47 protein-coding genes and 2 tRNA genes are annotated in these 57671 nt (G+C 28.0%); 22 read left to right on the top strand and 27 right to left on the bottom strand.

From position 1 onward, the window contains the following. Positions 1-988 precede the first annotated feature (988 nt). Positions 989-1111 carry a hypothetical protein gene (locus DRF75_RS05175; RefSeq protein WP_276318942.1) on the bottom strand — a complete coding sequence of 41 codons (123 nt, stop codon included), beginning with the start codon at positions 1109-1111 and terminating at the stop codon, positions 989-991. 27 nt (positions 1112-1138) lie between these two features. On the opposite strand from DRF75_RS05175, the gene DRF75_RS00925 reads away from it, so the two are divergent. From DRF75_RS00925 to DRF75_RS00890, 8 genes are all read left to right on the top strand, one after another. Beyond that, a tRNA-Thr gene (locus DRF75_RS00925) sits at positions 1139-1209 on the top strand. Positions 1210-1545: 336 nt separating this feature from the next. Continuing rightward, positions 1546-2955, top strand: a complete 1410-nt coding sequence (gene gltX / locus DRF75_RS00920) for a glutamate--tRNA ligase (protein WP_129992504.1) — start codon at positions 1546-1548, stop codon at positions 2953-2955. A 468-nt stretch (positions 2956-3423) separates the two neighbouring features. After that, a complete protein-coding gene (locus tag DRF75_RS00915; RefSeq protein WP_129992503.1) occupies positions 3424-4632 on the top strand; it encodes a DUF3023 domain-containing protein in 1209 nt (402 codons plus the stop codon). Positions 4633-4858: 226 nt separating this feature from the next. Beyond that, the gene (locus tag DRF75_RS00910; RefSeq protein WP_045171546.1) at positions 4859-5476 is read left to right on the top strand and encodes a DUF3023 domain-containing protein; all 618 of its coding nucleotides are present in this window, start codon (positions 4859-4861) and stop codon (positions 5474-5476) included. Between the two features lie 103 nt (positions 5477-5579). Further along, positions 5580-6344, top strand: a complete 765-nt coding sequence (locus DRF75_RS00905; protein WP_045171545.1) for a DUF3023 domain-containing protein — start codon at positions 5580-5582, stop codon at positions 6342-6344. 301 nt (positions 6345-6645) lie between these two features. After that, positions 6646-7377: a DUF3023 domain-containing protein gene (locus DRF75_RS00900; RefSeq protein ID WP_129992502.1), complete on the top strand. Its 732-nt coding sequence runs from the start codon at positions 6646-6648 to the stop codon at positions 7375-7377. A 235-nt stretch (positions 7378-7612) separates the two neighbouring features. Next, positions 7613-8356 (top strand): DUF3023 domain-containing protein, encoded by a 744-nt coding sequence (locus DRF75_RS00895; RefSeq protein ID WP_160249043.1) that lies wholly within the window; start codon positions 7613-7615, stop codon positions 8354-8356. A 760-nt stretch (positions 8357-9116) separates the two neighbouring features. Further along, the gene (locus tag DRF75_RS00890; protein ID WP_129992501.1) at positions 9117-10229 is read left to right on the top strand and encodes a DUF3023 domain-containing protein; all 1113 of its coding nucleotides are present in this window, start codon (positions 9117-9119) and stop codon (positions 10227-10229) included. An 874-nt stretch (positions 10230-11103) separates the two neighbouring features. Here DRF75_RS00890 and nuoE read toward each other — a convergent pair. The 9 genes from nuoE to DRF75_RS00845 all read right to left on the bottom strand — a co-directional run bounded on the left by nuoE (position 11104) and on the right by DRF75_RS00845 (position 22134). After that, positions 11104-11646 carry an NADH-quinone oxidoreductase subunit NuoE gene (gene nuoE / locus DRF75_RS00885; protein ID WP_045171542.1) on the bottom strand — a complete coding sequence of 181 codons (543 nt, stop codon included), beginning with the start codon at positions 11644-11646 and terminating at the stop codon, positions 11104-11106. Between the two features lie 4 nt (positions 11647-11650). Beyond that, entirely contained in the window at positions 11651-12832 is a 1182-nt protein-coding gene (locus tag DRF75_RS00880) for an NADH-quinone oxidoreductase subunit D (RefSeq protein ID WP_045171541.1), read from the bottom strand. Positions 12833-14038: 1206 nt separating this feature from the next. Beyond that, positions 14039-14257, bottom strand: coding sequence for a DUF3023 domain-containing protein (locus DRF75_RS00875; RefSeq protein ID WP_338067507.1), 219 nt, complete (start codon positions 14255-14257; stop codon positions 14039-14041). An 806-nt stretch (positions 14258-15063) separates the two neighbouring features. Beyond that, positions 15064-15882, bottom strand: a complete 819-nt coding sequence (locus DRF75_RS00870; protein WP_045171539.1) for a DUF3023 domain-containing protein — start codon at positions 15880-15882, stop codon at positions 15064-15066. Positions 15883-16292: 410 nt separating this feature from the next. Further along, the gene (gene nuoH / locus DRF75_RS00865; RefSeq protein ID WP_045171538.1) at positions 16293-17396 is read right to left on the bottom strand and encodes an NADH-quinone oxidoreductase subunit NuoH; all 1104 of its coding nucleotides are present in this window, start codon (positions 17394-17396) and stop codon (positions 16293-16295) included. 6 nt (positions 17397-17402) lie between these two features. Further along, positions 17403-19454, bottom strand: a complete 2052-nt coding sequence (gene nuoG / locus DRF75_RS00860) for an NADH-quinone oxidoreductase subunit NuoG (protein WP_129992499.1) — start codon at positions 19452-19454, stop codon at positions 17403-17405. Between the two features lie 9 nt (positions 19455-19463). Continuing rightward, positions 19464-19682, bottom strand: a complete 219-nt coding sequence (locus tag DRF75_RS00855; protein ID WP_045171536.1) for a hypothetical protein — start codon at positions 19680-19682, stop codon at positions 19464-19466. Between the two features lie 810 nt (positions 19683-20492). Then, positions 20493-21230, bottom strand: coding sequence for a tRNA pseudouridine(38-40) synthase TruA (truA, locus tag DRF75_RS00850; protein ID WP_045171535.1), 738 nt, complete (start codon positions 21228-21230; stop codon positions 20493-20495). Continuing rightward, positions 21220-22134 (bottom strand): aspartate carbamoyltransferase catalytic subunit, encoded by a 915-nt coding sequence (locus DRF75_RS00845; RefSeq protein WP_045171534.1) that lies wholly within the window; start codon positions 22132-22134, stop codon positions 21220-21222. Before DRF75_RS00845 ends, truA begins: the two co-directional genes overlap by 11 nt. 373 nt (positions 22135-22507) lie before the next feature. Between DRF75_RS00845 and gyrB the strand changes: the two genes are divergently transcribed. Next, positions 22508-24904, top strand: coding sequence for a DNA topoisomerase (ATP-hydrolyzing) subunit B (gyrB, locus tag DRF75_RS00840; protein WP_045171533.1), 2397 nt, complete (start codon positions 22508-22510; stop codon positions 24902-24904). A 902-nt stretch (positions 24905-25806) separates the two neighbouring features. On the opposite strand, the gene DRF75_RS00835 is transcribed toward gyrB, so the two are convergent. The 4 genes from DRF75_RS00835 to DRF75_RS00820 all read right to left on the bottom strand — a co-directional run bounded on the left by DRF75_RS00835 (position 25807) and on the right by DRF75_RS00820 (position 31703). After that, complete coding sequence (locus DRF75_RS00835; protein WP_129992498.1) at positions 25807-26385, bottom strand: hypothetical protein; 579 nt, start codon at positions 26383-26385, stop codon at positions 25807-25809. A 2182-nt stretch (positions 26386-28567) separates the two neighbouring features. Beyond that, positions 28568-28972 (bottom strand): outer membrane protein assembly factor BamE, encoded by a 405-nt coding sequence (locus tag DRF75_RS00830; RefSeq protein WP_129992497.1) that lies wholly within the window; start codon positions 28970-28972, stop codon positions 28568-28570. Positions 28973-29119: 147 nt separating this feature from the next. Beyond that, the gene (locus DRF75_RS00825; protein WP_045171531.1) at positions 29120-30655 is read right to left on the bottom strand and encodes a lysine--tRNA ligase; all 1536 of its coding nucleotides are present in this window, start codon (positions 30653-30655) and stop codon (positions 29120-29122) included. 322 nt (positions 30656-30977) lie between these two features. Continuing rightward, positions 30978-31703 (bottom strand): alpha/beta hydrolase, encoded by a 726-nt coding sequence (locus tag DRF75_RS00820; protein WP_045171530.1) that lies wholly within the window; start codon positions 31701-31703, stop codon positions 30978-30980. A 317-nt stretch (positions 31704-32020) separates the two neighbouring features. On the opposite strand from DRF75_RS00820, the gene DRF75_RS00815 reads away from it, so the two are divergent. The 9 genes from DRF75_RS00815 (at position 32021) to DRF75_RS00775 (ending at position 39937) form a co-directional block, all read left to right on the top strand. Then, positions 32021-33598, top strand: a complete 1578-nt coding sequence (locus tag DRF75_RS00815) for an aminotransferase class V-fold PLP-dependent enzyme (protein ID WP_052453689.1) — start codon at positions 32021-32023, stop codon at positions 33596-33598. Between the two features lie 63 nt (positions 33599-33661). Next, positions 33662-34897, top strand: a complete 1236-nt coding sequence (locus DRF75_RS00810) for an IscS subfamily cysteine desulfurase (protein WP_045171592.1) — start codon at positions 33662-33664, stop codon at positions 34895-34897. Between the two features lie 35 nt (positions 34898-34932). After that, entirely contained in the window at positions 34933-35349 is a 417-nt protein-coding gene (gene iscU, locus DRF75_RS00805; RefSeq protein WP_045171529.1) for a Fe-S cluster assembly scaffold IscU, read from the top strand. Between the two features lie 32 nt (positions 35350-35381). Further along, positions 35382-35807, top strand: a complete 426-nt coding sequence (locus DRF75_RS00800) for a HesB/IscA family protein (RefSeq protein WP_045171528.1) — start codon at positions 35382-35384, stop codon at positions 35805-35807. Then, the gene (hscB, locus tag DRF75_RS00795; protein WP_045171527.1) at positions 35800-36237 is read left to right on the top strand and encodes a Fe-S protein assembly co-chaperone HscB; all 438 of its coding nucleotides are present in this window, start codon (positions 35800-35802) and stop codon (positions 36235-36237) included. The genes DRF75_RS00800 and hscB overlap by 8 nt, the downstream gene beginning before the upstream one ends. Beyond that, complete coding sequence (gene hscA / locus DRF75_RS00790; protein WP_045171526.1) at positions 36237-38093, top strand: Fe-S protein assembly chaperone HscA; 1857 nt, start codon at positions 36237-36239, stop codon at positions 38091-38093. The genes hscB and hscA overlap by 1 nt, the downstream gene beginning before the upstream one ends. 27 nt (positions 38094-38120) lie before the next feature. Next, the gene (locus DRF75_RS00785; RefSeq protein WP_045171525.1) at positions 38121-38471 is read left to right on the top strand and encodes a ferredoxin family 2Fe-2S iron-sulfur cluster binding protein; all 351 of its coding nucleotides are present in this window, start codon (positions 38121-38123) and stop codon (positions 38469-38471) included. Positions 38472-38481: 10 nt separating this feature from the next. Next, positions 38482-39555 carry a hypothetical protein gene (locus DRF75_RS00780; RefSeq protein ID WP_129992496.1) on the top strand — a complete coding sequence of 358 codons (1074 nt, stop codon included), beginning with the start codon at positions 38482-38484 and terminating at the stop codon, positions 39553-39555. Next, positions 39539-39937 (top strand): cytochrome c-type biogenesis protein, encoded by a 399-nt coding sequence (locus DRF75_RS00775; RefSeq protein WP_045171524.1) that lies wholly within the window; start codon positions 39539-39541, stop codon positions 39935-39937. The genes DRF75_RS00780 and DRF75_RS00775 overlap by 17 nt, the downstream gene beginning before the upstream one ends. 151 nt (positions 39938-40088) lie before the next feature. Here the strand turns inward: DRF75_RS00775 and ubiG are convergent, their stop codons facing one another. Then, complete coding sequence (ubiG, locus tag DRF75_RS00770; RefSeq protein ID WP_045171523.1) at positions 40089-40808, bottom strand: bifunctional 2-polyprenyl-6-hydroxyphenol methylase/3-demethylubiquinol 3-O-methyltransferase UbiG; 720 nt, start codon at positions 40806-40808, stop codon at positions 40089-40091. Further along, positions 40805-41254: a ribose 5-phosphate isomerase B gene (gene rpiB, locus DRF75_RS00765; RefSeq protein WP_200887589.1), complete on the bottom strand. Its 450-nt coding sequence runs from the start codon at positions 41252-41254 to the stop codon at positions 40805-40807. Before rpiB ends, ubiG begins: the two co-directional genes overlap by 4 nt. A 144-nt stretch (positions 41255-41398) precedes the next feature. Here rpiB and DRF75_RS00760 point away from each other — a divergent pair, with 144 nt between their 5' ends. After that, the gene (locus DRF75_RS00760) at positions 41399-41629 is read left to right on the top strand and encodes a hypothetical protein (RefSeq protein WP_045171522.1); all 231 of its coding nucleotides are present in this window, start codon (positions 41399-41401) and stop codon (positions 41627-41629) included. Between the two features lie 454 nt (positions 41630-42083). Here DRF75_RS00760 and DRF75_RS00755 read toward each other — a convergent pair whose 3' ends face one another. The 3 genes from DRF75_RS00755 to DRF75_RS00745 form a co-directional block, all read right to left on the bottom strand. Further along, complete coding sequence (locus DRF75_RS00755; protein ID WP_129992495.1) at positions 42084-43028, bottom strand: hypothetical protein; 945 nt, start codon at positions 43026-43028, stop codon at positions 42084-42086. A 224-nt stretch (positions 43029-43252) separates the two neighbouring features. Beyond that, complete coding sequence (gene mdh / locus DRF75_RS00750) at positions 43253-44194, bottom strand: malate dehydrogenase (protein ID WP_045171521.1); 942 nt, start codon at positions 44192-44194, stop codon at positions 43253-43255. Positions 44195-44255: 61 nt separating this feature from the next. After that, positions 44256-44612, bottom strand: a complete 357-nt coding sequence (locus DRF75_RS00745; protein ID WP_129992494.1) for a dihydroneopterin aldolase — start codon at positions 44610-44612, stop codon at positions 44256-44258. Between the two features lie 202 nt (positions 44613-44814). Here DRF75_RS00745 and DRF75_RS00740 point away from each other — a divergent pair, with 202 nt between their 5' ends. Further along, positions 44815-45405, top strand: coding sequence for an RDD family protein (locus DRF75_RS00740; RefSeq protein ID WP_045171519.1), 591 nt, complete (start codon positions 44815-44817; stop codon positions 45403-45405). 1087 nt (positions 45406-46492) lie between these two features. On the opposite strand, the gene tsaD is transcribed toward DRF75_RS00740, so the two are convergent. The 4 genes from tsaD to DRF75_RS00720 form a co-directional block, all read right to left on the bottom strand. Beyond that, on the bottom strand, positions 46493-47545 hold the full coding sequence (tsaD, locus tag DRF75_RS00735) for a tRNA (adenosine(37)-N6)-threonylcarbamoyltransferase complex transferase subunit TsaD (RefSeq protein ID WP_045171518.1): 1053 nt from the start codon (positions 47543-47545) through the stop codon (positions 46493-46495). 8 nt (positions 47546-47553) lie between these two features. Then, positions 47554-48534 carry a TAXI family TRAP transporter solute-binding subunit gene (locus DRF75_RS00730; protein ID WP_045171517.1) on the bottom strand — a complete coding sequence of 327 codons (981 nt, stop codon included), beginning with the start codon at positions 48532-48534 and terminating at the stop codon, positions 47554-47556. Then, positions 48534-49256: a triosephosphate isomerase gene (locus DRF75_RS00725; protein WP_045171516.1), complete on the bottom strand. Its 723-nt coding sequence runs from the start codon at positions 49254-49256 to the stop codon at positions 48534-48536. The genes DRF75_RS00730 and DRF75_RS00725 overlap by 1 nt, the downstream gene beginning before the upstream one ends. A gap of 22 nt (positions 49257-49278) precedes the next feature. Further along, positions 49279-49351: transfer RNA gene (locus DRF75_RS00720), tRNA-Thr, on the bottom strand. Positions 49352-49472: 121 nt separating this feature from the next. Between DRF75_RS00720 and rsmA the strand changes: the two genes are divergently transcribed. Further along, positions 49473-50261, top strand: a complete 789-nt coding sequence (gene rsmA / locus DRF75_RS00715; RefSeq protein ID WP_045171515.1) for a 16S rRNA (adenine(1518)-N(6)/adenine(1519)-N(6))-dimethyltransferase RsmA — start codon at positions 49473-49475, stop codon at positions 50259-50261. Between the two features lie 305 nt (positions 50262-50566). Then, a complete protein-coding gene (locus DRF75_RS00710) occupies positions 50567-51583 on the top strand; it encodes an NAD(P)/FAD-dependent oxidoreductase (protein WP_045171514.1) in 1017 nt (338 codons plus the stop codon). A 755-nt stretch (positions 51584-52338) separates the two neighbouring features. Here the strand turns inward: DRF75_RS00710 and DRF75_RS00705 are convergent. The 4 genes from DRF75_RS00705 to DRF75_RS05010 all read right to left on the bottom strand — a co-directional run. Continuing rightward, positions 52339-53673, bottom strand: coding sequence for a TldD/PmbA family protein (locus DRF75_RS00705; protein WP_129992493.1), 1335 nt, complete (start codon positions 53671-53673; stop codon positions 52339-52341). Positions 53674-53685: 12 nt separating this feature from the next. Beyond that, a complete protein-coding gene (gene folE, locus DRF75_RS00700) occupies positions 53686-54258 on the bottom strand; it encodes a GTP cyclohydrolase I (RefSeq protein ID WP_045171513.1) in 573 nt (190 codons plus the stop codon). Between the two features lie 13 nt (positions 54259-54271). Continuing rightward, positions 54272-55117 carry an ATP synthase F1 subunit gamma gene (gene atpG, locus DRF75_RS00695; protein WP_129992492.1) on the bottom strand — a complete coding sequence of 282 codons (846 nt, stop codon included), beginning with the start codon at positions 55115-55117 and terminating at the stop codon, positions 54272-54274. 96 nt (positions 55118-55213) lie between these two features. Beyond that, the coding region (locus DRF75_RS05010; protein ID WP_165375550.1) for a hypothetical protein at positions 55214-57671 on the bottom strand (2458 nt) is incomplete at its 5' end.

Raw genomic sequence — 57671 nt, 5'->3', positions numbered from 1 at the left:
GGTAACTAACAAGAGTACTTTCCTTTAAAAAAGAATCTACGTGCGATACCTCAATACCATTTGTTAATTGACTATCGTGCTATACTAACCTATGGTCTTGATAATGTAATTTTTTTTATCAAAGAACTTATAAAAAAAAGATCCATGAATACCACTTTTACGCATAAGATTTAACATTCTGCCCTTTATATAATAATCAAATATTGAAATAGATTAATCATTTCATCAACTTAATAGCTGAGTCATCAAGAATTTTGTATCTTCTCATTTGTGTATCAAACTTCCTATCATGAGAAGTAGCATAGCAAGTATAAACTATCACCTATCTAAGAATTTAAAACCATTAAGCATATTATTCATAGTCATATCTTCACCAATTTGAACAGCTATAGAGAATCTATGATCTTGAGAATACACAACTGCATCATCGTAACTCGTTAATGTGTTTCAAACGACACTAATATCACTAAATTTACTATTGACTAATATATTAAGTATATTACTAATATTTGCAAAGCAAACGTTTATATATTTGTTAACATTATGTAATAATATATTGACATAATAATTAAAATATTAAGAGAATTAATAAACAAATCTATTTTCTAATAATTTTAATAAAAAATTAATAGTAAAAATAATATAAGACATTACCTGTAAATCTAAAAATACTTAAAAACAGATTTACGAGTATTTACATACAACAAACAAAAAAACAATTTTTCATTGACTAAAAGCACAAAGAAGTATTTTGTCAACTTAATTCATATATGCCTAATGATATAATGCTACACTAATAATTAAAAACATCACTACTCCTTCTAATTATTTTCAGGTTTTACAGTTAATACCATCACATGGTTTATAAGATATGAGATACATAAGTATTGTTAATAAAAAACCAAATATTACATTTAGCTGAATGTTTAGATGCTTTAAGAGATAGATTCTTATGATTTTATGATACTTTTAACATTACAAATTGTTGCTATTTAGTTTCAGTAGCTCTAATTTGACGTTGTTTATGCTTTCTACGAAGTAAATTAGCTTTTAATGCATTAGCTAAAGCTTTCTTTTTAACTATGCCTTTATTTTTTTTTGACTTATTCATAATAAAAAATAAAATGTAAACAATCAAGCCGTTATAGCTTAGTGGAAAAGCACATCATTGGTAATGATGCGACCTAAGTTCGATTCTTAGTAACGGCACATATATCTTAAGGATATATTTTTTCATGAAATTGTAAACATATAAAATAACGTATGTAATGGCGTTACATATGTATGTAACATTACACTCACCTACAATAAAACATAATACAATTCTGTATTATACAATAATATTATAAACTAGCAATGCAATACACAATCGGACATTTTTTAGTTAGATTACAGAAGTTAAATACCAAATATTCAAAAGTATACCATTAACACATTATATGTTGTATGTATTAACTATCTGTAATGCTATACCTTGTATAATTACTTTACAAAAAAACTGAAATATTAAACAATTCTAATTTTTACAATATTTTACTATTTTTTATGTCATACAATGTAATAACTCGATTTGCCCCCTCCCCAACCGGACATTTACACTTAGGAGGAGCAAGAACTGCTTTATTTAATTGGTTATACGCTAAGCATAATAATGGAAAATTTTTATTACGCATTGAAGATACTGACAAAAAAAGATCATCTAAAGAACTTATAGATTCTATTATTGAAGCAATGTCTTGGTTGAAAATTCATTATGATGGAAAAGTAGTATTACAATCTGAAAACATATCTAGGCACGTTGAAATTGCAAATCAATTAATATTAAATAATAAAGCATATTATTGCTACTGCTCTGAAGAAGAAATAAATAAAGAAAAAGAAGAGTATATCAAAAAAGGTTTATATTATAAACATAATTGCATATGGAAAAATAAAAGTCCACATAATAGTAACACTACTAGAGTTATTAGACTAAAGAGCCCTATAGATGGTATAACATCATTTGATGATGAAGTATATGGTAATATTACAGTTAACAATTCACAATTAGATGACATGATTCTATTACGTTCAGATAATACTCCTACTTATCTTTTATCAGTAGTTGTTGATGATCATGACATGAACATTACTCATATTATTAGAGGAACAGATCACTTAACAAATACAGCACGTCAATTATTGATATACAGTGCATTAGAATGGGATCCACCTAAATTTGCTCACATTCCATTGATACATGATGAAAATGGAAATAAATTATCTAAAAGGCATCAAGCAATTGCTATACATGAATATAAAAATTCAGGTATATTACCAGAAGCTATATTCAATTATTTACTCAGAATGGGATGGAGTCATGGAAATGATGAAGTTATTACTATAGATCAGGCAATAAAATGGTTTTCTATTCAAGACATTGGACAGTCTCCATCAAGATTAGATAACAAAAAACTGGAATTCTTAAACAATCATTACATCAATATCACTGATGATGCAACAATTCTAAATATAATAATTCCAATTATAGAGGAAAAAACAGGATATATAATAACTGATTTAAAAAAAGGTCATTTATTAAAAGGATTAAATGAGCTAAAGAAAAGGACAAAAAACTTAGTAAATTTAGCAAAAGAATCCCTATTTTATGTTGAAGATACTCCAATTTCAATTGATCAAGAATCAATTACTATTATAAAAGATTATAAACATATATTTTCTATTTTACATGATAACCTATCTAAAATTTCAGAAAAAGACTGGAATCACAATATATTAACGTCAATTATTAAAAATATATCACACAATTTAGAAGTAAAAACTAGCATTATTTATCACTGTTTACGTGCATCTATTACAGGAAGAATGAATGCTCCTAGTATTATTGAAATCATGATTAACCTTCAACGTAAAGAATGTCTACAACGCATCAAGTATGCATTGGATGTAATATAATTTTTTCACTGTAAAATAAAATAATAGTAAGTTATTAGGGTTATATAATAAAGTAGTTTAATTCATCATGATAAAATAAGTATAATTTTGAAAATTTTTATTCAATAATTATAAAAAAATCTATTGATTTTTACTGATTAAATCTGTGTTACTATTGGAACCTTATAATTCAAGAGAAATTTTTATAAGGTAGTATATTCCAAGAAAGCTTCTTTAATTTAAGTAATAAATCATAATCAACTAACAAGCCTATATTAAAGAATATACTGCGTAACACAACAATACTAAAGTCATGTGTAACTGAAACTTCAGTATATTAATTATTGTATTTGATAATTTCTATTAAATTAAAAATATTATTTCAGGATTGATGGAATTATTTTTATGATAAATATTTGTTTAAGTTTACAATATCATAATTACTAATATAATATTTATGTTTTATGGTTTTGTTAATGGTTATGTAAAATGTGGTCCGTATTAAAACAAAAAATTCTAGGATCTGGTGAAGGTTTTGATGAAAATCAAGAAAAACGTAAAGAAGAAGTTAATAAAGAATTACTAGAGAAAAGCAGAAAGATACCGTTAAAAGAAGAGGCACATTCAGAAACAGAAACTGCACAATCACAAGAATCCAGTACACAAGAAACTCCTCAAATACAAGAAGAAGAGAAGATAGAACACCATGATGAAGATCAAGAAACAAGTAAAGTGGTAACTAGTAAAGAATTATTAGAAAAGAAAGAAGCAAAATATACAGAAACTACACAATCACAAAAGATACAAGAACTCAGTGCAGAAGAAATTTCTCAAGGACAAAAAGAACAACCTATACAATCTCCCCCTAAAGCAAAACAAACAGAACTTTACGAAAAAGCAGGAGCACGACCAAAGACAAGGTCAGGAGTACTAGGAAAAAAAATAGAAAAAAAAAGTAAGAAGCAACTAACAAAATGTGAAATAGAAGAAAAGAAAAAAGCAGAAATTAGAGAAGAAAAACAAGAAGAGGAAAAACTAAAAGAGGCACTAAGTAAACTTAAAGGTAGACCTCTTTCATGTGTCGAAAGCATATTGTCTCATTATGATGAAGAAGAAAGGAGAAATTATCAAGAATTAGCTAACATGGTACAAATAATAAAGCCTAATGATATTACAGTAAAAAGTACAAAATGTATAGGTAATACTGATGAAGAAAGTGGAAAAATGCATATTTCATGTAACAGAAGTAAATCGTGTAAAGTAGCGGTAAAAGGAAATTCGTTATTTATAGTAAACTGTAGATTATCAAACAAATATTTATCAGAAAATACAAGAGTAAATGATGCTTTTCCACCAAAAGATTCAACACAAAGAAAACGTAAAGCTATTGTCTACTGTTTTGTAGCTTGTAATGATACTGATAAGTTCTTAGAAACTTGTTCTACTACTTTATTATCATCACGTTTTTCACATACACAGTGTCCTTTTAATTTTTGTAAGGTCAAATATGTACATTTCTATACAAAACATCAAAACAATAAGAATCTAGATTTATCAGATGAAAAAAAAGTATTAGAAAATTTTGGAGGTTTAACAAATGTAGAGTTTATAGATAGTAGACCATCACCAAGCTCAAGCTTATCTTCTTCACCAAGTATTAGCGGATCTTCTTCTTCTCACTCGTCTTCACCTACTTAATCAAGCAGCTCAGGAATCATTATATTCAGACTTTAAAAGTTCACTTGCAAGCAAATTTATTGAATGCAGCATCGCGCGTCATAAGTTTATAATCCTTAGCAACTAATGTAGTCTGTTTGACAAGTAATATAGAGAAATCTGTGCAACTTACTAACTAATGTTTAATAAAATAATAGTTTTATCATAATATGATAAGAATTGTATTTTTATATAAAACAAAAAGCATATGCTTAACCTGCATCAAGGAGAATTAATTTTAGCTAATAAAACATTATGTAAGAAGCTAGATATTGTCTCTAATATTAAAATTGATAAAAACTTATGTTGCATAGGTAACACTAAAGAGAGTACTGGTAAATTACAAGTACATGTTGGTAATAAAATGAGTAATAAGACACAAATTCAACCAAAAGGTGATTCTCTATTCTTATTAAAAGTCAGGTTTCTATCTGGCTTAGTAAAAAATGATAGTCATTTACTCTCAATTTATAACTTATCAAATAAGGAACAAACAGAGCGTTCTATTCCTGCTTATTTATACCTTCTAGTAAAAGAAAATCGCATTGAAGAATTTTGTGCATTAAAAGAAAAGATACAAAATCAAGAACAAAAATACATCAGCTATCTTATTAAATATGGCAACGTAGTATTTGCCAATTTAACTATAGAAAGCAATCCTCAAAGTCAATACAATGAACATCTTGCTTTACAAAACATTGCACAATTAAGTGCAGACTTTATTGTAGAACAAGAGTCAAAAGCTAAACTATCAATACCTAATTCAAGAATGAGAATAGGTAAATTAGATACTATAGAAGAAGAAAATAGTAATTTATTAACTTAATATGACTATAAAAAATAACTTATTTGAATAATCAGAGATACATTTTTATTTTTTATCAAATAATTGATATACAAGAATTCACCAGAACAACTTTGTATTATATATGCTTGTACCACAAGAAGTAATAGCTTCTAATAACTTATTATGTGAGTATGTGAAATACACCACTATAAATGTAAAAAGTGCTACTTGTATAGGTAATACATGCATCACCAGCAATAAATTAAAAATACATATTTCAAAAGACAGTAACCTACAACCAATAGTTCAACCACATGGTAAGTCTTTGTTTTTATTGAAAGTGATAATACCACCTAGCATAGTAAAAAGTGATCCATACTTAAGAAATATTTATACAACATTACCAGAATCACTAAATGCTAGTGTATATTGCTTAGTAGATACTTTACATATGCAAAGTTTTACTAATGAAATATATGATCCTGTACAAAAAAAAGTACCAAAATTTGTTGATAATATTTTTAAATATGCAGAAGTTATATTTACACAATTAGAAATAGATTCACATTTTAAGCTTAATGAACATGAAATATTACACAGCATGTTACCAGATGCTGAGTTTATTATCTATGAAACAGAAGAAAAAAATTCTTGTTGTTCCTGCTGTACATCCTTTAGTTCAAAACAGAACATTATCAGAGCACAATCACAAGCAAATTTACTGCAAGAAGAAGAACAAGCTATATTACCAAAGCCGGAAGATGATATTATTAATACACCAGTTTCATCAACGGATTCATCTTCATCAACAGATTCGTCAACTGAACATAGTAGCATTTCATCATTGTTATCACTTGTAAACCTAGCAATAGGAGGTATTAATAGTTTTCAATATAATAGTAAATGAAGTATATATTTTTTATTATTAATGCTAATACTAAAATTAGTTAATTATTTTTTATTATTAATTTAAAATACAAGAATATTAAAATTTTTATTGCAATATTATTAATTTTTATTTATTATTTAATTAAGATAAATTAATTATTAAACATTTATTATGCAGCAAAGTGTAAATATTCCAAAAGTAGTAAATGATCACTTGTGTATAAAAGGAGACAATTTTTCTTTTATTTATAGGGAATGTTATTGTATAGGTAATACGCCAGAAAACAGCAATACATTAGAAATACACATTTTAAAAACTTATATATAGTAATAAAAAAATCATACCAAATGGAAATTCACTGTTTTCATTGAATGCAAGCTACCCTTTAACAACAATAATGCAATTAAGAAAGCTTAATTTCATAAAACTCTCACAAAATGAGTTAGAAAAAGGTAATATAAGTGCGAAACTTTATATTTTTGTAAAAAAAAATAAGCTTGAGCAATTTGTTGAAGATGTATTAAATAATGATAAACCTGGTGCTGTTATAGTACCATCTGAATATGGTAGTATTATATATACAATGTTATATATCGATAATTTTGTAAAATATTTTAATGAAGAGATTGCTTTAACCAATTTCTCACGGATAGCTTCTGCACCTGAAAATTATCCTGAATTCAGAATCATACATAAACAACATAGCATTGTTTCTAAACTATTACATAATATGAAATGTACTTCACAAAATAATCTAATATCAGACGAAATTTCAACAATAGCTAGTACAAAAAATCCAAACACTATAATCAGAAACCCACACGAATATAAATCTGACAATGTTTCAACAACAATCAATACAAAAACTTCACTAAGTGTAATTAAAGAACAACAAGAATACAAACATCAAGAATACAAACATGATGATAATTTAAAAAGAAGTAAGTTAAAAACTTCAAGAAGATCAAGAAAAAGACATGTAGGAAGATTATTATTAGTCAGACCTAGTTTAGATACTATACAAGAAGAATCATCGGTAATAACATACTAAGTTTTTCATAAATATGATTCATATATTTTGTATTGTTATAAATACAAATCAGGCCTGTAAAATACTCTATTGATATAAATAAGTTATTAAAAATATTAATTAATCTTAGTACTAATTGTTCTAATAGTTAATTAATATTTATTTATATAAATATCATTCATAAGATTTATTTATATATCATAACTATTAATTAACATATGATTTCTCAGATACAATGCATTCAATGGTAAATCATATGCTTAACTTAAGTTTAGAAGACAGAGAACAGCACAATCGCACTTTATGTAAAAATATTAATAATATGGATTTTGTAGTACACAATTCTGCTTGTATTGGTTATACAGGAGAAAGTGGAAAATTAATAATATATCCTGACACTGATATAAAGTCAGACATTACACCTTCAGGACTGTCTATGTTCGTATTACAAGGTAGTATACAACAATCTTATGCATTAGACAATCCAATATTATCAGAAGGTAAAGAATTCTCTGATAAAATTAAAAGACTTACTGCTAACATAGAAGTATTTTGTTTAGTAGAAAAGAACCAATTAAAAAAATTTCACGAAAAAGTTAGTGATAAAACAAAGAATCAAACAAGTGTGATATTTACAAATATTTCCGATATTCTTAAACCTGTGTTAGTAAAGCCACAAGTATATGCTAATCAAGAAACTGCATTTAATATAGAAGATCAAATATTAAAAATTGCCAAATTAAACAACGTAGAATTCAGAAAATGTACACCAGCAGGCCCAGAAGAAGCAGCATCACGTTTGTATTTAAATGATAATATAGAGAAAGAAGAGCAAAGTAGTAATGATGAACTTGCATTATTAACAACAGCATGGCATCCTGAAACACCAACTAGTCAAAATGATAACGTTCCACAATCAGCATTATTAGAAAGCACTGTGGATGACTCAGCATCATCAACAAGTAAGTCAAGTTGTTGCTTTAAAACATGCAATCGCTAATTCCTATTATACAAAATATATTTTTTATAAAAAATAGATTATAAGATGAATGTTAATTTCGTTAGCTTATTGATTAAGTAATATCATCTATTTTTATATCATATAACATAGTATCTAAGTGATTATTTCATAAGAAATTTACACTACTTTAATACATTTATCACACTAGATTGATAAATCATATTATACACTTTTATAACATGACGTAGAAATTTGTCAGTATCTAAATCAACAAAAAATTAGTATAGCAAGTGATAAAATATTCACTACAACATACACGCAATAGAATTGTCAGTAAATTACATATGTCTTTGTTTTATTTTAAACCTGTGAAGATTACATACATATGCTTTATAGAGATGAAAAAACTAGATAATAAACCCTAACCAACTATATCATATTAGTAGTATTAGAATTATTAGTAAAAGTCAAAAAATATATTAAATACAGCTTATGCAAAATTTTATTTATATCAAATTTATTGTTATTATAACATAACAATATTTTATACATACATATAAAATTTATCAAAAAATACAGCACAGCACTAATAAAACATACAATATTTTTGTAATAATAATATTACAAAATCAAAAATACCACTATAAAATGCCTTTGAAAAAAATAAAAACTCCTAAATAAACCATTAATTATATATTAAAAATAACATCTATTATTGTCATTACAACACATAAAATCACAACAATTAGAATGTATATTATGTAAAATAATAACCTGTTATTTTTATGGTAAATTAACAATGTTATTAAATCTTAACATAGAAGACTGGAAGACTGCCAACGAAGATATTTTAAAAATTATTGATGATATTAATCCTCAAGTAATTAGTCATTGTTGTATTGGATATACATCAGAGAATAAAATCTTACAAGTACACCCAGGAGCTAATGAAGAGACTGATATTATTCCTTCAGGATTATCAATGTTTATATTAAAATGCTCTGTACCAAAAGACAAAGTATCAGATAATTTAATAATAAAGCAAAGTAATGCATATCTACCAGAAAATGATAACGAGTCTCATGTTGACATTAAAATATTTTGTTTAGTTCCTGAAGATCATCTAAAACCATTTGTACAAGTATCAAAGGCAGGTAGTAGTTATAACACAATAAAACAACACATATACAGTACTTTAATTGTAACACCAGAAAAATTTAAAGAAGAAGGTTATAAAATTGAATTAAAAGATCTTTTAAAGCAAGTTATACAGCCAAGTAAGTTCAAATGTTCAGATACATTACTTGCTGGTCCAGTTGCTGTACCATCTAGGCCGTGGAAAGAATATAATTACACTTTATGTAAAAAAAATATTGAATCTATTAATCCTAAAGTCACTAAGCATTATTGTATTGGTAATACACCAGGAGGTAATACTGAATTAAAAATATATACAGATGCTAATGTTAAATCAGGTATCAAGCCTGAAGGATTGTCTATGTTTATACTAGAAGCTAAAATACCAAAAGCACAGGTTCTCTCTGATCCAATACTTATGTTAAGCGACGCATACCTTCCAGAAAAAAAATCAAAAAGTTATGTTAAAGCAGAACTATACTGTCTAGTGAATAGCGAAAATTTGGACAAACTTCAGAAATTAGCAAATAAAGGTTCAGATTTAAACAGACTAAAACCATTCATTAATAATATTGTAATGTTAAAACCAAAAGCATACGCTGATCCAAATTATGAATTTGATACCATGGCTCACTTAAAAATAGTTATGCACTCATGTACAGAATACACTAGAACAGGGTCTTCCAGCAGTGAATCTGATATATCATCTCGGTTAGAATCTTTATCATTAAGTTTTGTAAGTGCTGAGACTACAGCACAAGCTTCTAAACATTAATTAATCTAAACATAGCAACTATGTTTAAAAATTAATATATTTACAAAATATTATCTAATTATATAATGTCTTTTAAACTTAATTAATTTAATAATAGATAACAATTTTATAAAATTATATGTAACAACTATCCTATTCTAAATTTTCTATAAAAATTAATAAAGCCTATTATATAGGAAATATCAATGATAATAACGCAAAACTATTAAAGTATATAATAGTAACAATTATATACAAAGAGTAAAAAATAAGTCTATCATCAGGAATTAAAGTAGAACAAAATATTATAATACTTAGATCACAAATTATACCTCTTACATCAATTTGTAGAAGATAATTTACCAAAAGATAAAAAAAGTACAAATCTTTACTATATGTTTTAGTCAATAAAAAAACAAAGTAGCAAAATTCAGAAGTAATGTACTAAACTCAACAAAACCAGTAACCAATAACAATGAACTATTTTCTCTTATATTATTCAAACACTACATAAAATGGATAAGGATTTACCAGAAATTGCAGATTAGATTCTGATGCCTATTTCATAACTTCATGGATCCACATAAATCATAATATAGCTTATAAAGTTACGTTTAATATTTCTTAACAATTTTATGAGCTTCCCTTATAATAAAAAACTTATCATACAACAAATATTTTTTTCAACTCATACATTATTGAATACATCTGTTTTCTAATGAAACAAATAAAAAACATTTATAGAAAGTTATATCGCACTTTAATGCAATACTTATTAAGCTTAAGATATAAAAATGCTTATATTACCTTCTCAATTAAGAAAACATTTGTTTAAAAATAGATGACTGATTCTATATATAAAAAGTAAAACACACTAAGAACAATTAGAACATACTTAAGACGTTATATTTTCTTTTTCCTGTATTTCCAATAGTATATCTTTCATTTTATCAGGAGTTAACTTTTCATAATAATCATCATTGATCTGCACAATAGGAGCATTAATGCAGGCACCTAAACATTCTACTTCTTTTAAAGTAAACAAATTATCACTTGTTGTCTCACCGACACCTATATTAAGCAATTCTTTGCATGACCTTAAAATATCATCACTACCACATAACCAACAAGGAGTTGTTCTACATACTTGTACTAAATATTTACCAGTAACAGATAAATTATACATAGAATAAAATTTTGCTACTTCATACACATGTATTAGCTGCATACCTAAAAAATCTGCTATATAATTTATAGCAGAAGATGGAATAAAACCACCACACTGTCTTTGTGCTATATGCAATAAAGCCATTACAGCACTAGATTTTCTATCTTGAGGATATTTATTAATTGTATCTTTTACCTGTTTTAAATTTTCCTTACTAAATTTAAATTCTCCAATATAAGTTGTATTACTATTTTTTTGTGTACTAGACATTATTTTACCTATCTATTTCTCCAAACACTATATCTAAAGACCCAATTATAGCTGTTAAATCAGCCAACATATGACCTTTTGCTATAATATCTATTGCTTGCAAATGAGCAAATCCAGGAGCTCTAATTCTACACCGATATGGTTTATTTGTTCCATCAGATACTATATATACACCAAATTCACCTTTTGGAGCTTCAACAGCCATATATGTTTCACCTACTGGTACACTATAACCTTCTGAATACAATTTAAAATGATGTATCAACGCCTCCATAGATTCTTTCATCTCTGATCTTTTTGGTGGAGCAATTTTTCTATCATCTGTTTTCACAGGACCATCTGGTAAACGATTCAAGCATTGTTCAAGTAGTTTTATTGATTGTCTAATCTCTGCCATTCTTACAAGATAACGATCATAGCAATCCCCATTTTCTCCAATAGGAATCTCAAATTCTAAATCTTCATATATTTCATAAGGTTGACTTTTACGTATGTCCCAAGGAATACCACATGCCCTTAACATCGGACCAGAAAATCCCCAATCTAGAGCCTGTTTTTTCGATACAACACCAATATCAACATTACGTTGTTTCCAAATTCTATTTTCGGTTAATAGATCATCTATATCATCCATAAATCTAGAGAACGTACTAACAAATTTAAATATATCATCAATCAAATCGCTCGGTACATCAGCTGCCACACCACCCGGGCGAATATAAGCAGAATGAAATCTTGCACCTGATGCTCTTTCATAAAAACCTAAAATTTTTTCCCTTTCTTCAAACATCCACAACAATGGAGTCATAGCACCTATATCAAGTGCTTGACTTGATATATTTAACAGATGATTTAATATCCTAGTCAACTCACAAAAAATAACACGCAAATATTTTGCTCTAATTGGTATTTCACACTTTAATAATTTTTCTACGCATAAAGAATAGGCATGTTCTTGGGCCATGGGAGATACATAATCAAGACGATCAAAATATGGTAAAGCTTGTAAATACGTTTTATATTCTATTAATTTTTCAGTTCCTCTATGTAATAACCCAATATGTGGATCTATTCTTTCTATAACTTCTCCACCCATTTCTAAAACTAAACGCATCACACCATGAGCTGCAGGATGCTGAGGACCAAAATTTAAAGTCATTGGCGTGATTTTGACTTGATCAGACATCTAATAAATTACCAAGTAATTAACCATAAATTATGTAAGCACATACATCATCATGTCAAGAATAAGCTTTCAGCATGGTATTATAAATAAAACAAAAATTGTTATTTTTTTATAAATACATCACACTAAAACCAATACAGAACTTAAAGAAAATACTAATTTTTGTATTTACGGTATTATTTTACAGAATACTCATTACAAATTAAGGAATAAAGAAATAAACCATATCTGACTAAATCTCTTAAATAACTTATTGAACTATATCTCCGGTAGAGCTTTGCTCTACTAAACTTGATATTACTAGTAACTTACTGTATAAAATTAAGAATCTGCAATTTTCATCTAAAAATATGATATTCTACACCCAATACCCATCATATTGATTAATGAATTAGTAATTTCTAGATTTACTTCAAGAAAATATATAACTGTTGTATAATATTAATTACATTAGATGATATTTTCGTGTTTTCGAATTTCTTTAGATATCTATATTTTATAACTTAATTGAAATTTTCTCTAGAAGGTGGTTTTAGTAAATAATGAAACTTAGTTTTAATATATAAAATCTCATCTAAAAATAAAAGATCATACTCATATTAAAATATAAAATGAACTCCTATTAATACACCACTAAAGTGCTAGTTTTTACAATCCAGAACATAAAAACACCATATTTACAGATAAATAATAGAACATTTTAAGAAAATCAGCTAAAAATTCTCTCATATATCATTTAGAAAAATCAATGTTATATCATATATATTCAGCTAGTTACTAAACTAACTTAATCTAAAATGACATATTACTAAGTAAAATTTAATCTAACAAATATTACATATATATATATTTAAGATTAAGTCTTTAAATATTAACATCGTCTCTTACATGTAATATTACATTTTCTAACGCAATATTTATAAGATAATAAATATTAAAGTAAATAACAATTGTACAGAAGTCATAAAACCAAAAATATAATAAAATATTTCTACATTTTTATACAAAATTGACAGTATACATATATACTATTTCTCAATACCTTACTTAATATTCAACACTGCAAACTTTTACAACTTATCATAACTGCCTTTACCATTGGATAATGATTTAGAATGTATTTTTCCAATTCTTAATTCAGTAAACACACTACTAAGACTAGCAGCTTCTGCACTTTGCACATCTCCCCTTTATAATATGTAAATTTTACTTCAACTCCTGCAATATTTTGCAAAGCATAACACACATCAAAAGTTTTATTTTTATTACATCTAGTATATAAATCAATTGGATTGTCCCATATTGAGCAATATCACTAACTGAAAAAGTCAAATCATCTCTCTTACATAACAATTCTTCATATACATCATTTACAAAATCATTTAATTTACTTTCTTCTACCAAAATACATATGCATGCATATATAAGAATCTTTAACCATCAGATTTTACTGCGTTGCGTATTTGCTATAATGCTTTACAATATGTTTTTGGTAATAAAGCCTTGAGTAAAACATAGTATTTCCAATTGGATCATGTGCGTTCCTACATTTTTTTTAATTATCAAATATATCGTAATTCACCACTTTCCTTAGTATGCTCTATACAACACAACATCTATGACACATTATACCTTCAGTATTTGATATACTGGTTATATCTAAACATACTTAAATTCACAAATCTCTGTTCTTCTAGATTTTTGCCTAACATTCCTAACATTACACACACTTTTCTCTAACAAAAACTATATTCTATTTATACACATAATAAATAATTTTATGTTAGTATTATGCATTATTCTCGTAAACACTTATCAATTCTCTATACTAAAATATCAATAACATACTTTAATATATTACGTAAAATTATCAAAATTGAATTTATATTATCATTTAACTAAAAGAATAATAAACTTAATTATTGAGTCTTCACATATATAAACATGACATTAGCTAACAAAGGACTACCAACCAGAAAATTCAATTGATACCATACACATTACAATAAGCATATAATCAAAAGCATAATTTAATAAGTAATTCCTTATTTTCTTTCACATAATCACTACCTTCACTAATCTTAATTCATAAAGGAAAAGTTATAAAAAAACATGAAAACTATACATATAGTTACACAAAATTGTTATTTTAATTTTTAAAACTTTTTACAACTTGAATGATGCTTCAGATGCAAACTCAACAAAGTACTACTCAACCTAATCCAATAGATTTACTTCTTTGTTACCTTCGGTGTACCCCCCCCCCCTACACCAGAAGTTGATACTATATCCATACCTCCTGATGCAATATCAGATTTATCCTGTTCACTATCTGTATCTCCTCCACTAATCAGCTGTTTTTTATCACTTCCTTCAGCTTTAGTACTACTTTTCCCTTTCCCTTTTCTCAGATCTATCTTAGTTACTCCATGACTGCTAGTACTTGATCCATGAGCTCCACCAGTACCAGAAGGTTGACGTTTTGAAGCGAAAAAACCTTTTATTTTTTCAAGATATCCTACATCACCACCAGACTTTACCTTACTTCTATCTGCAACAAATTCTGCATCTAACCCAACAATATCAAAAGCTTCTCTAAGACTTTCACAATATTGAACATCTGATAACATAGATAAACACACATCACCATAAGTTCTAACACCACAAACCTTTATTCTGTGCGTTAATGGCTGTAAGAACACTGAATATACTTCTCTACAAAATTTATTCACTTTATTTTCACTTATAACAATATAACATTTAACATATTTCTCTCCTGAAACATGCTGTGTTGCTGCTTTTACTAAATCATGCTCACAAACAGTACTTGGCAATACAAATTCACAACAAACAATACTTTTACCTTGTACAGGAATTTCATTATTTAAACATTGTGATTCATCTACACAAACTACTAACTTACCACTTGAAGAATTACCTACACAATAACACTTATTACATAATAAACCTTTAATTTCTGATATTTGACTTAATTCTTCACATAATTGCTCATTAATAAATTGCTTACTTTCCTTATCATAGCCTAACATACATCACTCACTTCCACATTATTGAAACTAAGATATCCTTTATTGCTAAAGAAACTAATTTTTATTACAGATACATTAAAAACAGATATCTTTTAAAAACACGCCCAGACTGTAAAACTAATTTGTAATTCTACAGCAACTTATACAGTTACATTAATTTACTAACCTGCATAAATACAAGTTATGGTTCAATAATATCACATATTAGAACAATACACAACCGAAACATATAGTAAAAAACACTATTAAACACACAAATAACGTTCAATAAAATATAATTAGAAGATAAAATTGTAAAAGTACAAGAAATTACATTATTGACTAATACATATATTTTAAGTGCATAAAAGAGTAACTAACTCCTATATTAACAACCATGTATATTATTAATATTTAAATACTTATAAAACTTATTTATCAAGATTATGTACAATACTATATGCATTTTTAGGTAATGAATCCGTATACAACAAAACACCAGAAACTAACACTACCCACAATAAAGATATAGGTAGAAAAACTTTCCAACCTAACCCCATTAATTGATCATAACGATACCTAGGAATAGTTGCACGAATCCATATAAAGCAAAACAACATTGCTATTATTTTTAATACAAACCAAATAATTCCAGGAATAACATATAGAAAGTTAATGTTTAAAGGTGGATACCACCCACCAAAGAAAAATATTACTGCCATTGCATTAATCAATATCATATTTGCATATTCTCCTAAAAAAAATAATGCAAACGGCATAGATGAGTACTCAACATTATATCCGGACACTAATTCTGATTCTGCTTCTGGTAAATCAAAAGGATGCCTATTTGTCTCAGCAAGTGATGAAATAAAAAAAATACATGCCATTGGTAACAGTAACAAATCTATCCAGTAAGGCATATTATGCCGTGCTACTACTATCTCACCTAATTTCAATGAACCAGTTGCTAATAATACCGTTACTATAGTTAAGCCTATAGATACTTCATATGATATCATCTGAGATGCAGATCTAATTGCACCTAAAAAAGCATAGTTAGAGTTACTTGACCACCCAGCTATTATAATTCCATAAACCCCAAGAGAAGAAATAGCTAAAATATACAACACACCAATGTTGATATTAGCAATCACATGAGGCACTATTACTTCATGACCATTATTTACTATTACATCAGCACCAAATGGAATAACAGCCCAACCTAATAAAGCTAAAGTAAAAGTAATTATTGGAGCAATCAAAAAACATATCTTATTTGATTTAAAAGGAATAATATGTTCTTTAATAATGAGTTTTACAGCATCAGCAAAGGGCTGTAATAAGCCAAATGGACCAACAATATTAGGACCTTGTCTTAATTGTATTGCACCTATCACTTTACGTTCCATATATACTAAATAAGCAACAGAAACCATAACCGAAAATATTACTGCGATTATCTTTATTAATAATACAGCACCACTACTTATACAACTTATAAAATCCGCAAAAATACTATAATAATAACTCATATTTACCTAATTTTGATCTGCAAAAGCTTTTACACAATTTGCCATTACAATAGATGCGCGGCTAATTGGATTTGTCATATAAAAATTAAAATCTTTATTAATAAATACACTATCTTTTTTTAAAACAATATTTCCATCAACTGGAATCCATGCATTATAGACTAAACCTCCAATATTTTCTTCACGAAATTGCTTACCTAATGTTGATAATTTATCTCTAACTTGATATAAATTATCATATTGCATATTTACTTTTAAGTATTCTGATAATTCTTTAATAATTAACCAATCTTCCTTTGCTAAACCAGGAGGGGAAACAGCTATATTTGTTCTTTGAGCCCTACCTTCAGTATTAACATAAGTTGCATTTTTCTCCGTATAAGCAGCACCAGGCAATATTACATCTGCAATTTGTGCTCCTCTATCACCATGATGTCCCTGATATATTATAAAAGAAGACTTAGAACGAGAAATTTCTAATTCATCTGCCCCTAATAAATAAAGAACCTCTATTTCACCAGAATTTACATCATCTACTATTTTAGAAATTATATTACCAGGAGAGTTAGGTACAAACCCAATATCTAAAGCACCAACTCTAGCAGCAGCTTTATGTAGAACATTGAATCCATTCCAATCATTTCTTAACATATTAAACTTTTCTGCAATTTTAGTTGATAAAGTAAATACAGCATTACCATTTTCACCAATTAAAGCATCTTGTCCTATTATTAGCATAGGATTCTTTGCACATTTTAATAATTCAGAAAAAGGTATTCTACCATGCAAAATATCATCTAGTACTAAACAACTATTACCTAAATTTTCCACACTATAGTTAAAGTTATTATATATCCCTAAACTTGCTACTGTAAACCCTCCATGCAAATACCTTTTACGTAATCTTGCATTAATTATAGGTGCTTCAAGCCTGATATTCGTATTAATTAATAAACACAAATCTGCATCTTCTATGTTAGATATACCAGTATTAAATAAATAAAAAGCCCTATTATGTGTAGGTACTACTGAACCATCTTGTCTACATTCTATATTAGAACTTCCCAATTTATGCATAAGTTCTTTTAATAATAGTACAGATTCACAATCTACTAAATCTCCAGCAATTGCTGCAATTTTATTTCCAGGAGTATTATTAATTTTTTTAGCAATGATATTAAATACTTCTTCCCAAGTTGCAGGCAACATTTGACCGTTTTTTCTTATATATGGTTTATCTAGCCTTTGCAACTTTAAACCATCATATGAAAAACGTGTTTTATCCGATATCCATTCTTCATTTATATCTTCATTTAACCTAGGTAATATTCGCATTACTTCCAAGCCACGCGTATCAACTCTAATATTACTACACACAGCATCCAACACATCTATAGTCTCACAATGACGTAATTCCCAAGACCTAGCTTTAAACGCATAAGGTTTAGAAGTCAATGCACCAACTGGACAAAGATCTATTATATTTCCAGATAATTCTGAAGTTATACATTTAGATATACATGTATCTATCTCCATATTTTCACCACGGCCCATCGTACCTAATTCATAACTACCAGCAACATCCGACAAAAATCTAACACATCTAGTACAATGTATACACCTTGTCATTGAACTTTCTATTAGAGGTCCAAAGTTCTTTTTTTTTACAGCTCGTTTTTTTTCCTTATATCTACTTTGTCCTCTACCATATAACATAGTCTGATCTTGTAAATCACATTCCCCTCCTTGGTCACAAATTGGACAATCTAAAGGATGATTTATCAATAAAAACTCCAGTACCCCTTCCCTTGCTTTTTTAATCTTATCTGTATTAGTTTTTACTATCATACCATCTGCAACAGGCATTGCACAAGAAGCTGCAGGTTTTGGTGGGCCACCAACAATTTCTACCAGACACATTCTACAATTACCTGCTATTGCAAGTCTTTCATGATAACAAAACCTTGGTACCTGCACACCAGCAATCTCACAAGCTTGCAGCACAGTCATCCCATCTTCGACTTCTATTTCTAAAGAATCTATAACTAGCTTAACCACACAATACCCTTACATACTAGCCCACTCTATAGGATTACCTGAACTATCTTGCACTAAATCACCATTATCATACTGACCAGCCATAAAAATTGTGCCTAATTCTCTATCAATATACTTAACTGGCTTTACTAACTTACCATTATACATTTTTTGAGCTACACCTTTGTTCCGTTGCGATGGATTATTTTTACTTGCTGTTTTTGCAACCTTAGCTCCTTTCTTAGCCATAATACCCCCATAGCCATAAAATCATGAAGTAATAGCACATTTTACCATTTAGGTTACCAACGTCAATAAATTATATAGATAAAAGATTTAATGATTTACTATTTTTACTTTAATTTATTACATTTTATATTTCTATAAATGCACATATTAAATACAGGTTTTTAATAATACATTCTGAAATGGTATGTAAAAATGAATTTATTATCTAGTCAGTATTATACAGAGTTTTATATAAATTTAACATTTAAATCAGACTATAAAAACATAACCTTTAGATTCTGAAAATCTAATAAATCTTATCTCCGATGATAAAATATATTTTAATAACAATTTTCTATTCATTAATACACATTTTCCTAACTAACATACCTATAAACTCTCAGTATACCATTACAAAACATTTCTTAATTCTGTTATACTACCAATTAAATATACTTTATTAAATTTTTAGAATATCATAATAACACATACAATAGCATAAAAATTTATTGACATTAATTTTACAACTCTCTAAATGCAAGCAATATCGCATTCTTCATTAATTATATCCATGATACTGTTATGTTTTGTTTATATTTCATCAGTACTATGAAATATATTATTAGCTTTAAATATTACTTTTAACTATTTGAATTTATGATGTATTAGATTAATTAATTACACATACTAGTAAAATAAAGTCCTAGAAAATAAAAGCACCTTACAGAACATTCTTAAAATTGATTTTAATTTCTAAAGCTGAAATAACACACTTTTACTAGTTGTATACTATTGAATAGCTTACTTAATTTCTTGATTATGTTAAAGCTCCTAATAGTCCACTTTTACAAAATATAAACCATAAGGCGGTGCTGTCATACCTGCATAAGATCTATTTTTTGCTGCCAAGATATTCCGTGTATATTCTGGTGGAAAGCTACTTTTTCCACATTCCACCAATGTACCTACAATAATACGTACTTGATTATGTAAAAATGATATCGCAGAAAAATATATGTCAATATATTGATCATTATGAATAATCTTTAAATCATCCATTGTCTTTACTGGGCTTTTAGATTGACAATGTCTTGCTCTAAAACTAGAAAAATCATGATTACCTTTTATATATTCTACAGCTTGCATCATCTTGTCTACATTTAATGGATTGCGTACAAGCCATGCACGATTATAGTCTATTGTTAGTGGTGAATAACGATTTATTATTTTGTATAAGTAGTGACGTTTTTTTGCTGAAAATCTTGCATGAAACTTATCATCTGCTTTTTCTACATTTAATACAGCAATAGCATGTGGTAGTAAATGATAATTTATTGCATTTCTTACTACATATGTATCAAAATCTGTTGTTAAATCAAAATGTGCTACCTGACCTAAAGCATGTACACCAGCATCAGTTCTTCCTGCAACGTATATAGTAACATTTTGTTGTGAAAACTTAAATATTGCTTCTTCAAGAATTTCTTGAATAGAATTTGATGAATGTTTTTGTTTTTGCCACCCAATAAAATTAGATCCATTGTATTCTATAGTAATTTTATATCTCATTACTGGCATCATGTTTATTATTGTATAATAAATAATGTAATATAGCTTTACGCACTGCAACACCCATTTTTACTTGCAGCAAAATCACAGACTTATCTGTTGCTACATTATTAGAAATTTCAGTTCCTTTATTTGTAGGGCCTGGATGCATAATTATTACATCTTTTTTTGCATAAGATAATTTCTCAGAATCCAGCATATATAGATGCGAATATTCCTCTTCTGAAGGAATAACACAACTAGCTATACGTTCTTTTTGTAATCTTAATAACATAATGACATCTGCATTACGTATTCCATCAATTAAGTGATGATATACATGTGACACACCAATCAAGTCACACAATAATGTTGGAGGAGCCACTAGAGAGATATTAGCTCCGTACCTAGATAATAATCTTATATTTGATCTTGCAACTCTACTGTGTAATATGTCTCCGCATATGGATATATTTAAATTATTAATACTTTTTTTTAGATAGCGTATAGTACAATAATCTATTAACGCCTGCGTTGGATGCTCATGATTTCCATCCCCAGCGTTTATTATACAACAATTTGGTACATACTGAGATATTGTTTTGACTAATTGACTATATTGTGACCTTATTATAATTAAATCAGGATCCATTGCATTTATATTTAAAATAGTGTCTATAATGCTTTCTCCTTTATTTATAGACGATGTATTAATGTTTAATGTCACAGAATGTGCGCCTAATGATTTTTCCGCAATCTCAAAAGAAGACAAAGTACGTGTTGAGCTTTCAAAAAACAAGTTTACGACAACTTTTCCACTTAGAATCCTATTATCCTGATTTCCATTAAAGTATTGCATTGTAATATTAAAAATGGCTTCTATGTCATCAGACGTTAGGTCACTTATCTCTAGTAATGTATTCATTATACTCCTATATTTATATAATATGTTTTCAAATTTATTAGATACAGATTCTACAGATTTATTATATAGTATTATATTAAATTTTTTTACAATCTGATATTTTAAGTAATTTATACACGGTATACATGGTAAAGAATGCTTCTATTAGTTAACAAATGTTGAATACGTTAAACTATATTTTTAATTAGTATTAAGTTTTACATGTTTTTGCAATTCGTATTTATTAATATATTACTTTTCTGATTAATACATGCTTCATACTCATCTTATTGATTTACAATAGTCTACTAAACTTGCAATAAAGACTTTTTTTACTTTATCTAAAATTTTCTGCAGCTATAATGTTGTTAACTTAATTAACTATAATATTGCTATGGACAATTACAATGCAAGTTCTATTACTGTCTTAAAAGGACTAGATGCAGTTAGAAAAAGACCAGGTATGTATATTGGTGATACTGATGATGGTTCCGGTTTACACCATATGGTATATGAAGTTATTGATAATTCTATAGACGAGGCACTTGCTGGTTTTTGCAATAAAATAGATATTGTAATTCAATGTGATGGATCTATTTCTGTTACAGATAATGGTAGAGGTATACCTGTAGATATGCATGAAGATGAAGGTATGTCAGCTGCTGAAGTAATAATGACACAGTTACATGCTGGAGGTAAATTTGATCACAGTAGTTATAAAGTTTCTGGTGGACTTCATGGTGTCGGTATATCAGTTGTAAATGCTCTTTCAACTTGGCTAGAGCTAACCATATGGCGCAATGGAAAAGAATATTTTATGCGCTTTGAAGATGGTGTTACAGTAAAACCTTTATCAGTAGTAGGTGAAAACACACATAAAAAAGGTACTAAAATTACTTTCTTGCCATCTAAGAACATCTTTTCATCTGTAAATTTTAATTATTCAACTTTAGAAAATCGTGTAAGAGAGCTATCTTTTCTTAATTCTAGCATTAATATCAATCTAAAAGATTTAAGGAGTACTCAAGTATTAAATTCATCATTCGGCTTTAGAGATAACTCTAAAATTAGTGATGCATCAGACAAAGGAACTTCTGGATTTGTAAAATATCTTGACCGTAATAAGACTGCTGTTACTAAAATTGTTCATATAGAAGGAATTGTACTCGAGCATGGAATAAGCTTAGAGTTATCAATGCATTGGAATGATTCTTATTATGAAAATATGTTATGCTTTACCAATAATATCAGACAGAGAGATGGAGGAACTCATCTTGCAGGATTTAGATCAGCCATGACACGCTGTATTAATAATTATGCAACAAATGAAGGTTTTTTAAAAAAAGCAAAGGTAAGTATTCTAGGAGAAGATGTAAGAGAAGGACTTACATGTGTATTATCAATAAAATTGCCTGATCCTAAATTTTCATCTCAAACTAAAGATAAATTAGTCAGTTCTGAGGCTAGAACAGTTGTGGAAAATATAGTATATGAAAAATTGACTAATATTTTTGAAACTAATCCTAAACTAGCTGCTAGTATCATAGAGAGAATAATCAGATCTGCCAAAGGAAGAGAAGCTGCACGCAAAGCAAGAGAGCTTATAAAGAGTAAAAACGGATTCGATTTTACCATTCTTCCAGGCAAATTAGCAGATTGCCAGGAGAAGTCACCAGAATTATCTGAGTTATTTATTGTAGAGGGTAATTCCGCTGGTGGATCTGCAAAACAAGGACGTGATAGACGTTCCCAAGCTGTATTATCATTAAAAGGAAAAATATTAAATGTAGAGCGTGCAAGTCTAGATCGTATACTATCATCAGCAGAAATTGCATCATTAATTACTGCAATAGGTAGTAATATTGGAACTGAGAATTTTGATATTGAAAAAATACGTTATCACAAAGTTATTATTATGACAGATGCAGATGTTGATGGATCACATATTAGGACTTTATTATTGACATTCTTTTTCCGTTATATGCGTGAAGTTATAGAAAGAGGATATCTATATATTGCACAACCTCCACTTTATAAAGTTACAAAACATAAGAAAGAATTTTACATAAAAAATGACGATATGTTGCATGATTATATAATTAGTAATGCAATAAAAGATTTAACTCTTACTGGTACTAATAGTTATTCAGGAGAAAATTTATCTCAAATTTTACACCAATGTATGAATATTAGCAAGATTACAAAGTCATACGACAGAATAATTCCTCAAAGTGTTTTAGAGTCATTGATTATTTTCTTTAAAAAGCATGGCTTTGATTCTGCTGATGTAATATCTGAACATCTAAATAAGGTTTTTTGTGAATATGAGTGGAGTGTTGAAATTCCTGAAAAGGATAAGATAAGCATTTTTAGACTATCACATGGGTTAGTTGATAAGTATTATATTGATAATGCTATGATGAACTCAGATGAAATAAGACAGGTTATCAATATTTGTGATGGAATTGATGAAATCTTTAACAGTATGCTTATTTTATCTACCAAAGACAACAATATTAAAATAAACTCACCTACTTCTTTGGTAGATAATATTATCGAATTCGGCAAAAAGGACATGACACTACAAAGATTTAAAGGTTTAGGTGAAATGAATTCAGATCAACTATGGGATACTACATTAAACCCTGAAACAAGAACTTTACTGAAGTTGAAGATATCTGATTGTGAAGCTGCCGATTCAATATTCTCAGTACTTATGGGTGATTTTGTAGAACCTAGACGTGATTTCATTAATAACAATGCTCTGAACGTGCAAAATATTGATGCATAATTGCATTACACTATTAAATATAACATTGAACTTATTAGATTAGCGACAATGTATTTTATAATATGAAACATAATGAGTATACATAAGAGATATACAATGAAATATAGAGTAAGTTAAAATAATACAAGGTTGACAAAATATAATTAACCTTAATCATATTATTGTAATGCCTCTACATACCGAAAAACTAATTTTTCTAATGCTCAAAAATTAACATAACATAAAGCATAAATCCAGGTAACTAAGCAATGTATTAGACGAATAATGCATACCTTTATACTAGCATGATATGCGCAAAATAAATTCAAAAACACACATTGTAATAAATCTATATTAAAATTATAGTAATTCAATAAGTTAATTTTAAAATTAATATTCTCTTAGATGACTTTATTTTATAGAAACCTACTCTACTATATATACTCATCAAATCACAAAAGCTACCAATTATAATCAGAGGTTATATAACAGATAAATTTAAAAAGTTAAAAGTAGTACCTATTTTTAAAATTGTTATAACAGAAATTCAAAAAACATAACGAAATAATAAGAATATAACTATGGAGCATATTACGTAATTTCATAGAGCAATTTATAAAACCACATATATAAATTCGCACAATCATGACGCTATAGTAACTTACTCACTGAATGCAATATCACATTAACAATCAAATATATTAAAAATTACTCTATTATAAAAAATGAAAATATATTAATTAACAAGATTACATCTACAAATTATGTAATACTATTACCTATGCATCAACAAGAATTACAAAGTTATATCTGGGTTACTTTATCTGAGACTTATCTTAAATTAGATTTTTCTCATTTTCAAATTATTAATAATTTAGCGTAAATAAACAATTAGAAATTAACTCAACTAATTCAGTCTTCTATTACTCTATCATAATATTGCCCATATCAGAACAACAACAATAATATTGTATTGCTGATAAGCAACCTGGATCAGACACATCATTAACATTATTATCAGAATCTACATGATCTGCAATATTAATTCTACTAGAAATACAATGTGATAATAAACTTAGACAACACAAAGCTAATACGCAATATACAGAAAATTTATATACATTAACATATTTGTCATCCACCATATTACACAGTTCATAAATAACACTTCCGAATGGAAGCATAACACCAGATACAAGCATCAAATAAAACAGTGTTTTTTGCACTTTATTTTGTTGCTTCTCAACTCCTTCATGACTTTTAGCTTGATGAAATACACAATATATCACAGATAACAATACTGCCATAATAATTGCAACAGGTCTATATGGAGTATTTAAATTACCTCGATAACAAATATCACAGATAGCAAGAATAACAGGAATAATTAAGCAAAAGATACACGCTAAGATGGAAGTACTATATAACAAACAATTTCTATATTGTAGAAATGTATTTCTTTCTTTGTGTAATGTACCATATCTTACTTTTCCATCATGCATGTATTCACCTAAAGGTAGCACATGTATGTATAATACTCTACCTTAACTAAATTGTCAATTTCACATACTTTTAATCAAAGTGTTATTGTTTTTATTAATTCAATAACAGACTTCAACTTCACAATCAAAAATTTACTAAATTAACACCACAACTCTGATAATCATTATTATCTAATATGTACTATATAATATCTATTTTCTTAAAACAATTTCACATGCCAAAAATATATACAATAACTAGTTTTTATATTATAAAATAAAAGAATAGCAGGTATGCCAATAAATAACATTTCTTATAACTCTTTTCATCATGCTAATCTTTAATCTCTTTTCATTTAAAGATGAATACTTCTGCTAAAGATAAAAATGTATAACACTAATATCATCAATAAACTTATTACATAACTTGATAATTTACTTTATAATATAACATGCAACTTAAGTATAATTAAAGCTGTAATAAATTAAAATTTATAAAACTAAAGAATTAATTCAAAAATATTACCAATATACTACTATTATAATACTCTTAATATTACTTTCACATACTAATGAAATTTATCTATTATAAAATATTTTTTAACTTACTATAAAGTTGGAAGTAGCAGAACCAGCAATGAACAGATTACAATCAGCTATTAATCAATTGATTCAATAATTCACTCAAAATATATTTATATTTCAAGTAAACTTACACACAAATTAAGATGGAGATCAAGTAAAATACATCAACCCATCTTTAGTAATTTTTCTTTCTAATTGTCCTTCATGACAAAAGTATTACTATTATTATCTATAATGAATAAACACACTCAGCCCCTCTATAACTATCTCATGTTTACTATGAAACTCTTATACATGCATAAATACCTCCACTTTTTTCATATAGAACTTCTCATATTTGCTATTATCACCTATACAACCATCTATTTTCTTCTTCTTACTATATTCCATCTCTAACAAATGCTTCGGATATGTAACCTTTTATTCTTCATTAGATTCACAACAACAAGCAATTGCTAACGTGATATACAAAAATCACATAAAATATATAAAAACTCTATATTAAATACTTACATCTACATATTATTAGAAAATACACCATAAAATAATAACACAATTGTAATGCAATATTTATCAAGAACAACAAATACATTAATTCCTTTAGAATGTTCTTTTTAAAGAACAATACTCATTTCATATTTACTCTATAATATCATTCATTTACTCTTTTTAATTTCTTATTTTACTTTCCGATTACTTCTATTTCACTAAATACAAAAATATATATAAGTGCAATTTGACTATGTAAAATGTAATCAATTGTACAAAAATAATGCTAATAAATATACAACATCATCACTGTTACTGTTAATGTTGTACAAGTGCATTAATTTTACAAAAACTAGTTTAATTTGCATAATCCACACACAGCAAAAATTAATGTGAAACAACGCATAAAACAACTACTAACCACAATAAATAAATACTTTTCGGTGAATTATACTTATACTAACTTAATTATATAAATTACTTTCAACAACTTACAATTTTATTTTAACCATACTATTTAGTATTGTACTTATAAAACAACAACTTACACCTCAAATTTCTGCTTAATGTATTTCAAATAGTACTCATTTATATTAATTATTTAATTTAAAAAACTATAGATAAACTTTACCAGACATAACACTCCTTATTACTAATAATAATGCTTACACTTTATACACATCTAGTAATATACAAATGTAAAGCACGCCTTTCAAATAGCTAACTAATTTACATTTATACTATCCTTTGTCATTAAACACATCAATAAGCTTGGGTTATACCATACTTACACAAAATAGCAGCACTGTTATTTTTGCAGTTCTGATATGGTGTTATTTGAAGAGATGAAAATTACGCCATGTAAAATACGATTTACTAACCTATAAATCTTTTATAAATAGATATTAAACTAAAATTCAACAAAACAAACTAATTTTATTAACTCAATGTTTGAATCTTATATTAACTACACCTATTACATTATTGGTTATCCATGAGTCATTGTAATAAGATTAAAAATTCATAATTACTATTACTATCATGCTACTTATAGCATAACATTTATATAATATACCTAACTGATTTGATTTTCTAAATATCAATAAGAAAATTAATGCGCATTTCTTAACTAATTTAATTTACTGATAAGCTTACGAAGTAAACTATCATGTATACCAGTAACTGATGTATCATTTTTTTTCAACAATTTCGCTAAATTCCTCTTACTTACTTTAATATTTTTCACTTCTATTACTTCATTAGTTTGAGGATCAAAGATTAACTTTAAAACAATAGACTCATATTCTTTTGTTGAGAAAAAACGCTTTTTATAAATACTATAAGAAACATAATACCATACATTATCTTCAATAATGCAAGGATCACCTATAAGCTGTACAACCTGACTATTCAAATCTCCAACTTTTATACCCTCCCACAAATTAATTTCAGAAGTAGGATACCCATGATGAATTGTTGTAGTATAACAACCTGTCAATACAAATAAAGCTATAAAAATAACTCTAGCCAGCATAACATTTTCAAAAACAAATATGCTGTAAGCTACCACAATTTTATTAGTTGGTCAATTTTATAAATTATATATTTTTAAATATATATACATTTACACTACAAAATAATAACTATTCAATATAACAAACAATAAAACTATATATGCAATTTATCTTTTTAATGCTTGATTAATCAAATTAATAGTATTATTTATTCCATATAATTTTATAAAAGACCCTAACCTAGGACCATGACTCTGACCTAGCAAAATTTCATAAAAACTTTTAAAACAAGACCGTAAGTCATTAAAACAATATTTTTTCATTAAAGAAAATATATTACTCTGTATTTCATCAGACGTAATATCACTTGGAAAATCATTAAGCATATTCTTTAATTCATCTAGTATAATTTTTTCATCATGATCTGGAGTTTTATAAACTTTATGAGGCTTAACAAAATCATGATAATACTTAACTGAAAAATCCACCAATTGAGACAATAACCTATTATCCTGTAATGCATTATTATCTTGATAACTCTTTATAAATCCCCATAGCACATCACTATTTTCAGCATTGCAAGCTGATGCTAAATTTAACAATAAAGAAAAACTCAAACCAAAAATATCAATTATCGGCACACTTCCATGATGAATATGCCATACAGGATTATCATAACTAGGGTTTTTATGATAATCATCTACTAAATATAAATAGTCATCCATAGAACGTGGTATTACATCAAAATATAATTTTTTTGCTTTCTTAGGGTTTTGTAATATATATAACGCTAAACTTTCAGAAGGCGCATAAGATAACCAATCTTCTATTGATATACCATTCCCTTTTGACTTTGAAATTTTTCTACCTTCTTTATCCAAAAATAATTCATAACAAAATAAAATTGGAGGTGCACTACCTAAAATTTCACATATTTTACTAGACAACTCTGCAGATGGTTGCAAATCCTTACCATATGCTTCATACTTAACGTTAAGCGCTGACCACCTCATTCCCCAGTCTGGTTTCCATTGTAATTTACATTTTCCACCTGTAACCTGCGTTGTAACTATTTCACCATCTTCATCCTTATAAGAAATAGTACACAATTCAACATCAATATCAATAATAGGTACTTGCAATACCTTAGAAGTTTTAGGGCAAACTGGTAAAAATGGACTATAAGTTTTTTGTCTTTCACTACCTAATGTAGGTAGCATAACATCCATAACTTTATCATAATTTTTCAATAATAAAAGTAACTTTTCATCATACAAACCATTCCTATAACACTCTGTTGCACTTTTAAATTCATATTGAAAATTAAATAAATCAAGAAATTTACACAATAACATATTCATATGATGACCATAACTTTCACAAGTACAGAAAGGATCTGGTATCATAGTTAAAGGTTTACATAAATGTTCAGCTATCATGTCTTTATTTGGAATATTGTCTGGTATTTTCCGCAACCCATCCATATCATCTGACACAACTATTATCTTTGTGACAATGTTAGGACAGATTTTACGTAATGCATTCATTATTGCAGTAGTACGTAATACTTCTCCAAAAGTACCAATATGAGGAAGTCCTGAAGGACCATAACCAGTTTCAAAAATAATTTCTGTATTTTCACCAAACCTTTTTAATATTTTCTCTGCTTCTTGAAATGGCCAAAATTTGTATTGTTCCATCATAATATATAAAACTGATAGCTTATAAATCTTACAAATCTATAACACAAAACATGCAAATTAGCAAAATATATAGCAAGATTACATAAAATATAAAAAACAACACTAGAAAAAAGAATCTGTACCATACAGCATATAAAAGTAAATTAAGAAATTAATTTAATTTAAAGCATTATATTAAGTTGGAAAATAAACATCATTGAAAATCCCTATAGTAACTAACAAACAACCACTAACAATTTATAAAAACACTGATATAAATAACTATATAACTTTAAAAAAATCAACAAACTAAAAAGGATTTTCAATGATTTACAACAAATACTTAACTCACTGGATCATCATGCATAATAATACGACGCTGTTTTACTTTTTTATGAACAACTCCTTTTTTATTACTACCAGTAGATTCAGATAGACGAAACTTTATATAATTATCAACGATCTCATTAAACTTATCAAGATGATCACGAAAAAAATGATCTGCCTTTTCTATAACATAATACTGCATATACTCACTCTTAATAGAATTACTCAATCTCGTAGCAAGCTGAGATACTGCAGCTTCATCAGAAATACTATCTTGATCACCTTGAATTATCAAACCAGGAACAGGACAAGGTGATAAAAACGAAAAATCATATTTATTTGCAGGTGGAGACACTGCTATGAAACCCTCAACTTCTGGACGCCTCATCATTAATTGCATAGCAACCCATGCCCCAAAAGAAAAACCAGCAACCCAAAAAGGAGCTGAAGCTACATTATTATTTTGCAACCAGTCTGCTGCTGCTGCACCATCACTTAATTCACCTATACCTTTTTCAAAATTACCTGAAGATTTACCTACACCACGAAAATTAATTCTTAAAACAGAAAACCCATTATTTGCAAATATATTATATAAATTATATACAATTTTATTATCCATGTTCCCACCGTACTGAGGGTGAGGATGAAAAATTAAAGCAAGTGGAGCACCTAAAGTTTTATTATGATGATATTTTCCCTCAATTTTACCAACTGCACCATTAAAAAATATTTCTCTCATGAATTAACTTCCTTAAAATAAAAAAAATGAGTAAACTTTAACTTTTAAGTGTATAACATTAAGAATAAAAATTCAACTTTTAAAGTATTTCTATGATCATAGAATAAAGTCTAGATTACAATTTAATCTAATAAAATAACATTAATACAAATAATCAAAAGTCACTAAAACAACAATAGATTAATCTGGCTATCTATTTAATAAAAAACCTACTTGACACAAGGTATATTAATGATACATTAACAGATTGTTGATTGAGTAAAAAATCTTTCATTAAAAACATTTCAACAATACATAATGATTTTGGAAAATTAAATATGTTGATTACAACAAGGTTACGTTATGCTGTTATGTTTATGGTAAATTTAGCTCAAGAGTACTATATACTAAAAGGTAGTAACCAACCAAAAAAAATGTCACATATTGCAAATAGCCAATCTCTTTCTGAAGGGTACTTAGAACAAATTATTGCAAAATTAAAAAAGCAAGGATTAGTAAATGCAACAAAAGGTCCAGGTGGAGGATATTTTTTAAATAAATCACCAAATACAATTACAATTAACTCAATACTTGAATCCATAGGAGAAAGCATAAAAATTACAAGATGTAAAAACAATAATGTAATAGGATGCTTATCAAACAATGCAAAATGTATTACTCATAATCTATGGGATAACATAGGTAATTATATTAAAAAATATTTAAATAGCATTTCATTAGAAGACATAATCAATAATGATTTCAAGAATATTAGCATATTAAGCAATGATGATAGTAAATACATATATGCAGATTACAATTCAACATCAACCATACTACCTGTGATCAAAAAACAATTAGACAACTTATCTTCATTAAATATATATAATCCATCATCAACACACAAACTAGGTCAAAGTACAAGAAGCATCATAGAAAAAACAAGAGAGATAGCTATTAATAGACTAAATGCTAAAAATTATGATGTAATTTTCACTTCATCTGGAACAGAAGCAAACAACTTAGTAATAAATAGTACCGCCGAATACAAACACCTAATTTCTTCTATAGAACATGCATCCATAATGAATTGCACTACAGATGCAGAATTAATCCCAGTAAACTCTAATGGAGTAATATGCTTAGATGTACTCAGTGAAACCCTAAATAAATTTAAAGACAAAAAAGTTCTTGTATCAATAATGACAGCAAATAATGAAACCGGAGTTATTCAACCTATAAAAGAGATAGTAGCAATATCACATAAATTTGGTGCACTAGTACATACAGATGCTGTACAAGCATGTGGCAAAATCCATATAGATATTGAAGACTTAGGAGTAGATTTATTAACAATTTCATCACATAAACTAGGAAGTATTGCAGGAACTGGCGTATTGTTTTTTAATAGTAAAAAAATAAAAATAAAACCTATGATATTAGGTGGAAATCAAGAGAAAGGGTTGCGTGCTGGTACTGAAAATGTAATATCAATTTATTTATTATCTATCTCTCTCAATAATTTGAAAGATTCTATAAAAAAAATGTCTACTGTAGAGGAATTACGTGATAAACTAGAGTGTGAGATATTAAATTTAGTACCTGAAGCTCAAGTTCTTGGAAAAAATACACAGCGGCTACCGAATACTACATGTATTTCAATGCCAAATGTAAGTAGTGAAATACAAACAATAAGCTTTGATATTGAAAATATTGCTGTTGGTAATGGATCAGCTTGTTCTTCTGGAACACTAACACGTTCTCACGTATTATCTGCAATGGGAATAGATGATGACATAGCTAAAAACTCAATCAGGATTAGCCTCAGTCCTGATATAACGGAACACCAAATAAAAAAAATAGTTAATTGTTGGTACAAAACATACCAAAACAATAAGCTACTAAAACTAAAATAGGTAAAATTATGCAAAAATTAGAAGACTACCATGTCATTAACGTTATCAGAAATAGGTAATAAAATGGAAAAAGAAGGACAAATACATATCAACTTACCTATATTTCTTGATTATCAATCTACAACAAAAACAGATGATAGAGTATTAGAAGCAATGATACCATACTTTCAACAATTCTCTAATCCTCACTCACGTAGTCATTCTTTTGGCTGGAAAGCTGAATCAGCTGTTGAATTAGCTAGAGAAAGAGTTGCATCCTTAATAAATGCTGAACCCAAGGAAGTTATCTTCACATCAGGTGCAACAGAATCAAACAATTTAGCAATCAAAGGTGTAGCAAATTTTTACAAAAACAAAGGAAATCATATAATTACAGTACGTACAGAGCATAAATGTGTTTTAGATTCATGCCGTCACTTAGAAACAGAAGGATTTAACGTTACTTATTTAGATGTACAAAAAAATGGTATTATAGACTTAGATCTACTAAAATCATCTATAACTGATAAAACAATATTAGTGTCAGTAATGACTGTAAATAATGAAATTGGTGTGATTCAACCAGTTGAAGAAATAGGTAAAATTTGTCACGAATACGGTATATTTTTTCATACAGATGCAGCACAGGCTTTTGGTAAAATACCAATAGATGTAAATAAAATGAACATTGACTTATTAAGCATATCTGGACACAAAATATATGGACCAATGGGGATAGGTGCATTATATATAAGTAAACGTCAACCACGAGTAAGACTTACTCCTTTGATTAATGGAGGCGGACAAGAACGTGGAATGAGATCAGGTACAATACCTACACCATTAGCTGTAGGACTAGGAGAAGCAGCACGCATAGCTCAAGAAGTAATGGAAGAAGAAAACATAAGAATAAAAGAATTACGTGATATACTATATAATGAAATAAAAAAACATTTATCATATGTTGTATTAAATGGTGATTATGAACAACGGATACCAGGAAATTTAAACTTAAGTTTCCCATATGTCGAAGGAGAATCTATTATTATGGCAATTAACAATCTAGCAGTAAGTTCAGGATCTGCTTGCACTTCTGCATCACTTGAACCATCTTATGTTTTACGTGCTTTAAATGTTGAAAAAGATTTAGAGCATTCATCAATTAGATTTGGTATAGGTAGGTTTACTACAAAAGAAGAAATCTTATATGCAGCAGAACTTATCGTTAGTAGCATAAGAAAACTACGTGAAATGAGTCCATTATGGGAAATGGTACAAGAAGGAATAGACCTTAATAGTATCAAATGGGACACACATTAATTTTTTGATTATATTTTAGCAATTATGAGGCAATTATGAGTTATAGTGAAACTCTATTAGAACATTACAAAAACCCCAAAAATGTTGGTACTCTACCAAAAGATGATTACAGTGTTGGCACTGGGTTAGTAGGAGCTCCAAGCTGTGGAGACGTAATGAAATTACAAATAAAAGTAGATAACAATGGAAGAATAATTGATGCAAAATTCAAAACTTTTGGTTGTGGAGCTGCAATTGCAGCAAGTTCCCTAGCAACAGAATTAATAAAAGGTAAGACAGTAGATGAAGCACACAAATTAAAAAACACAGTATTAGCAAAAGAACTAAGCTTACCACCGGTAAAAATACATTGTTCTTTACTTGCAGAAGATGCTGTAAAAGCTGCTATCGATGATTATAATATGAAACAAGCAAATAGAAAAAACAATACTGCATCTTCAAATGATAAATAAAATAAACCACCAAAAAAAAACAAGGTTTTTACATGAACAATGAAACTTCTACATCTTATAATAATGAAGGTAATTCTTCAGAGGTTAGATATTATATAAATAGCGAAGTAACAAGTAAATCACCAATTATCATAACAGAAAATGCAATAAAAAGAATAAGACAGCTTATCAAACAAAAAGAAGGTACAGTTATTGGCATTCGTATAATGGTAAAACAAAAAGGATGTTTTGGTTTTAAATATAACATTGAATATGCATATGATATCAAATTGTTAGATGTAAAAATTGAAGTAGAATATCAATATGAAAATTTTACTATATTAATAGATCCAAAAGCAATGATGTTTATCAATGGAACAGAAATAGACCATGTAGAAAACAAAATATCTTCAGGGTTTACATTTAAAAACCCTAATGAAAAAGGAAGATGTGGGTGTGGAGAAAGTTTTTATGTATAAAGATTACTTTTCACTATTTAAATTAAAGCAAGAGTTTTGTATCAATATACAAGTACTAGAACAGAATTACATAGCATTACAAAGCAATTATCATCCAGATTTATTCTTTTTAAAATCAGAAAAAAAATTAGCATTAGATAACATAGCAGAAATAAACAAAGCATACCAAATTTTAAAATCCTATATTACAAGAGCAGAATACTTATTACAAATTAAGGGCATTACTGCTGATAAAAACGATATAAACAACATAATAGAAGAAATATTTAAAATACAAGAATCAAAAAATATTGATATTGAATACCAAATCTCATCATCTACTAAAGCCATGGAAGATGCTTTTTCTAGAGAAGATTTCAATGAAGCTGCAAAACAAGTCATAAAATTAAAATATCTCAAGAAAATTCAAGAAGATAGGAGTACTATTTAATGCAATTAATCAATATAACAGAACCACAAATTAATGACAATACACTTGCATTTGGAATAGATTTAGGAACTACTAATTCGTTAATCTCTATGATTGACAGTGAAGGTAAAATCATCATATTCCAAGACGAAAATGGTAAATTCCTAATTCCTTCAACAGTAAGTTATATCAATAATGAAGTACAAGTAGGAACGCACCATTCTAATAATAACACTATCTCTTCAATAAAAAGATTAATGGGAAAATCAATCAAAGATATCAGCGAGTTATCATCAGAATTACTGTTTAACATAATTGATCAAGGTAATAATGACATATACATAAGAAAACAAGATGGAACATATGTTACACCAGTTGAAGTATCAGCAGAAATTCTTAAAAAATTATGTAAAATTGTCAAAGATAGTACTAATCTAGAAGTAAAAAAAGTAGTAATAACAGTACCAGCATATTTTGATGAAGCAGCAAGAAAAGCTACAAAAGATGCTGCACATCTTGCCAATCTTGAAGTATTACGTCTTCTAAATGAACCTACTGCAGCAGCACTAGCTTATGGCGTTGAAAAACCAGAATATGAGAACAATATCTACATGATATATGACTTAGGAGGTGGAACATTTGATGTTTCAATATTAAAATTACATCAAGGAGTATTCCAAGTATTAGCAACTGGCGGAGACACAAATCTAGGAGGAGATGACATAGATTACTTACTTGCAAAATTCATATACAATAAATATCAGAAAGAAGAAAACATTAATAATATAGAGTTTAACAAAGAATTATTGAGCGACTTAATTCCAAATGTAAAACATGCAAAAGAATACTTAAGTGAAAACTATAGCGGCAATTTTACATTTAAAATACATGAAAAAAACTTTTCTTGTAAAATTAGCAGAGATGAGCTACAAGACATAATATCAGATTTATTAAATAAAACTTTAAGTATCATAACCTCAACAATCAATAGTATAGAGCTTGATTTCAACAGTATTGCAAAAGTAATACTAGTAGGTGGAGCTACTAAAATGCCTATAATAAAAAATATGCTAAGCAATATATTTCATAATAAAGTGTTTTGCGATATAGATCCTGAGCAAATAGTAGCAGTTGGGGCCGCTTTACAGGCTTATTATCTATCTAATCCACATATAAAAAATAAAAATGTTTTAATTGATGCTCTACCCCTTTCACTAGGGATAGAAACTATGGGTGGCATTGTAGAAAAAATTATTCCAAGAAATACACCAATACCCGCATATGCAACTCAAGAATTTACTACTTACATCGATGGACAAAATTCTATACAAATACATGTCTGCCAAGGAGAAAGAGAAATGGTAGAGCATAATAAGTCATTAGCAAAATTTGATTTAAAAGGAATACCACCATTACCTGCAGGCTCTGCAAAAATTATAGTAGAATTTAAGGTTGACATGGATGGCATGTTAACTGTTTCAGCACAAGAAAAATCTACACGCATAAAGCAATCTGTTAGCATAAATAACACATGCGAATTAGATCAAAAAGAAATAGAAGATAATATCATAGATTCAATCAATAATTTTGATAGTGATATGCAAATGCGTTTAATAGCTGAACAAAAAGTCGAAGGACAAAGAATTATTACAATTATCAAAAATGCTTTAATTGCAGACAAAAAACTAATATCTGAAAAAGAATTTAATACAATCAACAACGCAATAACAGAAGCTGAAAAAACATTAACAAATGGTAATATTGATAAAATTAAAGATGCTATAAATAATGTTGAAGTACTAGCAGATGATTTTATTAAAAAAAGAATGGATTTTTATTTAAAAAAATCTATTGATAACTATAACATTAGTAGTTAAATAAATATAACATTTTGGAGGTATATTGTGCCATTGATAACATTTATTTCACCAGATGGAAGTCGCAAAACATATGAAGCTTACGATGGAGAAACCTTATTAAGCTTAGCACATAGAAACAATGTAGATTTAGAAGGTGCTTGTGAAGGTTCGTTAGCATGTTCTACTTGTCATGTAATAATTGATCCAAGCTGGTATGATATAGTTGAGCAACACAATGAAATCTCTGATGAAGAAAATGATATGCTTGATTTAGCATTTGGGCTGACAGATACTTCACGTCTTGGATGTCAAATAATTTTAACAAAAGAACTTGATGGATTATGTGTAATTCTACCAACTGAGACCCGCAATATATCCTTCATAAAAAATGATTAATTACAAAAAAATGAAATACTTCAACAAAAAACTAATTATAATCCCATCAGTTATTATTGCATTACTTTCATCTTTATATGTAGGTATTTGGCTTGTTATCGCAACGCATGTAAAAGCAACCATATCAAAAGCTCTAATACATATTGACGCATTATACAAAGATAACATACAAATTACAGGATTCCCTTTCACTCCAAAGATAAAAATCTCAAATTTAAAAATAAATTTACCATCTTTAAATATATCTATTTCATCCGTATCGTTAAAATATCGTTTACTGAGTGACACATTAGAATTGTCAGGAGAAAATACTACATTAAAATCTGAAAGTTCAACAAAAATTACAAATAATGAACAACAATACAAATTAAATTGTCAATTAAACGATAAATTTAACTTATTTGTCAAACCTTCTAAAAACCTGCTACTTTCACTATTGGATAATAAAAATGATAAGAAAGCATACTTTTCACAAATAATATACGAAGATAATGGTCTCAGTTGTAATAACAACAATATTACAAAGAAAAATTCCATTTTCATCAAAACTAATGAGCATACATCTCCAGATAATTTACTTACAATGCTACAATATAAAATAAATGCAAACATTGTTGGAAATTCAGACACAAATACAAATATAAAAATAAAAGATGCTACAATGACATTAACTACGTCAGGCACTGAATTTAAAGAAATTAGTGCTATTATAGATAATATAGACATTACATTCAAAAAATCACTTATTGCAATTTACGGAACATTATTATTTCCATTATCTATGGATTACAACAAAACAAATAGTGAAGGTTTAACAATAGAAATAAGCGAAACTAAAGATATTATTAGACAATTAGTGGAAATAATATCTCATAAATCAAACAATACAGATAGAATCTCTTATATATTACAAAACTACATACACTCAATTGCTACAAAAAAAGAAAATGGCAACATTTTATTATCAATCAGTCAGACAACTAATCCTTTTAATATTTTTATATGTAAAATTCCTTATGAGGAGTTTATTAATAAAATAAAGTTAATCACAAATACAATAAATAAAAGTGCAAATAAAAAATAATTTAGTATTCATTCTTACTTTCACATTATCATTTTCCTCTGCCTATGCTTTTTCAATAGATCAAAAGCTAACAAATAATGATATGGAATTGCGTGCAATTAATCTATTTAAAATAGTAAGATGCTTAATTTGTTCTGGAGAATCTATTTATGAATCTCAATCACAATTAGCTTATGATATGAGATCAATGATAAGAAATAAAATTCAAAATGGTTATAATGATAATCAAATAATTACTGAATTACAAAACTACTATGGCAATCAAATAATTATCAATCCTCCATATAATTCATATACTTATTTATTATGGATATTACCTGCTCTTATTTTTATAATAGGAATAGTCTTATTAGTGAAATTTATGTATAACAGAAAAATATAAAGAATTTAATATACTTGATTTACAATAACGTTACCCTGAACATTACTGCATATTATTAATCTCATATCATAAGCTAATTGTGATGAAGATTTATAATGTTTAGTGTATTAAAATTTATTTACTTTACATTTTTTATTATTCTATATATTTTTTAAATTTTCTGTGCAGATAAAATATAATTTACAGAAATATCATCAGATAATATCCAATCTCTCTTCATTATGTTAAAACTTATTCCTTTAATTTCTTTTATAGATATACCATTCAGTAAAAACAAATTTGCAATTTCTGAAGGTTTAACAAATTTATTCCATTGATGAGTATGACGAGGAACCAATTTAAAAACATATTCAGCATATACTATTGCATATAATAAAGATTTCATTGTTCTATTCAATGTAGACAAAAATATTATCCCATTATCATTCAATACATTACTTATAGCACTGATAAAAACTGATAAATTATCAACATGTTCAACCACTTCCATAACAGTGATTATATCGTATTTTTCTTTTGTACTAACTAATGAATCTACGTTTACACAGCAATAATCTAAATTACATAAATTACGCTTTAAAGCATGTACTTTAGCAATATTAATACTATCCTCACTAGCATCTATTCCAAAAACTTTCATACCCAAACGAGCCATAGATTCCGATAATAAACCACCTCCACAGCCAACATCAAGAACTGATAATGTATTAAAATCTACACCAGGAGTAACTTTATTTATGTAATCAACAATATACTGCATTCTTAAAGGATGAATATTATGTAAAGCTTTAAATGGACCATTTTCATCCCACCATTGATCAACTATTTTTGAAAATTTTAATAATTCATCTTGATTAACTGTCTGATTCATAAACAATTGTCTATCTTGATTATTCTTTGTACATGCCTTCCTTCAGAAAATTTTGTAGTGAGAAACTTATAAACTATAGATTGAGCATCTTCATAACTAATATGCCTAGCTCCAAGACAAAGTATATTAGCATCATTATGCTCACGCGCTAACTCAGCTACTTCTACGTTATAGCACAAAGCTGCTCTAATCCTCCTGTGACGATTCGCCACAATACTCATTCCAATACCTGTACCACATATTAAAATACCAAACGCTAAGTTATCATTAACTACACAATCTACAACATTCTTTACATAATCTGGGTAATCTACAGTAATGCTAGACTCAACACAACCATAATCTTCTACAATATAACCTAAATCATTTAAATACAATCTAATAACTAACCTTAACTCTATTCCAGCATGGTCAGAAGAAATAAAAACTTTCTGCATAACTATCATAATTTAACATGATATAACATCTATATGAAATAATATGAAAAGTCAACACCATAAACATTATTACAACTTAAACGCTATAATTTCACTTTACAAATGCAATATAATAGTGTAAGAATTTAATATTAGGTTACTAAGTTTCAATATATGGAAGATCCAGGAACGATGATAAAATGCACCTTATCTTATTTAAATAATACAAAGTCTTATACATCCGCGTTTAAAAAAAATGTAATAGAAGCTTTTGAAGCTAGGTTGATAACGGAAGAGCAGTTTACATATATGATACACCATCTTACGAAATTTATAAAAAAAATCGAAGTATATGAAAATATATTTCTAGACATATATGATAAGCACTTCATCTCTGAACAATAACAATTACTTTTTTTGAACATATATACTCTACTTTATTTATACAATTCTTTACAATAGACAAGCTTCAAGCCGAAAAACTTACTCTTATTACAGTAATTTTTTAATAAGACAGCAACATCAATAATCTATTATTTAGTTTACAAATAGAAAGAAGATTCTACGCGATTATCTTATTACCAATACTAAAAACAATAATATTCAATAATTTGATACAAATAAATTCTTACAAAATATATATAACCTAGAAAATTTTTAACGCCAATTTTGTGTATTTATACATAAAATAGAAAGCTACAACACAAATTTAACACATTGCTTAAACTTATCTATCAACTAAAAAACACTAGAAATGTATTGTTAAATATATCCTCTTTTAAAGTGAATTTCATATTTTTTATGTACTAAAACATTAAATTTAACAAACCCATTTATTATTTTTCTTTAAATTTCACAATTACATACAACATATTCTGTCGCTAACACATGCATCTTTACTACAACATTGCACTAATGTATCACTTACCTGAGCAGTTTGATTTTTTACCAATGTCTTAGCAATAGTTCTTTTATAATCATCATCATACTTTTTTAATAAAGCAAAACACCTCTGAGGAATAGTCAATCCATCTTCTCCCACTGTTTCCATATCCGATAAAAAACTCCCCTTCATACGCATTTTATAAAATGCACGCAATCCTTTACTTTTACTATCTATTGTAAAACCCATAATACGTATCACACTATCTACACTAATAACTCTATCTAATAACTTTACAGCATTATACAAATTTGCTACGCTAGGTTTATAATGTCCACTTTCATTACTAATATCAACAATAATACCTTGATCAACACTTACTAAACCAGCACACATCACTGGCATACCAGCAGCCAATGTTGAATGAAAATACGTTTTACCTTTGGTATGATCACGCACTATGTGATCATGCGTTATCAAATTTCCTGCTAAAGTCAATACGTAAGCAACTTTTTTACCTGAAGTATCATATAATTTCCCATCATAAGAATAGAGAGCAAAACCAAGTTCATTATTTCCTTTTATTATAACAGTATTATGGTATTGCTCCATTAAAGAAAACCATTTTACACAGATAAGACTACCACGGTATAATATTTGACTATCCTGTTCATTTTTAGATTTAATTTCACCATAAACAACTTTGTGTTCATCAGTTGCTACAATCTCTGTACCAGTAGATGATAATATTGGCTTATTAAAAATATCCATACTCACTTGTTGTTCTTTTGGAATTTTATAACAACTCTTTGCAGCAACTTTTCTGATATCTTTTACAAACATTTTCAATAAAGCAATACTCTTCTCTTTATTAGATGTAGCAACTTCGTTATTATTTTTTTTACTTAGTGAAAGCGGCATTAATTATAATAAATTTTTATTAACATTAGTAAATCTATTAACTACTTATATTATAGCTTATAATTATAATAAACCTATAAAAAATCTTTTTGTAAATAAAAAAAATTAACAAAACAGTACACTAAAGATAAAAAATACACCCACTATACTAAACTATAAAATTTATCTATTACCCAAGAAATGGTATATTGTATAATTAAAAAAGCTCAGAAAATTAACCTAAGTTAAATATTACTTACTAAATTTTCAATCAATTTTACAGAATTATCAAATACGTTTTTTTCCTGTTCTGTTAGTTGCAGCTCTATTACTTTTTCCACTCCATTTTTTCCGATAATAACAGGAACACCCACAAATAAATTGTTTACGCCATATTCACCTTTTAAATAAACAGAACAAGGTAATATTAGTCTTCTATCATTTAAATAAGAATCTATCATCAATAACGCAGATTCAGCAGGAGCATAATAAGCTGACCCCATTTTTAGTAAACCTACTATTTCTTCTCCACCTTTTCTAGTTCTTTCTATAATTGCATCAACTTTATCCTGAGTAATTAAACCAATTTTTATCAAATCTGCTATAGATATCCCACCAACTGAAGAATATTTTACTAAAGGAAGCATTAGATCTCCATGACCACCTAATACCAAAGAACTGACATTATCAACTGATACATTCAATTCCTTTGCAATAAAATAAGAAAATCTCGCCGAATCAAGTATACCAGCCATACCAACAACCATGTTACTTGATAATTTTGAATACTTATGCATAGCAAAAACCATTACATCAAGCGGATTAGTAACTACAACCACAAATGCATTAGGTGCATACTTACATATATTTTCTGCTACTTCTCTTATGATATTTACATTAGTATTAACCAAATCTTCACGACTCATTCCAGGTTTTCTAGCAATGCCAGCTGTAACAACAATTGCATCAGCACCTTCAATATCAGCATAATTATTAGTTCCTAATATTTCTCCATTATATTTTCCCACTGGAGAAGATTCAGCCATATCAAGTGCTTTTCCCTTAGCTATACCATCATTAACGTCTAATAAAACTACATCTCCTAAATTTTTCAGCCTTATTAAATAGGCTATCATACCACCAATATTACCAGCACCAATAAGAGCAACTTTTTTACGCTTAATCATTACTTACCCCTTTTAAAGAATACAACACAAAGTTTAACCAATTACAGAATATATACAATACTTAAGTACTGACATCATTTTGTGCAGATTCTAATTCAACACTAATTTTACCATCGATACTTATAGCAATAGGTTTATACAACTTTAAATAACAATGGCAAATTTTCTTATCTCGCATAATATAATCCAATAGATTTGATGCCATTGTTTCTAATAATTCAAAACTATTAGAATTAGCAAAATTAATTAAACTATCAGTAAATAAACTATAATCAATAGTATCTTCAATATCACATATAGCATTATGACAATAAAGTGTTACATTACAATCTACTATTATCTTTTGTCTTATTACTCTTTCCCAACAACGTAACCCAATACAAGTATATACAGCCAAATCATGAATCTGTATCTTCATATAAAAATCATATGTAAAAACTACAAAGCATTACAAAGCAAGATACATTATTATTAATAAAAATCAACATAAATACACAATATAACTCTTACTTGATGATAAATGTTACTGATTTTAAATGATAGCTTTCTACAAAATATTATTGTATTTAATTCTATATAGCTATAAATATCAATATTTACATAATCTAGAGTAATATAAAATGTTTTTATACAATTACCTACCTTTCTTAAAAAAAAACAAACAATCTCAAGATAAGAACACTATCTGCTATTCAGGTGGGCTAAGAAGACTTACTAGTATATTAATAGATTTTGCTATTTTAATATTCATCTTACAAATTATACAGAATGTTTACTCTTATTTTTTCATGTACGAGCAAACAGATAATACTGTAATAAAAATCATAGAGAAATATAAAATGAGTGTACCACTTACTGAGCAAGAAACACAAATCAAAAATAAATATTTATACAAGGCCATTTGTGGGCAAATTATCCAAATGATTGCTATGTATATATATGCTGTATACAGTTGGGTGAAGTTTTCTGCAACATTAGGAAAATTTCTCACAGGGCTAAGAATTGTTGATGCAACAACATTTCAAAAAATAACACTAACCCAATCAACAAAACGAGTTTTTGGCTCAATTTTATCTTGTCTTCCACTATGTTTAGGAATATTATGGTGCAACTTTAACAAGCGCAAACAAACATGGCATGATAAGATTGCAAATACTGTTGTAGTAACTAACAAAAGTTTAAAAAATTATCATAATAATCATAACTCATAGTTTTGTTAAAATACTGAAATAGGTATAGTTGTCAGAGTTTCATAGCTTTAATAAATTTGTTCTATTGTACTCCCTAATAACTTGAGATTCAAGTTTTTAATGGTATATTACATAACTTTTTACAATACAGTCCACACATATAATAATCATTACAAGTGCTATAATTTTCTACTTAATCGTAATACTTAATATACATGGATAAACTTTTAAATATTCATTCAAACATGTATCTATTTTTAATCTTACTGTCTACAGACTAAGTAAAAAAATATAATTTTTTAATAATGATTGATATACATAGTAATTAATAGCAATACTTCTATTACTTACAACAAGATATAAAACATCATATAAAAAATAACAACTTTGTTGTGTGAGCATCTGCGATATTTCTTTTCTAACAATAACTTTCCAATTTAAAAAAAATCAGTATTTCAAGCTTGGCTAAATTACTTTTATAAAATTTATTAGTTTGCAAATACATTAACTTGATACAAAAAACTTCTAGTTTATAATCTTTCCTAGCTTGCAATATAAAGAATAAGATATTTATTTGTTAGCAACTTTTCTTTCTGAAATTTTAAGCATAGAACTTCTACTATTATGAATAACTAAGTATATGAATCTTTAACAATCATTCCTATATGCTATTCTTTCTCTCTCTTCATGCACATTTTACAAAATAATTGACATTTGCTAAACTAGATTTAGCTTTAATTACATCTATTTGAATACTGAATCTTACTATCCTGATAATGTATTGGAAGTTATAGTGTTAGATTATTATGTTAATTTAAATCTATTTGCATCTGACATTAATGTTTAAATCTTTCTTTAATTTTCCTAATATTTACCTAATAAATAAAATGAAAAAATAATCCATTTACATTAACTTTTTGAATTTTAATTATTCCACATAATGTACTATTTATTAAATAATATATTGAATTTAAGATAATTAATTGATTTTTTAATCATCATCTATATTTCATTTATTTCCTGAATCTCAATATCACTTTACTATAAAAGAAATTTTATACATAACTGTTTTAAAAATAAGTCAATAGACAAATAGCATAAAATACATCTACTCTCTCATTATATTAGATTTTAAACTTTCTAAAGGCCACCTTGCCTTTGGAGCAAAATCTAAATTTGAAACATAACCTTTAATAAAATTTTCAATACCAGCCCATCCTACCATAATACCATTATCAGTACACAATTTACTTGGAGGATACAATATTTTAAAATCATTATCAGAAGCACATCCTAACATACGGTTACGTAACAATTTATTTGCTGCAACACCACCAGTAACTACTAATTTATCAATTCTTTTATCTATAGCTTTCGACATTGCAATTGCATTATTAATTCTATTCACCAATATATCACCAACACACTCCTGAAAAGATGCTGAAATATCACATATCAATTTATGATCTATAGACTTATGATTTATAATAATATTCCTTACAGCAGTTTTAAGACCAGAAAATGAAAAATCACAACCACAACGGCCAGTTAGTGCTCTTGGTAAGATAAAGCTTTTACTATCACCACTTAAAGATTTTTCCTCAATAACTGGTCCACCAGGATATCCAAGATTTAACATTTTCGCTACTTTATCAAATACTTCACCTAAAGAATCATCTAAAGAAGAACCTAACTTATGATAACAACCCACATTATAAACTATTAAAAACTGACAATGCCCACCAGATATTATCAACAACAAAAACGGAAAATTAATTTCATAAAACATGCGCACAATTAAAGCATGAGCTTCCAAATGATTAACCTCAATTATAGGCTTACCAGTAACACTAGCAATGCCTTTAGCTATCATTACACCAACTATTAACCCACCAATAAGTCCAGGACCAGAAGTAACAGCAACAGCATCTATGTTATTCAAAGAAAGCTGTGACTCATCTATACAACTAACAGTTAAATCATACAAATAATTAATATGAGCACGAGAAGCAATTTCTGGAACAACCCCACCATATTTTGCATGCTCTTTCTGAGAAAGAATTTTATGTGATAAAACCTCCTTGTTACTGTTCACAATAGCAACAGCAGTCTCATCACAACTTGTTTCTATCCCTAGTACTACTTTTACTGATTTCTTCACTTAATTGCTTATTTTATAGCACCAATTTCTTTATAGTAGCGTTTAGCACCATCATGCATAGGAGTAATATCTGATTTTGCCATATCTTTTACAGTAATAGTTTTTAAAGATCCAGTAACACCACGTAATTCTTGTAAATGAGTTACCATAGATTTTACTATTTTATATGCTAAATCATCACTTAAATCTGTAGTTGTAACTAAAGATGCCTTTACTGATACAGTATTTATATTTGATGAATTATTATACAAGCTACCATTAATAACGTCTTTCTGATAATAAGGATACTTAGCATGCAAATCATCTATCAATTTATCATCTAAAGGCACAAACATTATATCACAAGTTGCAGATGCTTCTTGAATTGAAGCATTAGGATGTCCAATTATATCAACCATAACATCAATTTTATTATCACACAATGCTTGAGCTTGTTCTGAAGATTTTAACTCTGCCATTACTGAAAAATCTTTTCTAGTCCATCCTTTTTCATTTAACAATTTTAACATTGCAACTCTTACACCAGTACCAGGACTCCCAATATTAATTCTTTTGCCTTTTATGTCATCAATAACTAATATATTAGAGTTTTTTCTAACAACAATAGTAAGATACTCCCTATGCAATGACGCTAACATTCTTAAATTTTCCATAGGAAGCATTTTTTCATAGAAACCTAAACCATGATATGCATAATACTCTAGATCTGACTGAACAATACTCACATCCATATTTGAATAACGTATAGAATTGAGATTATATACACTCCCAGTAGTAGAAGAAATAGAACAAATAACTTTATTATTGTTACTTTTATAATCACTTGTTATGAACCTACAAATACTACCTCCAATAGGATAATACACTCCTGTCATAGAACCAGTGCCAATTAAAATATATTGCCTACTAGCATTATCATCTATTGAAACAACTGCATTACTAAAAAGCACACTAACAATAAATAAACATAAAATTAACATTTTTTTCATTAGTTTTGCCTCATATTTACAGCACCATGTATTATTTTACAAAAACTATCTAACTTTAAACTTGCACTACCAACTAATACACCAGATAATTGACTTATAGCAATTACATCCCTTACATTATCTTGATTCACTGCACCACCATATATAATATCAGATGTACTATCGTATGACCTAATAATCTCTAAAGCCTCAGTTATCATACCAATAGAAGGTATTGTATTACTCCCTATTGCCCACACAGGTTCATAAGCTATAATAAATTTACCAGTTTTAGGAAAAGAATTATAACATTGATTTAATAACGAGTCTTTCAGCATACCATTCTCTCTATCTAATAAAGTTTCTCCAACACAAATAATTGGTATTAAACCAGACTTAATAGCAGAACTTGCTTTCAACTGTACATGGTAATCAGATTCATGAAATATGCTCCTCCTTTCAGAATGACCAACTATTACATAACTACATCCACAGTCATATAACATTTTAGCACTAATTTCACCAGTATATTTTCCTTCAGTTTCATAAAAGCAATTTTGTGCACCAAATCTAATACAAGAGATACAATCAACTATCTTAGACAGTGCAATAAAGGGTGGACATAACACTACCTCTAAATCAGCTTTTACATTAGTTAGCCTAACACTTAATTCCTTTGTAAAAGAGGAAAAGGTAAGAAAGTCACCATACATCTTCCAATTAGCAACGATGAGCAATGACATAAAAATTACTAAAAAAACAACGTGCCGGCTATAAGACTTGAACTCATAACCCCCTGATTACAAATCAGATGCTCTACCAATTGAGCTAAGCCGGCTAGAATTTTAATTTTATATATGTAATACTATAAAAGTCAATACCTAGAAACCATATTTTCTATCCAATACATTATTTTACATGTATAATAAGCATAATCTACCATTACATCAATTTTAACTATGCATCATATTAACAGGATATATCCTAAAAAAGAGTTAAGCCAATGTTTTATATCTTCAACACATATTACAGATCAAATAGTTAGTTATGCTGGAAACATTAGTGATTATTCAATAATAGAAATAGGGCCAGGACTTGGCACAATGACCTATTCTATATTAAATAAAAACCCAAAAAAATTAATCTCTATTGAGAAAGATAGTAGGTTACTACCAATACATAAGAAAATAGTTGATGAATTTAATGGAAAATATGAATTCATATTATCAGATGCACTAAACATTGATTTAAGGAATATTATAGAACCTCCAGTAAAAATAATAGCAAACCTGCCTTATCACATCGCAATACCTCTTTTGATGAAATGGGTAAATTATATTGATTTTTTCACTAGCTTCACATTAATGTTTCAAAAAGAAGTAGCAGACCGCATAGTTGCACAACCAAATAATAAAAACTATGGTACATTATCTATATTTATTCAACTATTATCTAATGTACAAAAAATGGAAGATTTTGGACCAGAAATATTTTCACCTCAACCTAAAGTAATGTCATCCGTTATCAACATTATTGTGCTATCAAAACCAAGATTCAATGTAGATCACAACAAATTATCACAAGTGTTAAAAGTAACATTTGGTGAACGAAGAAAAATGATACGTTCTACATTAAAAAAACTCATCAATAACACAGATGAAATTTTACAATCATTAAACATCAATAACAATTTACGCCCTGAAAACTTATCAATTGAACAATTTTGTAAAATTGCAAATTCTATATAACACTATATAATATCATCAACGCTATTGTACTTGTAAAATTTATCTTTGTACTGTAAATTCTCATAATATACATACACATTAGTATACACTTACATTTTATAGAACTTAAAGCACTTAACTAAATAATTGATCATTTCACTTTAAATATAGCATTTTTCTTTACATAGTTCTTTTTTACTACCATCAGTCATAATATCTTATACATTCATATCTATTAAATAGCATTTTCTAGAATATTTCTAGATAAATTCCCTTCTTTAGTTTAATGTATTAGCATCAAATATGGCTAATATATAGAGAAAAATATGACTGATTACACAACTGATATAGCAGTGATAGGTGCTGGACCTGTTGGAATATTTACTGTATTTCAAGCTGGTATGCTCAAGATGCAATGTTGTGTCATTGATGCATTAACTGAAATTGGCGGTCAATGTACAGCATTATACCCAGAAAAGCCAATATATGACATACCTGGATACCCTATAATTAGCGGTAAAGAATTAATAGATAATCTAAAAAAACAATCTGAACCGTTCAATCCTCAGTATTTATTAGAACAGGTCGCTGAAAAAATAGAAGATTACTCAAATTACTTTTTAATAAGAACAAGTAAAGGAATTATCATACAAAGTAAAGTTATTGTAATCGCAGCAGGAGCAGGTGCATTTGGTCCAAATCGTCCACCTATAGATAATATCCTAGATTATGAAAATAAGTCAGTATTTTATCAAGTAAGAAAGATTTCAGATTTTCATAATAAAAACATCATGATAGCTGGAGGAGGTAATTCAGCTGCTGATTGGGCAGTCGAACTTTCCAAAATAGCAAATCAGCTATATATAGTACATAGGAGAAGGAACTTTCGTTGTGCACCTAATACTGCACTACAAATTGACAACTTATCACAAAGTGGAAAAATAAATGTTATAGTTCCATATCAAATCAAGAAACTGATTGGAGAAGAAGGAAAATTACATTCTGTAGTTGTACAAAATATCACAAATCACGAAGAAATTGTACTACAAGTTGATTATTTATTCCCATTTTTTGGCACATCTGCAAATCTTGGTTCAATACTGAACTGGGGCATAGAAATTAAAGGTTATCAAATACCTGTAAACTTTGACACTTGTAGAACAAGTCATGACAGAATATACGCAGTCGGTGATATAGCTACATATCCAGGAAAGCTTAAATTAATACTTACAGGATTTTCAGAATCTGCAGTGGCATGTCATCATATATATCACACAGTATATCCTAATTCTCCATTAAATTTTCAATATTCCACTTCTAAAGGTATACCAAATAAGAATTAATAAGTCACACTATGAGAAATATGATTTAACCTTTTAAGTAATACATTACTAATGTAATGTGCTTTACCTGATTAATTAAAAAGTATGACTTACTAAAATATATTAATAAACAAAACGCAGTAATAAAACAACATGTAATTAAAGTATTTTATTACCACTTCCTGAATATAGCTATATAACTAACTGCATATTCTCTACTACAGCTTATTCTACAAATTTCAAAGCCTACACAACATCTGATTTTTAGAGTTCTATATTAATTCATATCATAATAACAAAATGTACTATACTAAAAATACTTATAAAATACCAAATGATAACCTAAAAAAATTACTTATACAGACAATTATCAATAATATATCAATCTTACTATTATAATAGTTTTAAACGATACAATTAACATATTTTCACTACATTTACTATACAATAATAATAAAACTACTATACTGAAAATACTTATAAAATACCAAATGATAACCTAAAAAAATTACTTATATAGACAATTATCAATAATATATAAATCTTACTATTATAATAGTTTTAAATGATACAATTAACATATTCTCACTACATTCACTATACAATAATAATAAAACTACTATACTGAAAAATACTTATAAAATATCAAATGATAATCTAAAAAAACTATCTTTACAGATAATTATAAATAATACATAAAGTACTTTTGTAATAAACTACATACACTACAATAGTTCTACTAAGTAAAGATTTAGAAAGACAAGTTAAAAAATTTATTAACCAGCAATTGTAACATCATTTATCCTGATAGTAGGAGAATTAACTGAACTTAGAAATTGCAAATCATTTGCAACAGACATATCAGCAAACATATATTGCAATTTACTAGCAATTGTAATTTCATTGACTGGATAAGATATTTTTCCATTTTCTATAAAAAACCCTGATGCTCCTTGACTATAATCACCAGTAATTAAGTTAATTCCAAACCCAAAAAGATCAGTAATATAAAGCCCTTTCTTTATATCTGACATTAATTCTTCAACAGACACATTCCCATTTTGTATATAAAAATTGCTAACCCCAGGAGTAATTGATGCATTAGCATGTCTTACAGCATTTCCTGTACTTTTTAATTTCAATTTATTAGCTGAACGTATATCTAAAATCCAACTTTTTAATATACCATTTTCTACAACAAATTTTTTATTTCCAATAACTCCCTCACCATCAAAAGGTCTAGAAGATAAGCCACACACCATTAAAGGATCATCTACTATAAAAATATCATCTGAAAAAACTTTTTTATTAATACTATCATTTAAAAACGATGTTGCATTAACTATATTATCTCCTCTTATAGCACTTGCAAAATTCTTTAATAACGTACTAGCTATTCTATTCTCAATTATAACCGGCATTTTAGAAGTTTGTACTTTTCTAGGATTTAACCTGTTAATTGCCCTTGATGCTGCCTCTTTCCCTATCTCTATAGGATTTTTTATATCACTAAAATTACACACAGAAGAAAAATCATATCCTACTTCCATTTTGTCATCTATGCCAGCAATAACAGCAATACTACTTACAAAATTAGATTTACTATAAGACCCTATAAAATCATTCGAAGTTGCCAACACAACATTTGTTATACCACTAGAAAATGAAGAGCCTTCTGAATTAATAATCCTACTATCATAAGATAGTGCAGCACTTTCTATATCTTCAATAATTTTTTTACATTGATCAATTGTAAGAGTAGTTCTATCTAATATCATCAGATCATCACTACTCATTAAATTCGCTCTATCAACAAATTCATCATAAAGGGAAATATATGGATCACCTGTAGACAACTTTGCCATAGAAATGGCATGATTGATCAGTTCTGAAATATTAGAAAATTCATTAGAAGAAATACAGGCAAACTGATTATTATTTACAATAACTCTGATCCCTATTTTACAGTTTTTAGATTGAATAACCTCATCAATTTTATGCAGACGTTGTGACAAAGATAATTTATCACTTTGATAAATTACTACATCACCAATATATCCCATATTCTTTATTTTTTTTACAGCATCTTCAGCTATATTTAAAATATTCAACTTATCCTCCAATCAACCAATATTAGTAAAAAATTCTTTTCTAAGATCCATATTATCTTTGAAAACACCAATTACACAAGTGGTTTGCAAGTCTAAGTTATTTTTATCTATTTCTTCACAACATGCAATACAATCATGCACTGCTTCAATAGATACAATAACTCCTTTAGGTGATAAATAACAATCCAATGCGTTAGCAATTTCCATAGTTAATCTTTCCTGAAGTTGCAATCTTTTTGTAAAACAATTAATCAACTTAATTACTTTACCCAAACCAAATATTAATTTATCAGGAATATATCCAATATCTATTTTTCCCCTTATAGGAACAATATGGTGTTCACAATAAGATGTAAATTCAGTATTTTTAACAATTATCATACCGTTATAATTTTCAGCAAGTAAAACTGTATCTTGCATAGAAAGCACATCTACTTGATATCCTGAAAAAAACTTCTTATAAATATTCAATACACGCTTAGCAGTACCAGTAAGCTCCATCCTAGTCGGATCATCTCCTATCCACCTGATCAATAAATTAATAGCTTCTTCTGCCTGACTATCAGAAGGCTTGCCATTTTTCATAAATTCTCACTTATTAATTTAACGATTCAAAACCACTAATTATCTCTATTAAGTCAGTAGTTATAGAAGCTTGCCTAGAACGATTATATTCTAATGCCAATTTATTTAACATATCCTTAGTATTACGATTTGCAGATTCCATAGCAATCATGCGTGAACAATGTTCACTAGCAGAATTTTCTAAAAATGCAATATACATTAAATTTAATATATAACCTAAACTTATAGTAGAAATAACATCAACATATGTTGGCTCATATTGATACATCTCTTTTAATGAAACTGACATTTCAATATTACAAGGAATTAATTCTTGAGCACTAGGTTTCTGCAATACAGTATTATAAAACTTATTAAATAACACTACAACATTATCAAATTTTTCAAAATTAACACCACTACTATATACAAAAAGCTTAAAATATAAAAAATTTGTAATAGATTTAACATCAGGCAATACATTCAAAACCTTGTCTGAATATTGACTATACATCATATCATATGCCTTTTTACCAAAAAACAACAACTTTACTTCCTTATCATTATTTTCCAAGCTTTCAATATAAGATTTAGTAAACTTCACTATCAGATTATTAAAATTACCACATAACCCCCTATCAGAAGACATAACAATCAATAAAACCTTTTCCTTTTTATATTCAGAAAAAACATCACTTACATTATCTTTAGCAACAGAATCTACAACATCATTTATTTCTAATAGATGCTTTCTAGCATTTTCCAATTTTTGTTGTACCTTATGTAACTTAGCAGCAGATATCATCTGCATAACCTTAGTAGTCTTTTGTATAGACTTTACACTTTTTATTCTTAACAACAGAGCTTTAAGATTAGCCATAAACATTGATTAAAAACATCTAATCAAAAGTATATTATCTGTTTCTTAGTTATACAAGAACTTTATTAATATAAAAACTAGAATATACTGCTACTCTTAAAGAGAATTTCTCCTATGTTTTTTAGCTCCACCAGGTCCAGGAGAAGGCAAAGGCGTGATAGAATCTAATGAGCTACTACTTACATCAGTAATCACTCCATCCATTACTACATCAATATTACTATGTGACTTTGCTTTTTTCAAATCACGTCCGTCATGTAGTTTACTTTGACTACCTGTGTATAAATCAGGTACAGATTTTTGTTTGTACAATTTAGATTTAGAAGCTTCTTTAGATTTTACTATAGATGATTTTTGCAATTCTCCATCCTGACCTACCATACCTGTATTAACATTACCTGATGACACAGCACTTAATACTTTAGAACTTGATCTTTGACGTACACGAGACACATCATCTTCCAAAGACAAATCTTCTATAGTCTCACCACTAACTCTTGATAAATTCCAACCAGCACGGGATAACTTTAAAATGCTATCACCTGATCGATTAGGATTAGCTACATCAGAAGATCTAGGTAAATCACCAACAGATAAAGAACTCTTCATATTTTTGTTAGATTGTTCTTGAGAAGAAAGTTCTTCACTACTGCTAGAATGCTTTATAGTTGTTGGTATTATTCCTGGTAACAACATCTTATCCTTCGAATTTATTTGAGTTTCTTCAAGCACACCATCTTTATTTTGAACAAGCATACCTTCTAAAAGTCCAGTCTTTTTTAAATTTTGAATAACATTCAATAGCATCGGATCAACATTTTCAGGCACAGTAACATCGCCATCATGTTTAGAGTGTACATCACTAGTACCACTAGATCCAGCTATAGAACCATCAGAATAAGTTGTGTCTTTTTCATTTCCTGCCTGGTCTTGTAACCGATCTGCTGTATGTACCATAACTGACTTATCATGATCTATTAACGCATTACCTTGACTTCCAGTAGCAACACTCCCACTCAAATCAGACTGATCTGATACTGCAGTATTAGAAATACCTTTATTAGAAGTGTCAGAAATTATGCTATTTGAGCCTTGTACAGTATCTAATACTGCAGGATCAGGTTTTGTTTTAGCATTACCTGAAGTTTGTATTTTTCCATCTCCTGTTTCTTGATCCTGTACACTCATTGCCTGAGCAGAGCTTTCTAGTGAATCTACAACACCTGATGCAGCATAATCTGACGTAGACCTAGTACCTCTACCAACAAGGTCCATTAAGCCTGTAAATAAATCACTGAAAAACCCACCACTTCTTCTATTTACTCTTGACGTTTTGAGACCAGCACTAGCATCATGTAATACTCCTAACAACTCTATCTGAGATGATAATAATTTTTCCAAGTCTTTATTACCACTTGTCAAATCATCAATATCTTTTATTGCTTTTTGTACTTGTTTGATATCAACTAATAAACTATCATAATTTTCTAATACTGCTTTATAAGCCCCATCAAGCAATTTTATCTTTTCTTGTATCAACTTTTTATCACTAGGATTTGCAGATTTTACACTAGATTGTAAAACTCCTATTTCTTGACCTAAGTAATCCAATTCAGATATATATTGACTACGCATTGTACGACACATATCACGTAACGTATCTACTCTAGCCTTTAATTGCATTACATCTCTAGAAGAATAAGACTGTAAAGGCTGTTCACTAATACCTTGCACAAGCTCTTTTAATGCTGCCCTATACCTTTGTGAAAAATCTTCAACTCTCTCATTTGGAAATGCTGGTTCAGATGACACAAAAATCTGATCATATTCCTTTTGTAACGCTAATCTTGCACTATATTCCTGCAATGCTGCACTATAAGTATCACAATTTTTCTGACTAGATGGTAAATCTATATAATCCATATATAATTGATCTAACAAACCCTGCTCTAAAACAAATGCTGTTGCATTTCGTTCATACCGTGGCAACAATCTACCTTGCTCAGTAGATGAGTGTACTGATTCTGAAACAGCAGCTTGTCCATCAACAGATGCACTACCAGGTACATCAGTTTCTTGATCTACGGGAGATATTAATGATTTTGATACTTCACTTGTAGTCGGTTTAGAAGGTACAACTTGTTCAACAGCAGGTGCTATACCAACTGGTATTTTTTCTCCTTTATCACTACTAGCATCACTTTCATCATCGCTATCGTATTCCTCACTATCACTAGATTGGCTATCTCTACCTTGCACGACATTTTGTTCTGGTGCTACAAGACTACTTTGAAAAGCACTAGAGACTAAACTTTCATTTCCTTCATCAATTGTTTCAAGATCTAATGGTGGTACCACTGAAGGTCCGAACTTCTTAGCAAAATGTGTAACACCAGGTAAACCAGTTTGTTCAGTTACAAGAAACTCTGATGTTTCTAATTCTTCACTTACATGAGCTTCAGGTTTAACATCTTCCAAAGGTACAACTTGTTCAACAGCAGGTGCTATACCAACTGGTATTTTTTCTCCTTTATCACTACTAGCATCACTTTCA

It is taken from the genome of Ehrlichia minasensis (genome assembly GCF_004181775.1).
In the GTDB taxonomy this organism is placed as follows: domain Bacteria; phylum Pseudomonadota; class Alphaproteobacteria; order Rickettsiales; family Anaplasmataceae; genus Ehrlichia; species Ehrlichia minasensis.
This window is presented reverse-complemented; position numbering and strand designations above follow the sequence as displayed.

What these genes read in the sequence shown, in the direction of transcription:
- rsmA (WP_045171515.1), top strand. Translation starts at nt 49,473, where the DNA reads ATGCATCATATTAACAGGATATATCCTAAAAAAGAGTTAAGCCAATGT.
- DRF75_RS00810 (WP_045171592.1), top strand. Translation starts at nt 33,662, where the DNA reads ATGGAAAAAGAAGGACAAATACATATCAACTTACCTATATTTCTTGAT.
- DRF75_RS00830 (WP_129992497.1), bottom strand. Translation starts at nt 28,972, where the DNA reads ATGCTGGCTAGAGTTATTTTTATAGCTTTATTTGTATTGACAGGTTGT.
- hscB (WP_045171527.1), top strand. Translation starts at nt 35,800, where the DNA reads ATGTATAAAGATTACTTTTCACTATTTAAATTAAAGCAAGAGTTTTGT.
- hscA (WP_045171526.1), top strand. Translation starts at nt 36,237, where the DNA reads ATGCAATTAATCAATATAACAGAACCACAAATTAATGACAATACACTT.
- gyrB (WP_045171533.1), top strand. Translation starts at nt 22,508, where the DNA reads ATGGACAATTACAATGCAAGTTCTATTACTGTCTTAAAAGGACTAGAT.
- mdh (WP_045171521.1), bottom strand. Translation starts at nt 44,194, where the DNA reads ATGATTAAGCGTAAAAAAGTTGCTCTTATTGGTGCTGGTAATATTGGT.
- rpiB (WP_200887589.1), bottom strand. Translation starts at nt 41,254, where the DNA reads ATGATAGTTATGCAGAAAGTTTTTATTTCTTCTGACCATGCTGGAATA.
- DRF75_RS00725 (WP_045171516.1), bottom strand. Translation starts at nt 49,256, where the DNA reads ATGTCATTGCTCATCGTTGCTAATTGGAAGATGTATGGTGACTTTCTT.
- DRF75_RS00760 (WP_045171522.1), top strand. Translation starts at nt 41,399, where the DNA reads ATGGAAGATCCAGGAACGATGATAAAATGCACCTTATCTTATTTAAAT.
- gltX (WP_129992504.1), top strand. Translation starts at nt 1,546, where the DNA reads ATGTCATACAATGTAATAACTCGATTTGCCCCCTCCCCAACCGGACAT.
- DRF75_RS00800 (WP_045171528.1), top strand. Translation starts at nt 35,382, where the DNA reads ATGAACAATGAAACTTCTACATCTTATAATAATGAAGGTAATTCTTCA.
- DRF75_RS00780 (WP_129992496.1), top strand. Translation starts at nt 38,482, where the DNA reads ATGAAATACTTCAACAAAAAACTAATTATAATCCCATCAGTTATTATT.
- DRF75_RS00835 (WP_129992498.1), bottom strand. Translation starts at nt 26,385, where the DNA reads ATGCATGATGGAAAAGTAAGATATGGTACATTACACAAAGAAAGAAAT.
- nuoH (WP_045171538.1), bottom strand. Translation starts at nt 17,396, where the DNA reads ATGAGTTATTATTATAGTATTTTTGCGGATTTTATAAGTTGTATAAGT.
- DRF75_RS00745 (WP_129992494.1), bottom strand. Translation starts at nt 44,612, where the DNA reads ATGAAGATACAGATTCATGATTTGGCTGTATATACTTGTATTGGGTTA.
- atpG (WP_129992492.1), bottom strand. Translation starts at nt 55,117, where the DNA reads ATGGCTAATCTTAAAGCTCTGTTGTTAAGAATAAAAAGTGTAAAGTCT.
- DRF75_RS00825 (WP_045171531.1), bottom strand. Translation starts at nt 30,655, where the DNA reads ATGATGGAACAATACAAATTTTGGCCATTTCAAGAAGCAGAGAAAATA.
- DRF75_RS00740 (WP_045171519.1), top strand. Translation starts at nt 44,815, where the DNA reads ATGTTTTTATACAATTACCTACCTTTCTTAAAAAAAAACAAACAATCT.
- DRF75_RS00710 (WP_045171514.1), top strand. Translation starts at nt 50,567, where the DNA reads ATGACTGATTACACAACTGATATAGCAGTGATAGGTGCTGGACCTGTT.
- ubiG (WP_045171523.1), bottom strand. Translation starts at nt 40,808, where the DNA reads ATGAATCAGACAGTTAATCAAGATGAATTATTAAAATTTTCAAAAATA.
- DRF75_RS00845 (WP_045171534.1), bottom strand. Translation starts at nt 22,134, where the DNA reads ATGAATACATTACTAGAGATAAGTGACCTAACGTCTGATGACATAGAA.
- nuoE (WP_045171542.1), bottom strand. Translation starts at nt 11,646, where the DNA reads ATGTCTAGTACACAAAAAAATAGTAATACAACTTATATTGGAGAATTT.
- truA (WP_045171535.1), bottom strand. Translation starts at nt 21,230, where the DNA reads ATGAGATATAAAATTACTATAGAATACAATGGATCTAATTTTATTGGG.
- DRF75_RS00895 (WP_160249043.1), top strand. Translation starts at nt 7,613, where the DNA reads ATGCTTAACTTAAGTTTAGAAGACAGAGAACAGCACAATCGCACTTTA.
- DRF75_RS00730 (WP_045171517.1), bottom strand. Translation starts at nt 48,534, where the DNA reads ATGAAAAAAATGTTAATTTTATGTTTATTTATTGTTAGTGTGCTTTTT.
- DRF75_RS00855 (WP_045171536.1), bottom strand. Translation starts at nt 19,682, where the DNA reads ATGGCTAAGAAAGGAGCTAAGGTTGCAAAAACAGCAAGTAAAAATAAT.
- DRF75_RS05175 (WP_276318942.1), bottom strand. Translation starts at nt 1,111, where the DNA reads ATGAATAAGTCAAAAAAAAATAAAGGCATAGTTAAAAAGAAAGCTTTA.
- DRF75_RS00915 (WP_129992503.1), top strand. Translation starts at nt 3,424, where the DNA reads ATGTGGTCCGTATTAAAACAAAAAATTCTAGGATCTGGTGAAGGTTTT.
- DRF75_RS00890 (WP_129992501.1), top strand. Translation starts at nt 9,117, where the DNA reads ATGTTATTAAATCTTAACATAGAAGACTGGAAGACTGCCAACGAAGAT.
- DRF75_RS00880 (WP_045171541.1), bottom strand. Translation starts at nt 12,832, where the DNA reads ATGTCTGATCAAGTCAAAATCACGCCAATGACTTTAAATTTTGGTCCT.
- DRF75_RS00910 (WP_045171546.1), top strand. Translation starts at nt 4,859, where the DNA reads ATGCTTAACCTGCATCAAGGAGAATTAATTTTAGCTAATAAAACATTA.
- folE (WP_045171513.1), bottom strand. Translation starts at nt 54,258, where the DNA reads ATGAAAAATGGCAAGCCTTCTGATAGTCAGGCAGAAGAAGCTATTAAT.
- iscU (WP_045171529.1), top strand. Translation starts at nt 34,933, where the DNA reads ATGAGTTATAGTGAAACTCTATTAGAACATTACAAAAACCCCAAAAAT.
- DRF75_RS00815 (WP_052453689.1), top strand. Translation starts at nt 32,021, where the DNA reads ATGTTGATTACAACAAGGTTACGTTATGCTGTTATGTTTATGGTAAAT.
- DRF75_RS00870 (WP_045171539.1), bottom strand. Translation starts at nt 15,882, where the DNA reads ATGTTAGGCTATGATAAGGAAAGTAAGCAATTTATTAATGAGCAATTA.
- DRF75_RS00905 (WP_045171545.1), top strand. Translation starts at nt 5,580, where the DNA reads ATGCTTGTACCACAAGAAGTAATAGCTTCTAATAACTTATTATGTGAG.
- DRF75_RS00820 (WP_045171530.1), bottom strand. Translation starts at nt 31,703, where the DNA reads ATGAGAGAAATATTTTTTAATGGTGCAGTTGGTAAAATTGAGGGAAAA.
- DRF75_RS00755 (WP_129992495.1), bottom strand. Translation starts at nt 43,028, where the DNA reads ATGCCGCTTTCACTAAGTAAAAAAAATAATAACGAAGTTGCTACATCT.